This is a genomic window from Mesorhizobium sp. BR1-1-2 (assembly GCF_020165435.1).
GTDB lineage: Bacteria > Pseudomonadota > Alphaproteobacteria > Rhizobiales > Rhizobiaceae > Mesorhizobium.
On the sequence record NZ_JAIUID010000005.1, the window covers coordinates 169,533 to 227,203 of the forward strand.

Below are 57,671 nucleotides of genomic sequence, written 5' to 3' on the forward strand. Positions count from 1 at the left end.
CGCATGAACAGCACCGTCGGCACGCCGCCGAGCTCAAGCGCCTCCATGACGTCGGTCGAGCCGGTGAGGTCGTCGCCATAATAACTCAGGAGCAGGTTCTGCATGGCTTCGCTCAGGCCGCCTTGCCGTCGCTGAACTTCTCGATCGAGCGTGCCAGCTCGGCATGGTCGCGCGCGAAATCGTCGAGAGCGATGCCCTCGACTGCCGCCTGCCATGCCTGCAGCACCGCGCGCACGCCGGCGCCGGGCCCGTCCGGATGGCTGACGATGCCGCCGCCGCAGAGATAGAGGAGATCGACCGTGCGGCCGGTGCGCTCATAGGTCTCCGGCGCCTGGCCGCCCCATTGGCCGGAGCAGGCCACGGGCAGCGCGCAATCGTCTGGTGAAAACAGCGGCGTGGTCACCGCTTCGAAGGAGCGGACGAAAGAATCGTCCGGCTCCCAGTATTTCGAGCCGATGCCGTTGATCTGGAATTGGTCGACGCCGAGCAGCCGCCAGAATTGCTGCCATACCTTGAAATCCATGCCGAGGCCGGGGTGGCGGGTGAGTATGTCCCAGCCATTGCGGTGCGCATGCAGCACCAGCCCGGAGCGCTTCCTGAGATAGGCCATGCCGCCGAAGCCGATGGAGTTGATGTTGACGACCGCGCAATTGCCGCCGGCTTCGAGCACCAGATCGTGGTTGCGCATCATCTCGTCGGGATCGGCATGCGAGATGCCGAAGGCGTACATCACCTTCTTGCCGGTCTTCTGCTCGTGGTCGAGGATCAGCGGCATGATCGCCTTCACCCGCTCAGCGAGCGGCGAATAGGCCGGGCTCATCAGCTTCTCGTCGTCCTTGATGAAATCGACTCCGGCTTCGATCAGTTCCCCCACCATCGCGGCCGTCTCGTGCGGCCTGAGGCCCAGCGCCGGCTTGACGATGGTGCCGATGATGGGACGGCCTTCGACCCCGGTCAGCTTGCGGCTGCCGGCAACGCCGAATTGCGGACCGGGATGGGCGCCCCGGTATTGTTCCGGCAGCTTCATGTCGATGACCCGGATGCCGGACAGGCCCCTGATCGAATAGGTGCCGCTGATGGCGATCGTCATCAGCGCCGACAGGTCGGTGCCGATGGCGTCGAACGGGAAGCCGATGTCGACATCGGCGCGTCGGAAGGGGCCGTTCCCGGATCCGGGAAGCGACGGCTGCTCGGCATCGGGCAGGGGCCTGATCGCCAGCACACGAGCTGCCACACGCGCTTTCAACTCCTCGGTCTCGCCGGGCAGCGCGACGAAGGTGCCGGTCGACTGGTCGCTCGCGATCTTGGCCGCCAGCGCTTCGATGCTGCCAGGGGTTTCGATGCGATAGGTAAGCGTGATCATGGTTTGCCGGCCGCTCGAAAAGGTTCGAAAAAAGTTTTGTCGCGCAGGAAATCTGGTATAATGAGTACCTAAGTATTGCAAGCAATATCCCGACTTCGGCAAGAGGGCCGGGCTTCGGCAATTCCGGGAAATGAGCGCGTTTTTCGTTCGGAATTGCCTGGAACAAAGAGCTGGCGCGGCTTGGCGATTGCGTGATCGCGGGACCGCTCCAGGCGTAGGCATTCCGGTAATCCTGCCTGGAATGCTAAACAGGAACCGGGCCAGGGAGTGATTCGTCACGATGAACCGTTCGGAGCCGATCGTCCGGCGCAAACTTTCCGACGAAGTCTTTGCAAGGCTGAAGCGGCTGATCACCAGCGGCGAGCTGCAGCCGGGCGACGACATGCCGTCCGAACGCGAGTTGATGGAGCGCTTCGAGGTCGGCCGGCCGGCGATCCGCGAGGCCATGCAGGCGCTGAGCAATATGGGACTGGTCGCCATCTCGCATGGCGAGCGCGCCAAAGTGCTGCAACTGACCGCCAAATCGATCATCAGGCAGGTCGACGGCGCGGCCAAGATCATCCTGTCTTCATCCAGGGACACGCTGGAGCACCTGAAGACGGCGCGCATCTTCTTCGAGCGCGGCATGGTCAGGGAAGCCGCGGAAAAGGCGACCGCCGAGGATGTGCAGCGGCTCAGGGCAACGGTGGCCGAGCAGCGCGCCGCGCGCGGTGATTCCGAAGCCTTCATCTCCGCGGACATGAAGTTCCACACCCAGATATCGGCGATATCGGGCAATCCGATCTATGTTGCCGTCAGCGAAGCTACACTTGGCTGGCTGAAGGAATACCACACCGAGATGCTGATCTGGACCGGCAAGGAACAATACACGCTGACCGAGCATGAGGAGATCATCGACCGCATTGAGCACAGGGATGCTGACGGCGCCGAAAAGGCGATGATCAAGCATCTAGAACGCTCGCGTGCGCTCTATGTGATGAATTCCGATAAGTAAGGCTGTTTGCCTATCCAATTCGCGCAATGGCGTAGGGCGACATCGTAAGATGGCCCTGGCCCAGCGCCGAAACATCAACCGTGAGATCGTTCGCCGTCAGGTTCGCCAGCCAGACGATGATGTCGCCCGAGGCGGCGCGTCCGGCTAGCGCCGCAACACGCGTCTCGTCGCTTGTTTTCGCGGCAACATGCGCGAGCCCGGCCAGTTCGCAAAGCCCCTGGATGGCCTGGAAAATCGGCCGTGGTGATCCCTCGGCGACGGGCTCCCCGGATGCGGCCAGCACGCCGAACGGCCCGGTGACGCTGGACAGCGTCAGCATCTCCAGCCCGGCCGGCGCGACCCGCGCGGCATAGCCGATGGTCCAGGCGGCGGCAAACTGCGCGGCATGGCGGGGATCACGGTTCGCCATGGCGATGCGTTGGCCGGCGAAATTGTCCTTGGTCGCGCCGCCATAGGGGTTCTGCCGCATGGCAATGGTGGACGGGCCGATCCGGTAACGCTTGTCGCCGAAGATCGCCCGGGTGGACCGGGTGATGAAGGGCAGCGCCTCCAGCGACTGCATGACGCTGAGATCGTCGGCGGCGTGAACGATCGGGCAGGTGCAGTGCGTAATGAAGTCGAGTTGGTCGGCGGGCACGCGCTTGCGGTTGAGCTCGGTGAAATAGCTGAACATGCCGCCGCCGAGGCGAATGCCGGGAAAGGCGCGCCGCGCCGCGGCATAGATCTCTTCCAGCGGCGGACATGCCGGCCAGGCGCTGCCCGGCGGCGTCGACTGGCGGTCAACGGAAGGCGAGACGGCAACCGAATCGAGCCGCAGGCCGGCCCGGCGCACCATGGCGGCGACATCGGAGAGTTCGGCATCGACGTCGCCGGTGCAGGCCGCCACGCATTCCAGCGTGGTCGAAGCGGGATAGGCCGCGGCGAGCCGGGCATGGGCGCGCAGCGCGTCCAGGCCGTGGCCGCGCGTCGGATCGAAATGGAAGAGGAGTTGCTGCGGGCCGAGCCTTGCCAGCATCGGCAGGTCGGCCAGAGTTGCCTCGACGTCCTCGGGATAGACGATCACGCCGATATCGGGCAGCCTCGGCCCGGTCTCGCCGAGTTCGATGCGGACCGGTTCGGCACTCGCCGCCGCGGCGGGCATCCTGGTGTCGCCGATAAGGCGCAGGCTCACCGTCTGGCACATCGGCTGGCCGGCTGGCAGCACATAGGGCCACGGCAAAGCCAGCGGCCGCACATAGGTCTTGTAGGAGGCGTCCGACCAGTTGCGCTGGTCCTCCATCTCGAAAATATCGCCATCCATCCGGCATTCGGCGCTGAGGCCGGGCTGCACTCCATGGGTGATGGCACGCAGATCCTTGAAGGGCTGCCACGGGTCGATCAGATCAGGCAGCTCCGTCTTCACCACGCTGCCATCGGTGTGCTCCACCGTCACCGGGCTGCCGGCGAGGCCGACGATCGGATGCAGGATGCAGAAGCCGCAGCGGTTGGTCTCGAAGTCGCTCTCGGGCAGTGCGGTCACATCGAAGACCAGCCTGCCGTCGGCGGAGCCTTCGATCGTCGCGTGAAAGCGGAGGCTGCTGTCGTCCGGGCCGGTGCAATTCGCCTCATAGCTTACCGAGAAACGGTCGTCCTTCTGGTCGATGGTCAGGTCCGTGAGCTCCGGCTCATAAGTGCCCCAGTCGCGGTCGCGTACGATATAGGCGATGGCGCGCAGCACTTCGGTGCCGCCATGGCGGATGGTGCGCAAATTGCCATTGACCAGCTCCGCGCTCAGCGCGCCCGCACACAGCAGGATCGGTGCCGCTTCGGCCGCCCGTGTGCCGTAAAGATCGAACGCGTCGGCTGTCATTTCAGCAAGGCTTCGATCTGCACCGGTTCGCGGCTCGCAGCACCCGCATAGGCGGCTTCGACAAGGGCGAAGGTCTTGAGATTGTCGGCGCCCGAGGTCGCCGGCTCCTTGCCTGATGCAAGGCAGTCGACCCAGTGCCGCTGGATCGCCAGCACGCTTTCCTGGATGTTGTGCCATGGCCGCGAGGCCCAGGGCAGAAGCGGCGGCGAGACATCGCTCATTCTGGTTCCGCTCTTGCCGGTGACGGTCAGCCGGTAGCCCTGCGCCAGCCGGATCGTGCCGTCGGCGCCGTCGAGCTCGATGAGTGTTTCCGGGAACGGCTCGGTGGCGAGCTTGGTCGCATAGCTGCAGTCGACAATCGATGTGGCACCGCCGGCATGATCCATGAGCATCGTCGCCACATCCTCGCCGGCGATCGCCGGGTTTATACGTGTGGTCCGCGCGGTCAGGCTCGTGACGTCGCCGAGCAGGAAGCGGGCAATGTCGAGGATATGGATGCCGAGATCCTCGATGATGAAGCGCTTTCCCGTTGCCAGATAGGGCTGGCCCGAAAACACGTCATAGCCGGAGCGGAAGGAGATGCGTCCGAAGAAGGGCGTGCCGATCTCACCGCTGTCGAGCGCGGCGCGCACCGCCTGGATCGGCGACTGCCAGCGGAAATTCTCATGCACCATCAGCGGCACGCCGGCTTTGGCGCAGGCCGCGACCATCGCCTTGGCATCGCCAAGCGTCGGCGCGAACGGCTTCTGGCAGATGACGGGAACGCCATGCGCGGCCGCCATCTCGACCAGTGGCCGATGGCTGCCGACAGTGGTGGCGATGTCGACGAAATCGAGCGTCTCGGCGGCGAAAAGTTCCGCCGCATCGGTGTAGCGCCGTGTCACGCCGAACTGCTCGCCGACGATCCGCAGCCGCTCCGGATCGCGGTCGCAAATGGCGACGATCGAGGCGCCCTCGATATCGCGCCAGGCATGCATCTGGTTGACGGCGAAGAAGCCGCAGCCGATCAGCGCTCCACGCAACTCCGTCATGATCAGCCCGCCTTTGCCATCTGCATCAGGGTGACGCGCTGCTGGAGCCGGCGCTGCGCCTGGTCGACGACGACGGCGACGATGATGACGAGGCCCTTGATCACCATCTGCCAGAACGAGCTCACGCCCATCATCACCAGCCCGTCCGAAAGGATGCCAATGACGAAGGCGCCGACAATGGTGCCGCCGATCGTGCCGCGGCCGCCCGACATCGATGTGCCGCCAAGCACTGCCGCGGCGATGGCGTTGAGCTCAAAGCTCTCGCCCGTTGCCGGATGCGAGGCCATCAGCTCCGACGAGATGATCAGCCCGACGATCGCCGCGCAGAAGCCGGAGAACATGTAGACGAACATCTTGACCATGTTGACCCGCACGCCCGAGATGCGCGCTGCGCGCTCATTGCCGCCGACGGCGAAGATGTGGCGGCCGAGCGGGGTGTAGCGGGCGAGATAGGCCGCCCCCAGCGCCACCACGATCAGGATCCAGATCGAGACCGGCAGGCCGAGCAGCCGGCCGGCGCCCAGGAAGCCGAAACCGGTGGTGCCCAGTTCCGGTTTGCCGACGAGATTGGGGAAAGTGCGGCCGTCGGAGGAAAGCAGCGCGAAGCCGCGCGCCACATAGAGCACGCCCAGCGTGGCGATGAAGGGCGCGACATTGAGCCTGGTGATCAGCAGCCCGTTGACGGCGCCGATCAGCATGCCGACCGCGAGCGTGATCAGGGCGATCTCGACGACGTTGAAATAGATGGTGTAGCCGATCTGCAGGTCGATGCCGTTGAGCACGAGATAGCCGGCCACCATGCCGCACAGGCCGACGATCGAGCCGACCGAAAGGTCGATGCCGCCGGTAATGATGACGAAGGTCATGCCCATGGCGAGGAAGGCGTTGAGCGCCACGTGCTTGGCCATCAGGATCAGATTGGCGGCCGACAGGAAGTTCGGCGCCGCGATCGAGAAGAACACCAGCACGGCGATCAGCGCGATGAAGGTTCTGAGCTTCATCAGCGTCAGCAGCGCCGAGCCGCTGGAGGCGGAGGAAGCGGCCGCCTTGGCCGGAATGTCAGTCATCAGCGTTGCTCCCCATGTGCCGCCGGTCCGTGGCCCAGCGCGGACGCGGCGACGATCGCCGTCTCCGTCGCTTCGGCGCGGTCGAACATGCCGGTCAATCTGCCATTGCTCATCACCGCGATGCGGTCGGACAGCGCCATCACCTCATCGAGGTCGGAGGTGGCGAACAGGATGCCCAGCCCGTCGCGCGAAAGCTTGCGCATGGTGCGGAAGACATCGGCCTTGGCGCCGACATCGATGCCGCGGCTGGGCTCGTCCATCAGAAGCACTTTCGGCCCGGTGAGCAGCGCCTTGCCGATCACCACCTTCTGCTGGTTGCCGCCCGACAGCGACGAGACTTCCTGGGCCGGGTCGGCGACCTTGATTGCGAGTTCCCGCACCATCTGCACCACGGCCTCCCGCTCGGCGCCGCCTCGGATATGGAACAGGCGCACGAAGCGCGACAGGCTGGCCATCGTCAAATTGCTGGCAACCGAGAGGATCGACACCAGGCCCTCGCGCTGGCGGTCCTCGGGGATCAAGGCCAGCCCGCGCTGGATGCGGCGCGTCGTGTCGCGCTCCTTCACCTGCTTTCCGGCGATGAAGATCTTGCCGCTGGCATGGCCGTGACGGCCCATGATGCAGTCGAACAGCTCGCTGCGCCCCGCACCCATCAGCCCGTATATGCCGAGAATCTCGCCGGCGCGCAGCGACAGCGAGACGTGGTCGACCGCCAGCCCGCCGGTGACGCGCGGCAGGCAGATCTCCTCGGCGCGAAAGATTTCCGCGCCCGGCACGTGGCCGTCGGCCTTGGCGAAGTCCTTTGCGTCCGAGCCGATCATCTGCCGCACGATCCACTGCGTATCGACGTTTTTCATCTCCTCCTGGCCGGTGATGCGGCCGTCGCGCAGCACGGTGATGTAGTCGCCGATGCGGATCAGTTCCTCCAGCCGGTGCGAGATGTAGACGATGGCGACGCCGCGCGCCTTGAGGTCGGCGATCACCTTGAACAGGATCTCGACTTCGGCGGCGCTCAGCGCCGAGGTCGGCTCGTCCATGATGAGGATCTTGGCGTCGAGCGAAACCGCCTTGGCGATCTCGACCAGTTGCTGCTGGCCGATGCGCAGATCCTCGACCAGCATGTCGGGCCGGATGCCGGCTTCCAGCCGCTCCAGGAATTCGCCGGCCCGCCGCTCCTGCTCCTTGCGGTCGATCTTGCGGAAGCGGTTGGTGATCTCGCGCGTGGCGAAGATGTTCTCGGCGACCGACAGATTGCCGAACAGGTTCAGCTCCTGGAACACCATGCCGATGCCGCGGTCGACCGCGTCTCCCGACGACGAGAACGAGACCTCTTCGCCTTCGAGCAGGATGCGCCCTACTGTCGGCTGCTCGACGCCGGCGATGATCTTCATCAGCGTCGACTTGCCGGCGCCGTTTTCGCCGACCAGAACGTTGACCGCGCCCCTGCGCACCTCGAAATTCGCCTGCTTGACCGCGACCGTGCCGGCATAGACTTTCGAGACATCCTCCAGCTTGAGGATGACGTCATGGCCATTCGTCTGGCTCATGGCTTCGGCCCGATCTCGGCCTCCGCCGGCGTCACCAGCGGCAGGTCCTGGCCGCCTTCGATCGTATAGGCGCCGAGCACCTTGGCGGTGCGGCCTTCCAGCGCCTCGCGCGGCAGCTTGGCGAGCACCGTCTTGCCGGCATGGGCGTTGAAAGCCTTGCCGAACTGGGCGAAGTCGATCTGGTTGGTGAAATCGTTGAACTGCACGAAGTCGAGGCTGTCGCGCAGCGCCGTGCCGCGCATGGCCGGCCCGATCTGGACGCGTGCGTCCGCCTTGCCGTCACCGTCGACGTCGACATCGATGGTGGCCGCGCGCGACTGCGTGTTGGCGGCGACGATCTTGCCTTCGACGCGGACCGCGAAGGTCCATGGCGAATTCGCCTGCTTCTTCGGATTGCCGTATTTGGCGCCGGCCGCCGCCGGATCGGTCTTTGCCAGCGCATGGACCTCGGCGAACGGTCCAGCCTTCTGCTGCAGGTAGGGGATGACTTTCGCCGCCCAGATGTCCTCGACCATCTTGTCGGGGTTGAAGGCAGAAGCATTGCCGTCGCCTTGCGCCGATGGCGTCGGCAGGATCTTGCAGGCGCTGAGTGCGATGCCGGCGGTCAGGGCAAGGATCGGCCAACTCGGCTTTTTCTGCATGGCGGTCGAGGCATCCTGGTGAAAAGGAGCGAGGGACGAACCTCGGTTCGCCCCCCGCTGTTCGCGTTGCGCCGGCTCAGTTCTTGAGCGCGAAGGTTTCCAGCTTGGCGGCATTGTCGCCATTGATGAGCACGCAGTCCATCAGCTGCTTTTCCTTCTCGGGCGACTTCTTGTTCTTGATGAAGTCGTTGGCCTGTTCGACCGCCATCTGCGCCTGGGCATAGGCAGGTTGCAGCACCGTCGCCTTGATGCCGCCCGAGGTGATGGAATCGCGCACGTCGTTCGATCCGTCGAAGCCGACGACGATGACGTCCTTGCGGCCGGCCGCGGCAAGCGCCGCATAGGCGCCCATCGCCATGGTGTCGTTGCCGGAGATGACGCCCTTGATGTCGGGATTGGCCTGCAGGATCGATTCCATCTTGGAATAGGCCTCGGTCTGGCTCCAGTTGGCCGACTGCTGCGCCACCATCTTCAGGTCCGGATAGTCGTCGATGACGTCGTGATAGCCCTTGGAACGGATGCCGGCATTGGTGTCGGATTCCTTGCCGACCAGCTCGACGAAATTGCCCTTCTCGCCCATCAGCTTGACGAATTCCTGCGCGCCGAGCTGGGCGCCCTGGTAATTGTTGGAGACGATCTGCGCCACCGCGACGCCGGTGGCGTTGATCTCGCGATCGATGAGGAAGGAGGGGACGCCGGCGTCCTTGGCCTTCTGCACGGCGGCGACGGTGGCGTCGGCGCCGGCATTGTCGAGGATGATCGCCTTTGCGCCGCGGCCGATCGCGGTGTCGATCAGCTCGGACTGCTTATTGGCGTCGTCGTCATGGACCAGCACCAGCGCCTCGTAGCCCAGTTCCTTGGCCTTGGCTTCGGCGCCGACGGCTTCCGCCTTGAAGAACGGATTGTCGTGCGATGGGGTGATGATGGCGATGAGATCCGCCGCGTAGGCGGGCATCGCCGTGCCGAGTGCCAGCACGCCGGCGAAGGCGGCAAGCGTCATTCTGTGTGTTAGTTTCATGAAGTCCTCCCGTTGAAACCCATGCCTCGATCGTTTCGAGGCCGCTGTCTGCAATTGAACCCGTCAGGCAGTGCCGGCAGCGCGCCGCCCGGATTTCAGAGCCGATCGCCGGCTGTCATCCGGACTGCTCCCCACTCCGCTCCCGCCGTCTCCACTCGCATCCACTTCAAACTTCCAGGGAAGCATGACCGATGCGAGTCCAGGAACAGCTAAAGCCAACTGGTATGATGAGTCAACCACTAATTCAGGTGATCTGTATCCAAGCGGTCAGCCGACTCGGGCCTCTCAGGTAATCCGCTGGATGCTGGCTGCGATCTCTTCCGGTTCGAAGACCCGCTTCCAGTCGTCGCGCATCAGCACCGGCTTGCCGAATTCGATGGCCTTGTTGCAGGCGTCGGAGAAGACGCCCTTGGTTTCGCCGAAGATCACGGCGCCGAGCACATTCATGTGGCCGAGCAGGAAATCCAGGGCCGCCTGCTGGTCGACGCCGCGCGCCACGACCTCGTCGACCGCTTCCTTCATGACCACCAGCAGCGAGGCGCACACGGTCTCCGAAAGGCCGGGCTCGAGCAGCGCCATCTGCTCGACGGAAACGCGGTGCGAGCGCATCACCGGCGCCCAGATGATCTTGGCGATGGCCTCGCCCTTGGCGTAGTCCGCTTCCGGTCCCTGCATCAGTGCGCTGACCATGTGCTGCTTGGCCTTGACGCCGCCGAAATAATCCTTCTTGGCCGCCATGTCGGTTTCGTCGTTGAAGATCGGCGGATGGCAGGGGTGAGTGACGAAGTACGTCAGGTCGGGACGATCAGGCAAATGGCCGGCAAACGGCGCCGCGGCGTCGAGAACGATCACCATCGTGCCCGGCGCAAGCTTGCTTTCGATGCTTGCCGCGACCTTGCCGATATGGGTGTCCGGAACCGCCAGGATCACCACCTCGGCGCCTTCCAGCGCCTCGTCGGCACTGACGGTATCGAAGCCCAGCCCGGTCTTCAGCCGCTCGCGCCCGGCCTCGCTGACCTCCACATGGCGGATCGTATAGGGCGAGCCGCGGAAATTGGTCGAAAGGCGGTAGCCCATTTTGCCGCCGGCACCGAACAGCGCGATCGTCGTCATCTAGCCTTGCTCCTAAATATTGAACGATGGTCTCGCCAATCGTCACCTTATATACTGGTATGATCACTCTACCATCTTGGCAAGAGAAATCATCCCTGCTTTGTCACTGCGGCCTGATTGCCGCAGCGCCCGCTCCGGGTTTCGCCGCGCCGTCGCCGCCTGCGTTCTCGAGGGCGGTGGGATCGACGGCGGCGCGCCGCGACAGCACCTGCCGGCCGGCCAGCGCCAGCACGAAAATGACGACGATGCCCTGGACGATGTCCTGCGCGCCGGGCGGCAGGCCGATGATCTGCATGGTGGTGACGATGAGGATCAAAAGGATGCTGGCGAACAGCGTGCCGAGCGCCGTTGCGGAGCCGCCGAAGATCAGCGTCCCGCCCAGCACCACCGCGGCGATGGATTGCAGGAGATAGGGCTGGCCCATTTCGAGGAAGGCGCCGCCGATATAGGCGCCCAGCAGCAGCCCGTTGAGCGAGGCCAGCACCGAGGAGATGATGAACGCCGAGGCGATGACCCGGTTGTTGCGGATCGCCGCCAGCCGCGCCGCCGCGCGGTTCTGGCCGACTGCCGAGAGCAGTTGCCCGTAAACGGTATAGCGTAGCACGAACGACGTTGCGGCGACGCCCAGGATGGCGATGACTGCCATGATCGGCACGCCCGCGACGCGGCCCGTCGCCAGCGTCTTCAACAGCGGACTGATGGCGAAGCCCGATATCGCGCGGTTCGACAGCAGCGTAGCGGTCGCCAGCACATAGCCCGTCGCCAGCGTGGCGATGATGGCCGGTATGTTCAGCCCGACGACGAGCAGCGCGTTGAGGGCGCCGACCGCAAGGCCGAGCAGGATCGCGGCGCCGACGCCGACGGCGAGGTTGGCGTCCTGGCCCTTGATGGTCAGCAGCGCCAGGAAGGCGCTGAGCGTGATCACCGAGGCCACGGAGAGGTCGATATTGCCGCGCCCGGTGGTGACGACGAACATCTGGCCGATGCCGACGACCGTGAGGAACGAGGCCGACAGAATGATGCCGGACAGGCTTGAGAGGCTGAACCGGTTGGTGACGATGGACAACACCAGCCAGAGCAGCAGCACCCCGATCGCGGACCAGATCCAGCGGTTTTTCTGCGCCCAAGGGCTGAAGGCGGCAAGCGCGTTCATTGTTCGCTCCTGCGGTCCGCGGTCAGGCTGCGCAAGGTCAGCAGGGCGATGAGGATCAGTCCCTGCGTGGCTGCGTTGAAGTCGCTGCTCACGCTCAGCGTGCCGAGCAGGGCGCCGATCAGCGCCAGCGTGACCGCGCCGGCGACGGCGCCGACCGGCGAGATGACGCCGCCCAGCAGCGAACAGCCGCCCATCACCACGGCGGCGACACTGAGCAGCGTGAACGAATTACCGGAATTGATGTCGCTCGCCGTGTTGATCGCCGTCAGCGACAGGCCGGCGGCGGCGGCGAACAGCCCGGCGACGAGGTAGCGCACCAGCGCGTAGCGCGTCGGCGACCAGCCGGAACGGATCATCGCGGTCGGATTGTTGCCGAAACCGCGCAGCACCACACCGAGGGGCAGCCGGTCGATCACGAACACCACGACTGCCACCGCGGCGATAAGGATGATCGAGGTTGGCACGAAGCCAAGCGACCAGTTGAACATCGCCGATAGCCATTCGGGGCTGGCGCCGCCCGGCGTCGGCTGCAGCGCATAGCCTATCCCGACCCAGATGAAGGAGGCGCCCAGCGTCACGACGATGGCCGGGATCTTGCGCGCCTGAATCAGGCCGCCGAGCCCGGCATAGGCGGCGATCGCCGCCGCCAGCGCCAGCGCGCCGAGCCACGGCTGGTCGTAGAGCAGCGTGGCGCTGAGCACGCTGACGAGCCCCGCGAACGCGCCGACGCCGAGGTCGATCTCGCTGCCGCCGACGATGAACATCTGCGCCGCGGTCACCAGCACCAGCGACAGCGCCGGCATAAGCAAGAGATCGAGCCCGAAAATGGAGGCGACCGCCGGATTGGCCGAGATCATCACGGCCAGTACGGCGGCGAGGCCGATGAAGGGGGCAGCGTTCACCAGCCGGCGGGCAAGCCCGGCGCCGGCAGCGCCGCTGCGCGCGACGCCGGCGGCTTTGTCCGCCTGCTGGGCAAAGGACGCTCCAACGATGGCCGATTCCGTGATCGCCTCGCCAGCCAGTTCCTTGACGATGCGGCCGCCGGAAAACACCAGCACGCGATCGCAGGCCAGGAGTTCGGCATCTTCGGTCGTGTGCCAGATGAGCGTGCGCCCGCCTCGCGCAATGCCGTTGCAGAGGCGGTAGAAATCCTGCTTGGTGGCGATGTCGACGCCGCGCGTCGGATCGTCGAGCAGGACGATCGGCGTGTCGGCGACCAGCGCCCGGGCGACCAGCGCCTTCTGCTGGTTGCCGCCGCTGAGCTCCAATATGTTGGATCCGAAGCGGGTTTCGTCGAGCCGCAGCCGGCCGGCGGCATCGGCCGCTGCCGCGCGGTTGGCGCGGTCCGACACCAAGCCCAGCGCCGGGCGACGCGCCAGGGCGCCGATGCTGATATTGCCCAGCACGCTCCACAAGGGGAACACGCCTTCCTTCTGGCGGTCGCCCGCGATGAAACCGGCTTCACCGTTTCTGACGACGGCCGCATCCGTTCCGGAACCGGGCTTGAAGATTGCGTGCAGCAACTCTTTCTGGCCGCTGCCCTCGAGGCCTGCCAGCCCGATGATCTCACCGCGGCCGATCTCTATGTCGCGGCCGAGTTCAGCGGTCAGGAACCCGGACAGTCGCACCAGCGCTTCGCGGCTGCCGGTGGCGGCGGTACCGTGCTGGTGGATCGAATTGGCGTCGCCTCCCATGAGTTGCACCAGCCTGCCGATCGACGTCTCGGCCACATCGCCGCGCCAGGCCGTGCGTCCATTGCGCAGCACCACCACCTGGGTGGCGATGTCGATGATTTCCTGAAGCTTGTGGCTGATGAAGATGAAGGCGAGGCCGGATTTGGCGCGCTCGCGGATGAAGGCCCGCAACTGTCTCGATCGATCGAGATCGAGCGAGGAGGTCGGCTCGTCAAGAATGATCAGCTTGACGCCGGGTGTCGCGGCGGCCCGTGCAATCTCGACCATTTGCCGTTCGGCGATGGAGAGGTGGCCGACTTCGGCATTCACATCGATGCCGTTTGCGGGAAAGACGGCGTCCAGCGCCGAGCGGGCGCGCGCCCTGTAGAGTGCCCGCCAGCCCGGCCGGTTGGCGGCATCCGCCGGAATTTCCAGGAAGAAGTTTTCGGCCACCGAGAGGTTGGCGCACAGCGACAATTCCTGGTGCACCATGCGGATGCCGCGGCGCTGTGCCTCCGCCGTGTCGTAGCCGGCGAAGCCGATATTCTGGCCGGCAAACGAAATCGAGCCCAGGGTCGGCCACATCGCCCCGCAGAGGATGCGCATCAGCGTCGATTTGCCGGCGCCGTTGCCGCCGACCAGCCCGATGATCTCGCCGGCGGAGACGGCGAGGTCGATCTCTATATTCGCCAGCGTCGGTCCGAAGCTCTTGGTGATCCCGGAAAGCGAAACAACGCTCTGCCGGGTCGGATCGGCGAGCACCGCGGCGGCTGCGCCTTCCGGGGCGGCTACGGCGAGATGGGACATTCGTCCTCCGTTTCTTCACGGGCAGGGACCGGGCGCGGCCGTTCCGCGGCGCCCGGTCCCTGGCGTTGCCAACCTTACTTGCTCAGTAGGTTCTGCTTGACCCAGTCGAGCGAATAGCTGGGGCTGATGATCTGGCCGCCCGGCAGCTTTGCGTATTCCTTGAGGTTGCCGGCATCGACGGTGGCCACCGGCATGATCATCACTTTGGGTGCCTTGGCGCCCTTCAGCAGCGACAGGCCGAGCCAGAACGCGGCGCCGCCAATGCCTGGTGTGGTGTTCATCGAGATCGTCTGGTAGCCGTTCTTGGCGTTCTCCTCGGCCCACCATTTGACGAAGTCGGTGCCGCCGCCGCCTTCGATGATCGGCATCTTGCCGGCATAGTCGCCGCCATACTGGACGAACGCCTGGGCGATGCCGACATCGTCGCTGCCGCCCTGTGCGAGCACGGCGTCGACATGCGGCAGCGAGGGCAGCACGTTGGCGATGGCCGCCTGTGCGACCGACGCGGTCGCCTGGCCGTAGACCGTGGCGACGACCTTGATATCGGGATATTTGGCCAGTACCGACTGTTGCGCGTTGAACATGTCGTTGTCGGGCGCCGAACCCTTGACGCCGCGCACCTGGATGACGTTGCCTTTGCCGCCGATCATCTTGAAGACGGCCTCGGCCTGGGCTGCCTTGTAGCCCTTGAAGTCGAAGTTGAGCTGGTAGTTGCAGGGCGCCGAAGCGACCGAATCGAACGAAACGACGATGATGCCGGCCTTGCAGGCTTTTTCGATGATCCCGTTGACCGCGGTTTCCGAGGCGGCGTCGACAGCGAGCACGTCGACCTTCTTGAGGATCAGTTCGGCGATCTGGCTGTTCTGCTGCGCCACCGAGCCGTCGCCGTTCATGACGATGTAGTCGGCGATCTGACCGGCCGCCTTGGCCTCCTTGGCCGAGGCTTCGAAAGCCTCCACCATCTGGTGCCGCCACGTGTTGCCATAATAGGCGTTGGCGAGCGCGATCACCGGCGCATCCGGTGACGCCATTGCCGGCACAGCCGAGACGCTGACCAGCACGGCGCCGGCGAGCGCCGCCACGGTTGAAAACTTCATGATATTTCCTCCCAAAAACACCGGCCGATAGGATCGGCCTTGCCATTTCGTTACAGCGTCCATCCAAAGACGCCATACCAGCTACATGTTATACCAGCATACCAAATAGGCAAGCGGGCACCGCAACCCAATCGCCGAAACCTCCTTTGGATTGTGGACGAGACGAAGCTCGGCCGTCGCTTCGTTCTTTCCTTGGCCAAACAGAGCCGGCCTGCCCCGGCAAGCGGTCCAAAGCCGGCCGTAGACGGACGTTAGGTCATCATATATGTAATGTCAATCGATCGCTCGACCCTTGTCTGCCGACACGACTCGGGATCGACTATGCCGCGAACACCCAGGGAGGGACGGATGGAGCCGGTCCAGAAAAAGAAATTGTATGTGGAGGTGCTTGACCGGCTGATGGCGGCAATCTCGACGTCCGAATTCCCGCCCGGCTCTCAATTGCCGTCGGAAAAGGAATTGATGACGATGATCGGCGTCGGCCGGCCCTCGATCCGGGAAGCGATGCTGTCGCTCCAGCAGATGGGGCTTATCAGGATCTCGCACGGAGAACGCGCCCGCGTCATCAATCCGACGCCCGATGTGATCGTCGATCAGGTCTCCGCGGCCATGGTCATGATGCTGGCGACGAACTCTCGCGGGCTCGAAGAACTCAAGGAAGTCAGGCTCTTGCTGGAAACGGGCCTGGTTCGGATAGCCACGCGGCGCGCCACGGCCAAGAGTCTGGAACGCCTCGCGGAGACCTTGCGTCATTTGCGCGAGGCAAAGGGCGACCAGGCCCGGTTCGTGGCGGCCGACATGGAGTTCCACGCCGTCATTGCGGAGATGAGCGGCAATTCGATGATAGCGGCGGTGGCGAAGGGAATGCTCGAATGGCTGTCCCGTTTCAAACGGGATCTGGTGGCGATGAAAGGCGCCGAGCGGCTGACCGTCGAAGAGCACGAGCGGATCTACAAGGCGATCGCCAGTGGTGATGCGGAAGGTGCGAGCGCCGCAATGGCTGACCACATCGGCCGCGCCAACGAACTCTATTCCAAACTGGCCGGCGGCGGAGCCGGCTGAGCGGTCGGCGAATTTTTTTGCCTGGGAAAACTCATCTGATGACATGATATCTTTTTGGTGCTAACGGTCGCTCCATGAACATCATTCCAGCCGGGAAGCCTGCATTGTCCGGTCGCCTCCGCGCCACCTATCTGATCGAAACCCGCTACCCGCTGGAGGTTGCCGCGGCTGCAATGGCGGGCGAACAATCAAGCGGGACGTTCCGTGCCATACCCGGGGAAACGCCGGAGCTGCTGCGCAGGTTCGGAGCCCGCGTCGATTTCATCAGCGATGTTGCCGAGGTCGACAGCGAGGCGTTGCCGTTCTCACGCTCGCCAAAAAATGCGACCGTGAGGCCGCGCCGGGCCAAGGTGGGCCTTTCCTGGAACATCGAGAATACGGGGACAGTGCTGGCTTCGGTCTGGTCGACGGTTCTCGGAAATCTGTTTGAGCTGCATCATTTTTCGGCCATGCGTCTCCTCGACGTTACCTTTCCCGATGCCTTCGCGGATGCCCATCCAGGGCCGGCCTTCGCCGTCGAGGGAACGCGTCGCCTGACGAGCGTCGAAGGGCGTCCGCTGATCGGCACCATCGTCAAGCCGAGCGTTGGTCTTAGCCCGCAGGAGACGGCGGCCCTGGCCGACACGCTGATTGCCGCGGGTCTTGATTTCATCAAGGACGACGAATTGATGGGAGACCCTCCGCATTCGCCGTTCGAACACCGGTTCGAAGCGGTCATGGCGGTGATAGACAGGCACGCCGACAGGACCGGGCGCAAGGTCATGTATGCCGCCAACATTTCCGGTGACATCGACGCCATGCGTCGCCAGCTGGATCTGATCGAGCGCCGTGGCGGGACCTGCGCCATGCTGGTCCTGAATTCCGTCGGCCTGTCCGCCGTCATCGAGATGCGCCGCCACTCCGCCGTTGCGCTGCACGGCCATCGGGCCGGCTGGGGCCTCTTCAGCCGCTCTCCCGATCTCGGCATGAGCTATCTCGCCTATCAGAAATTCTGGCGCCTGGCGGGCATCGACCACATGCACGTCAACGGGTTGTCCAACAAGTTCTGCGAGCCGGACGAGTCGGTGATGGCGTCGGCCCATGGCTGTCTCACCCCGATGTTCGAACGGGCTGGCCGTCCCGATACCGTCATGCCGGTGTTTTCGTCTGGACAGAGCGCTGTGCAGGCAGCCGAGACCTATACGAGGCTCGGCTCGGACGATTTCATCTACTGCTGCGGCGGCGGGATCATGGCGCATCCAGGCGGGCCGGCCGCCGGCGTCCGAAGCCTGCATGATGCTTTCGAAGCCGCGGCGGCAGGCATTCCCGCACGCGACTACGCCGCCACGCATCCGGAGCTCGAAGCCGCGCTGCAAGCGTTCGGCTGAATCTGCGCCATCGGCGCGCCATCAAGGCAAATGGGAGAGAAGCAAATGACGACATCCGTGGCGGTGCTTGGAGCCGGAGGGAAGATGGGCTTCCGCGTGACACGCAAGCTGATCGAAGCGGGCTACGATGTCCGCGCCGTGGAGATCGGCGAGGCCGGCCGCAAGCGGCTGGGAGAAGCCGACATCGGCGCCGTCGCCATGGAGGAGGGCATTCCTGGCGCCAAGGTCGTGGTGATGGCTCTGCCGGACAATATCATCGGCCAGGTGGCGCGGCAGATCTCGCCGATGCTTGCCGCGGGCACCATGATCCTCATTCTGGATGCGGCAGCGCCCTATGCCGGCGACTTGCCCGCGGATCGGCCGGATCTCACCTATTTCGTCGGCCATCCCTGCCATCCGCCGCTGTTCGGCGACGAGACGGAGTGGGCCGCGCGTCGCGATTACCATGGCGGCATCGCCAGGCAATCGATCGTGTGTGCCCTGATGCAAGGTCCGGAAGAGCACTATGCGCTTGGCGAGCAAGTGTGCAAGGCCATGTGGTCGCCGATCATCGACAGCCATCGCGTCACGGTCGAGCAACTGGCGATCCTGGAGCCGGGCCTGTCCGAAATGGTGGCCATGCCCTTCGTCGACACCATGGTCGAGGCCGTCGAGGAGTGTGAGCGCAAATATGGCATTCCCAGACAGGCCGCGATGGACTTCCTGATAGGCCATCTGAACGTCGAGATCGCCATGTGGTTCGGCTTCTCTCCGAAAGTGCCGTCCGATGCGGCGCTGCGCCTGATGCGGTTCGCCAAGGGGGTCGTGGTCCGGGACGACTGGCGCGAAGCGCTGTCTCCGGCCAAGGTGAAGGAAGCCTCGGAATTGATCGTCTACGGCAAGGGAGCCTGAGCCCTGCCTTCGCCGCGCCGGACCGTCTCGGTATCGACCGCGCTCTTCGATGGCTATTCCATGGAATTGGCCCTCGAGGAGATTGCAGCGGCCGGCGCCCTCCATGTCGAGCCGGCCTTCATCCGTGGTTATGTCGATTTCGATGAAAGCATGTTTGCGGCTGCGCAGGCCGCGAAGCTGCGCCGGGCAGCGGAACATGCCGGGCTGGGGATCAATGCCGTATCGGCTCATCTCGACCTCTCCGGAGCCGATGCCGTCGACGCCTTGTCCCGCCGCATCGGCTTTGCCGCCGGTCTTGGTGCGTCCTTCCTGATCACCAATGCCGGCCCGGCGAGAAACAGCGCGGCGATCCGCAAAACGATCGACGCCCTCCTGCCGAAGCTGGAGGAAGCCGGCATCGTTCTGGCACTCGAGAACCCCGGGCACGGCCAAGGCGATCTGCTCGGCGGCGCCCGGCTGGGGGCAGGCTTCATCCGCGACATCGGCTCGCGACATGTGCGCCTGAACCACGATGCTGGAAATGTCTTTACCTACAGCAACGAAGCGATGCAGCCGGCGCCAGATATCGCTGATGCCATCGAGGCGATTGGGCATGCCCATCTGAAGGATGTCGCGAGCACCGGCGAGGGATGGGCGTTTTGTGCCATCGGCGACGGCTCGATCGGCTACGGACCGTACTGGGCAGCGCTTCCCGCGACGCTGCCGGTCAGCATCGAACTGCCATTGCGGCTGCAGCGCCCGCAGCGCCGCGATCCCCAGCGGCGAAGCACGCCGGTGGATATCGCCACCATTCGTCGCGCGCTGCGGCGTTCACTGGATTTCGTCAACTCGCTGGAGATCGCAAAGAGCAGCACCTTCTGAACCGCGAAAGGTGGTTCCTGGCCCTTGCGAGAGCCGACTATCCCCGCTCCGGGAACATTGCCTTCAGCCCGTCGCGCGAGGCCTTGGCGACGCCGCGCTCGGTGATCAGACCGGTGACCAGCCGCGCCGGCGTCACGTCGAAGGCGGGGTTTGCCGCGGGCGTCGCTTCCGGCGAGACGCGCACCTGGGCGATCTCGCCGCTCGCGGTCTTGCCCCACACCAGCGAAACCTCGTCGCCGGAGCGTTCCTCGATCGGGATTTCGGCAAGTCCGTCGCCCACCGTCCAGTCGATGGTCGGCGAAGGCAGCGCAACGTAGAACGGCACGTCATTGTCGGAGGCGGCGAGCGCCTTCAGATAGGTGCCGATCTTGTTGCAGACGTCGCCGTCGGCGGTGGTGCGATCGGTGCCGACAATGACCATGTCGATTGCGCCGCGCTGCATCAGGTGGCCGCCGGCATTGTCGACGATCAGCGTGTGCGGCACGCCGTGGCCGGCCATCTCCCAGGCCGTCAGCTGGGCGCCCTGGTTGCGCGGCCGCGTCTCGTCGACATAGACATGGACCGGAATGCCGGCCTCCGTTGCCAGGTAGATCGGCGCGGTGGCGGTGCCGTAATCGACGGTGGCCAGCCATCCGGCGTTGCAATGCGTCAGGATGTTGACGGCTTCGCCCGGCTTTTTGCGCGCAGCGATGTCCTTGATGATGGCGAGACCGTTCTCGCCGATGGCGCGGTTGAGCCCGACATCCTCGTCGGCGATCTCGCTGGCGCGCCGATAGGCGGCTGCGGCGCGTTGTTCCGTCGGCAGCGGCCGCAGGAACCGCCGCATCTCATCCAGAGCCCAGCGCAGATTGATCGCCGTCGGACGCGTCTCGTGGAGCGTCTCCCAGACGGCATCGAGCGCGGCATCCGACGAATCGTCCGCCATCTGCATGGCGACGCCATAGGCAGCGGTCACACCGATCAGCGGCGCGCCGCGCACCCACATGTCGCGGATGGCGGTGGCGACGCCGTTAACGGTATCGACCTTCACGATACGGAAGTCATGCGGCAGCCAGCGCTGGTCGATGATCTCCACCGAGCGCCCATCGTCGCTCAGCCAGATAGTGCGATAGTGGCGCTCGCCGACGTTCAAATGCGGTTCTCCTGTTCGATCAGCGTGGCGAGGTTGTTGACCTCGTCGATGCTGTGGATATGACGCCTGTTGACGGCGATGTGGCGGCCGAACTTCAGCGCCCTCGCTTCACATGTGGCGCGCAGGTCTTCGTCGGCAATGGTCTCGAAATCGGCATTGTGGGCGAGGCCGAGTATGCGCCGGTGCACCTCGATGCCGGCAAAGCCGAGCAGGTCGTCCCAGATCCGGTGCAGCACATGGTCGAGCGCCTGCTCGGCGCCGAGCCTGTCGCCCTGATCCTCGAACAGGCTCTTCTGGTAGAGCATGCCGTTGCGCTCCGTGCGCCACAGATGCGAGAACTCGGCGCGGAACACCGACCACGTCTGCGCTGTGACATCGAGCAGATAGGCGCGCATGGCGTCGCGCTTGCCGTTCTGCTCATGGCCTCGCTGCGAAAAGAAGGCCATCCAGAAGTTGGCGAGCAGCATGCCGACGTCGAAAGCCATTGGCCCGTAGAAGGCGAACTCTGGGTCGATCATCCTGGTCTCTGTATCGGTGACCATGATCGAGCCGGAATGCAGATCACCATGCAGCAATGTCTCTGCATTGGCGGCGAACAGATGTTTCAGGCGCTGCGCTTCCACCTTGAGGTCGCGGTCGACGCGCAACTCGGCAACCAAGGCGTCGAGCTGCGGCGAGGTGTGGCGGTTTAGCTTGGCGTCGAAATAAGGATCGGAAAACACCAGGTTCTCGGTGATGTCGCACAGCTCGACATTGTCCGCAAACAGCGCCAGATCCGCCTTGCGATCCCTGGTCACCATCGAGAAATCGGAGCCACGAAACAGGGTGCGGGCCATGAACAGCCCGATATCCCTGGCGATGTTGGGTAATTGCCGGCCCTCGATCAGCGCCCGCCGCAAAATGATGTGCGGCGACAGATACTCCATGATGATCAGCGCCTGGGTCTCGTCGAAATGGTAGATGACCGGCACCGAGCCCGGCGCGCGCGCCTCTTGCCGCGTCAGCGCGTGATATTCGAAGAAGGAACGCTTCAGCGGCAGCGGCCAGCTGTCGCCGACCAGCCGGACGTAGGGCAGGGCCTGCTTGACCACCGCCGCGCCCTGGTCGCCCTCGACGATGAAGACGAGATTCAGGTTGCCGTCGCCGACCTCGCGCACCTTCCAGCGGCTGGCGTCCTCGCCGATGCGCCGGGTGAGCGCCTCGTTAGTGCTGAGCCGCGTGGCGAGCGTCTCCACCGACAGTGGCTCGAACGGCGTCTTTCCGGTCATCCTCACCTCTCCTGCTCGTCCCTCAATAATAGCGGAGCCACGGCGGCGGGGCCAAGCTAGGGAGCGCTCTGGCAATTGTCAATCGTGTTGACAATTGCCGATGCAGCCCATAGCGTCACCGTCAGGGAGGAACGCATGGTCGGCAATGCCGTGTTCCGCGTAGAGGGACTGAGGAAATCCTTTGGCCGCAACGAGGTGCTTGGCGGCGTCTCGCTCGAACTCCATGCCGGCGAAGTGACCGTGCTGATGGGCGCCAACGGCGCCGGCAAATCCACCCTCGTCAAGATTGTCAGCGGCGTCTACGAACGCGATGGCGGCACCATGACCTTGGCCGGCCAGGATTTTGCGCCGGGAAGGCCGGCGGAAGCGATCCATGCGGGCGTCGTCACCGTTCACCAGAACATCAATGACGGTGTCGTTGCCGATCTTGACGTGGCCACGAACCTGACATTGGACAGGCTGAGCGGCAAAGGCGCACCGATCCTGTTCAATCCGGTCCGTGTGCGTCGCGAGGCCAAGGCCGTTGCCGACCGCATGGACCTGGCGATCGACTTGAAGGCGCGCGTCAGCGATCTCTCGCTGGCCGATCGCCAGATGGTGGCGATTGCCCGCGCGCTGGCACATCAGCCGAAAGTGCTGATCCTCGACGAACCGACCTCATCGCTGTCGAGCGCCGAAGCCGATCGGCTTTTTGCGCTGGTCGACAGGCTGCGCGCGCAAGGCGTGGCGATCCTCTACATCTCGCACCGGATGTCCGATATCAGGCGGCTTGCCGACCGTATTGTCTCGATGCGCGACGGCGCCGTGTCCGGCGTTTTCGACAAGAAGCCGCTCGACTACGAAGGCGCGGTCAATGCCATGCTCGGCCGCAAGATCCACCTCGACCAGATCGTCGCCAGGCATTCGGCCCGGGCGGTGCTAACCGTCGAGGGCCTGCGTATCGCCCCGGGCGCCAGGCCGATATCGCTGACGCTTGGTGACGGCGAGGTCGTCGCCGTCACCGGACTGGTCGGTGTCGGCAAGACAGCGCTTGCCGAGACGCTGTTCGGCGTGCGCAGGCCTCTCGCCGGCACCATGACGATGAACGGCAAGCCCTACGCGCCGCGCTCGGCCGGCGATGCGATCGCCGCCGGCGTCTTCCTCGTCGCCAAGGATCGCGCCACCAGCGGCATCGTCGGCGGCTTCAACATCGAGCGCAATGTCAGCCTGCCGTTCCTGAGGCGGATGTCGAACCTGGGCGTGCTCAAGCGCCGCCTGGAACGCGCCACGGCGCGCCGGCAGATCCAGGAATTGGGCATCGTCTGCCGCTCCGAGAAGGACGAAATGTCGGCATTGTCCGGTGGCAACCAGCAGAAGGTGATGGTCGCCCGCTGGATGGCGCAGGATGCAAGCCTGTTCATTCTCGACGAGCCGTTTCAGGGCGTCGACATCTCGGCCAGGCGCGACATCGCCGCCAAGCTGAGGGCAAGCGCCAATGGCCGCGCGACGCTTTTGTTCGTCACCGAACTCGACGAGGCGCTGGAGACGGCCGACCGTATCCTGGTGATGTCGGAGCAGACCATCGTCGGCGAACACCGCAACGCGGACATCGATCTCGATCGCCTGCTGGCCGAGGTGGCCGGCGGGCTGCCGTACCGCGCGGCTTGACCGGCTGGAATTGAAGAACTTGCGACACAATTGGAATGGAGAGCATGGGTTCGAGTTGGGTAAAAATGGCAGCGGCGCGCGGGAGCGCTGAATGACGCAGCGCAACCACGCCATCCGCTACGGTTTCATCGTCCTGTTGTTCGGGCTCGTCGCTTATTTCGCGATCGCCGCCGACGGTTTCGTTTCGCCGCAAAGTGCGGTCTTCATTTTCCAGTCGGTCGCCATCACCGGCGTGCTGGCGCTTGGCGTCACCGCCACGCTGGTCGTTGGCGGCTTCGACCTGTCGATCGGCTCGGTCGCTACGTCAGCCATGATGGCGGCGGCCTATGTCATGGTCGTGCTGGAGCAGAACGCTGTCGTCGCGGTCATCGTCTGCCTGCTGATCGGCGTTATCGTTGGGCTCATCAATGGTTGGTTGATCGTCTATATGCGCGTGCCGGACCTGCTGGCGACGCTCGGCATGATGTTCCTGCTGGTCGGCCTGCAGCGCATCCCGACCGAAGGCCGCTCGATCGCCACCGGCATGACCATGCCCGATGGCTCGGTCGCCAACGGCAAGTTCGGCGAGGCGTTCCTGGCGCTCGGCCGCCACCGCTTCGACTTCTTCATTCCCAATCTCGTTCCGGTCTCGGTCGTCGTTCTGGCGGTGCTTGCGGTGCTGATCTGGTTCTTCCTCGAATACACCCGTTTCGGCCGCATGATGTATGCCGTCGGCTCCAATGAGCGCGCCGCCGAGCTCGCCGGCGCGCCTGTCAAGGCATACAAAATCTGGGCCTATATCATTTCAGGAGTTTTTGCCTCGATCGGCGGTATTTTGCTCGCCGCGCGGCTTGGACGCGGCGATATCGCCTCGGGTAATAATCTTCTGCTCGACGCCGTCGCCGCGGCGCTCATCGGCTACGCGGTTCTCGGCGCCGCCAAGCCGAACGCGTTCGGCACGGCTGTCGGCGCGGTCTTTGTCGGCGTCCTTCTCCAGGGTCTGACGATGATGAACGCGCCATACTACACGCAGGATTTCATCAAGGGCGCCGTTCTGGTCGTCGCCCTTGTCTTCACCTTCGCTCTTTCCGGCAGGGGCAGGACATAGATTTCGACCGGGTTGCATTTCAACAAGTGGAGGAAACGACGTGAACATCACAAGAAGACTTTTGGGCAAGGCAGCGCTCGGGCTCGCCGGCGCGGCGCTGCTGATGCAAGGGACGGCTCTGGCAGCCGACCGCCCGGCGCCGTTCGACAAGCCCGGCGTCAAGATCGCCCTGGTGCGCTATCTCTCGACCGGTGACTTCTTCCAGGCCTATCTGTCCGGCGTCGAGGCGCAAGCCAAGGCCCTCGGCGTCGACCTGCGCGTGCTCGACAGCCGCCAGGACGCCGCCCTCCAGGCCGACATGGTCGATCAGGCCATCGCGCTTGGCGTGCAAGGCATCATCATCCAGCACGGCCTGACGGAATCGATGAAGGACGCCGCCCAGCGCGCGGTCGACGCCGGCATCAAGGTGGTCGCTTTCGACGTCAATGTCGAAAACCCCAAGATCCCGCAGATCGAGCAGTCAGACCGCGACCTTGCGCGCCTCGCGCTGGAGCAGGCGGTCAAGGATAATGGCGATAGCTGGAAGGCCGGCTATGTCTATGTCGCGGGCATCGCCCCGCTCGACCGCCGCAACGAAACCTGGGTCGACGTGAAGAAGAAATATTCGGGCATCAACGAAGTCGCCATGTTCGGCACGCTGGACAACCCGATCGCCAACTCCGTTGCCAACCAGGCGCGCTCGGTGCTGACCGCCCATCCCGACATCAAGGTGATGTTCGCTCCCTATGACGAGTTCGCCAAGGGCGTGAAGATCGCCGTCGACGAGGCAGGCCTGAACAAGGACATCAAGATCTATTCGGCCGACATCTCGACCTCGGACATCGCGGCGATGCGGGAGCCCGACAGCGCCTGGGCGGCAACCGCCGCCACCAACCCGGCCGTCGTGGGCCAGGTCTCGGTGCGTGCGCTGGCGCAGCTGCTCGCCGGCGAAGACCCCGGCCACAACGTCGTCGTGCCGCCGACGCTGATCACCCAGAAGGACCTTCTCGACAAGGACATCAAGAACATGGAGGATCTGTCGGCCAAGCTGCCGCAGTTCGCCCATGCCGATGTCGCGATGCCTGCCTGGATGCCGAACCCGAACGCGAAGTAGGTTCGGCACTTTCGGCGTGCAGAATTACATGTATTGAGAGCCGCCCGCAGCAGATCGCCGTGGGCGGCTATTCCGCAGAGTCACTCTTTGAACAGGTCGGAATGCGAACCGGTACGGGCAAGCTGCAATTCGTCACCGACAACGCGGTAGATCAGGAGCCAGTCCGGCTCGATATGCGCATCTCGAAAGCCTTTCCAGTCGCCTTTCAGAGGATGATCCTTGTACATCGCCGGCAGATCATGCCCGGCGATGAGCAGGCCTAGCAGATCACGCAATTTCCCAAGGTTCTTGCCACGCTTTTCCATACGCTTCACATCCGGCGAAATTGCCCGGAGCGAATGGGCTCTGGCATGCTTAGAGCCCCAAATCCTTGAACAACTCATCGGCCGGGGCGAAACGCTTTCCTTTGCCTTTCTCCAATTCGGCCATGGCCTTTTGAGTGGTAGCGTTCGGCACTTTTACCGGAAAGGGAAATTCCTTGTCGGCGGCGACGCGGACCAGCAACAGACGAATGGCATCAGAGACCGACAAGCCCATAGCTGCCAAAGCCTCCGTTGCCTGATCCTTCGTCGCGGCGTCGATCCGTGCGCGGACCACTGCATCTGTAGCCATATCGCGACTCCCTTCTGTTGAGCCACAATGTAGCTACAGTGTGCAGATCTTGCAAGCCTACCGCAGCGCCGCCGCGATGTTGCCGCCGTCGACCGTCGTCACGTCGGCGGTGGTCCGGTCGGCCAGCGCATGATGCAGGAAGGCTTGCGCCACGTCCTGCGCCGTCACCTCCTGGCCGAGCAGATTGCCGGACATGTATTCCTTCTCCGAGACACCGCGCGCGCCCGAACGGCTGGCGATCATGGCGTCGGTCAAGAGGCCGGAGCGGATGCGGTCGGCATTGACCGCGTTGGAGCGGATGCCATGCGCGCCGTAATCAAGCGCGTATTGCCGGGACAGGAACAGCGTCGCCGCCTTTGGCACGCCATAGGCGCCGAATTTCGGCCCCGGATTGACCGCCTGCTTGGAGGTGTTGAACAAAAGCGCGCCGCCGGTGCCTTGTTCGAGCATGATGCGCACCGCGTTCTGCGCCACAGACTGGTGGGCGAAGAAATTGAGTTCGAAGCTCTTGCGCAGCAGCGCGTCGTCAAGTTCGCCGATCCGGCCTTCCCAGGCGGCACCGGCATTGGACACCACTATGTCGACGCCGCCATACACGGCAACGGCCCTGTCGAAGGCTGCACGCACTTGGCGCGGATCGGTGATATCGGCGGCGACGCCGATCGAATCGTTGCCCGCTTTCTTGGCCGCATCAGCGGCTTTTTCGCCATCGAGATCGACGACCACCGCATGGGCGCCATTGTCGGCGAATAGTTTTGCGGTCGCCGCGCCGATGGCGCCTGCGCCGCCGGTGATCAGCACCACCTGGCCGGTCAGCGGCTTCGGCTTGTTGGAGGCGAGCTTGGCCTGTTCCAGCGACCAGTATTCGAGCGGGAACAGGTCGGCCTTCGAAAGCGGATGGAAACGGCCGACCGCCTCGGCGCCGCGCACGGCCTCGATCCACATCTCGCCGACGTCGGAGGCGATCCTGGCGTCCTTTAGCGTCCGGCCATGGCCGAACATGCCGAGCCCCGGCACCAGCGTCAGTCGTGGCATCGGGTCGAGCATGGTGCGCTTGACGTCGTCGAGCGCGTCATTGGTCTCGAAATAGGCGCGGTATTCCTTGGCGAAGGCGTCGACATGGCTCTTGATGACGGCCTTGTAGTCGCCGGTCTTGTCCGCGTCGGGCGCCGGTACCGCCATCGGCCAGGTCTTGATGCGGATCGACAGGTCCGGCGTCGACACGCCGCGTGCGGCATAGTCGGCGATCTCGGCCGAGTTGATGAAATCGACGATCGCGTCCGAGGTGCGGAAATCGCTGATCATGCGGTCGAAGCGGCCTTCGCCGCGCGCCACCGCCACGGCGCCGCGCAGCATCGGCGCGACGGAAGCCGGCGACGCAAGCTTTGCCGGCAGTGCGGCCTTTGCCGCCTTCGGCTTGGCGTGGCCGGCAATATACGTCTCAGCGACATTCACATAGTGGATCATCCGATCGTAGGCCTGCCTGGCGTCGTCGCCGAAGGTGAAGATGCCGTGCTTGTCGAGGATCAGTCCTTCCACATCAGGGTCGGCATCAAAGACGTCGGCCGCCGCCTTGGCGAGGTCGAAGCCCGGCATGATGTAGGGCACGTAGCCCATCTTGGTCCCGAACACCGTCTTCACCAGTGGTTTGCTGTCTTCCTGGTCGACGATCGCCAGTATGGCGGTCGAGTGCGTGTGGTCGACGAACTTGTGCGGCAGGAAGGCATGCAGCAATGTCTCGACCGAAGGATTGGGCGAGGACGGATCGATGAGGTTCGCCCGCTGCAACGCGACCATGTCCTCATCGGCGAGCTTGTCCAGCGCGCGCGCCTTGAGGAGCGCGCCCATCTTCACCGCCGGCAGGCCCTGCGGCTCGATGACGGCCATGTCCCAGCCGCTGCCCTTGACGCACAGCACGTCCCATTCGTCGCCGACGAGGTCGGTCGCCTTGATCTTGCAGGAGGTGTTGCCGCCGCCATGCAGCACCAGCCGCGGTTCACCGCCCAGCAGGCGCGTCGTGTAGACGCGTAGCGCGAGGTCGCGTCCGACGCCTTTCTTTGCATAGTCGGCAACCATCTTCTCCGCATCGCCGTCATTCCACAGGTTTTTCATTAGCTTCGTCCGGTTGCTGTCATAGTGGTGAAACAGGAATGCCGCGACGCCTTGATGACGGCCGCGGCAGGAATGGTCTCTAGGCTACCTTTTTGCCCGGCGCTCCGGCATGATCCAGAAGCCGCTGCGCCATGTCGGCGCCGACCACCAGATGCGTGCAAAGGCCGCCGGCGATCGCCGCGAGCAGGGGTTCGAACTTGCTGTCCTCCTGCACCACCATCAGCCGCTTCTGAATGGCGCGCAGCGAGGAAAGCTCCGCCGAGATCACCCGGCGGTTGTAGCCGCAGTCGAGCACCTTGCCCTCGTCATCGATGATCTGCCCGGCAATGACGCCGGCCGCGCCCGCCTTGCGCAGGTCGGCCATTTCGTCTGATGTCAGCGCGCCGCATTTGACCAGATGGCTGTCGGCATCGACGGCGCCGACCGAATACAGCGCCAGATCGCATTCGTGGATGCTCGACAGCTGTTCGAGGATGACCGGCTCGGCCCGCAGACCGCGTGCCAGTTCTTCGGTGGTCAACACGAGCGGCGCGTAGAAATTGATGCCCTTGGCGTTGAGCCGCCGCGCGATCTCCATCGTGCACTGGTCGGGACGATAGGAATAGGGCGCGCCGAGATTGCCGCAGAGCTGCACCACGGTGACATCCTGGAGATCGGCGTAGGACATGATGTCGGCGATCATGTAGACGGTGCGCCCCCAGGCGACGCCGATGCGGTCGCCCTTTTTCACCAATTCAAGAAAGACGCTCGCCGCCAGCACCGCGATATCGGTGGCGGGATCGGCGATATGGCCGTTCTCCGGTGCGATCCAGACCGCGTCGAGACCGAGCGCATCCTCGAGCTTGCGCGCCATGACGTCGTCGGTGAAAAGCTGGGTCGAGGTCGAGATGTTGACGATACCGGTCTCGCGCGCCTTGCGCAGATACATGGCCACCGAGGCGCGGGAAATGTTAAGCTGGCTCGCCACCTGGTCCTGACGCAGGCCATGCGCATAATAGAGCCAGGCGGCCTTGTGGATAAGTTGTTCTGCCGGTCGGATCGCCATGCCGTCTCCTCGGCTGACATTAGTCACGGCTCTCGACAAAAGTCAAACCGCAGGGAGGTACGTGATGCCTTTACGCGCGCCAAATCTAGATCATCATTGCGCCAAACGTGCCCTGTCGTGGCATCGTTGCTGGTGACGCGGCCCGAGCCTGTGATTAGAACTTGTCGGCAAAAGGACATTCGGGGGAGGACAGGATGGGCAATCCTTACGAACAGGATCTCGACAGGAACGCTGCCAACCATCAGCCGCTGACGCCGCTCACCTATCTGGAGCGGGCAGCCAAGACCTATCCCGATCATGTCGCCATCATCCATGGCCGGCAGCGCGTGACATATCGCGATTTCTGGCACCGTTCGCTGCAGCTCGCCTCGGCGCTTGCCAGGCGCGGCATCGGCAAGGGCGACACGGTGACGGTGATGCTGTCGAACACGCCGCCGATGCTGGAGGCGCATTTCGGCGTGCCAATGACCAAGGCGGTGCTGCATTCGCTCAACACCCGCCTCGACGCCGCCGTGATCGCTTTCCAGCTCGACCATGCCGGGACCAGGGTGCTCATCGTCGATCGAGAATTCTCCGCAGTGGTTCGGCAAGCGCTCGATCTGGCCAAGGTGAAGCCCCTGGTCATCGACTATGACGATCCCGACTACGCCGCGGACGCTCCCTATCCGAAGGGCGGTCGCATCGGCACTCTTGACTACGAGGCCTTCGTCGCCGAGGGCGAGGAGAATTTCGCCTGGTCGATGCCAGACGACGAGTGGGACGCCATTTCGCTCAACTACACCTCGGGCACGACAGGCAATCCGAAAGGCGTTGTCTACCATCATCGGGGTGCTGCGCTGATGGCCTACGCCAACACCGTCCATGCCGGCATGGCCAAGCACGCGGTCTATCTGTGGACGCTGCCGATGTTCCACTGCAATGGCTGGTGCTTTCCGTGGACCTTGGCCGTCCAGGCCGGCACCCATGTCTGTCTGCGCTGGGTTCGGCCGAAGCAGATCTACGACGCCATCGCCGACCACGGCGTCACCCATCTGTGCGGCGCGCCGATCGTCATGTCGGTGCTGATCAACGCCAGGGATGAGGACAAGCGCCAGTTCCCGCAAGCCGTCACCTTCAACACGGCCGCCGCGCCGCCGCCGGAAGCGGTGCTCACCGGCATGGCCGATGCCGGCTTCGCCGTCACGCATCTCTATGGTCTGACCGAGACCTACGGCCCGGCAGTGGTCAACGAATGGCACAATGAGTGGGATCATCTGGAGAAGGGGCAGAGAGCCACGAGGAAGGCCAGGCAAGGCGTGCGCTACGCCGCGCTCGAAGGCCTCACGGTGATGGATCCCGAAACGATGACGCAGACGCCCGCCGACGGCAAGACCATCGGCGAGGTCATGTTCCGCGGCAACATCGTCATGAAAGGCTATCTCAGGAACCGCAAGGCGACCGACGAGGCGTTCGCCGGCGGCTGGTTCCACTCCGGCGATCTCGGCGTCATGCATCCGGATGGATATATCCAGCTCAAGGACCGCTCCAAGGACATCATCATTTCGGGCGGCGAGAACATTTCCTCGATCGAGGTCGAGGACGCGCTCTACAAGCACCCGTCCGTTGCGTCTTGCGGCGTGGTGGCGCGGGCGGACGAGAAATGGGGCGAAGTGCCGGTCGCCTATGTTGAGCTGAAGCCCGGCAAGACAGCGACCGAGGCCGAGATCATCGAGCATTGCCGGGCGCTGCTTGCCCGCTTCAAACTGCCGAAAGCGGTGGTGTTCGCCGAGATCCCGAAGACCTCGACTGGGAAGATCCAGAAATTCCGGCTCAGGGAGATGGCGAAGGAGGCGTAGGCCGCATGGCCGCCCTTGCGATGACCTCGACAATTTGCGGCGGGCCTTGTGACTTCGTCATCCCAGCGAAGCAAGGAGCAAGCGACGCGGCGCAGACCCCTAGGATCCATGCCCTGACGTCGGTCAAAAAATGAGGTGGATCAGGAGCTTGCTGTAGCCCACAGCAGCCATCCTCGACTGCCGGAGTTCGGCCGCAATGTCACGGGAATCCAGGGTTTCCGAGACGTCGCTTCGCGAGGCGAGGCACCCCTCACTGTCACCATCTGTCACCATTTTGTACGCGTACGCCGAATCCGTGTTGACATCTCGTTCCTTTCGATTTACGAGTGACGAAAATCAAAATTCATCACTAGTAAATCGAAAGAGGCTATGTCCGAAACCGCCAACATCGTCGCCGATGCCGCCCGCCAAGAGAATGTGACGCGCATTCTCGATTGCGCCGAGCGCCTGTTCCGGCACTATGGCTACGGCAAGACCAATGTCGCCGACATTGCCCGCGAACTCGGCATGTCGCCAGCCAACATCTATCGCTTCTTTGCGTCCAAGGTCGAAATCCACCAGGCGGTCTGCGGCCGGATGCTCGGGGCCAGCTACAGGATGGCCTACGAGATCATGCATTTGCCGATCAGCGCCGAGGAACGGCTGCGGCGCTATGTGCACGCACAGTACAAGATGACCATGGAGGTCATGCTCGACGACCAGAAGGTCCATGAGATGGTCATCGTCGCCCTCGAGCGCGATTGGGGCGTCATCGACAAGCATGTCGACAGTATCCACGATCTTTTTGCCGAGGTGATCCGCGAGGGCATCGCGGCCGGCGAATTCAGGGAGCAGGATCCGGTGATTGCGTCGCGCTGCTTCGGCGCCGCCACGGTCATTTTGTGCCACCCGCAGATGGTGGCCCAGTGTCTTGCCAAGACCAACCGGGCAATGCCCGACGACCTCATCGACTATGCGATCAAGGCCTTGAAGAAATAGCCGCCGCCCGCCGGGCGCCGGCAATGACAATCAATCTCCAGTTTGGGAGTGCTAAGGTGTCTTCGTCCAATTCCATTATCCGCTGGCTGCCGGTTGCCGGCCTGATCGTCGCGGCGCTTGGCCTTGCCGGCTGTTCCCAGGAGAAGGCGGAGGTCAAGGATATCATCCGCCCCGTCAAGGTCGTCGAGATCGGCGCGGCGCAGACCACGCGCCAGCTCGATTATTCCGGTTCGGTGCGTGCCCGCACCGAGATGAATCTCGGCTTCCGCGTTGCCGGCAAGGTCACCGAGAGGCTCGTCGACATCGGCCAGCATGTCACCTCGGGCGACGTCCTCGCCCGCATCGATCCCTCCGATTACGAGCTTTCGGTCAAGAGCGCGGCGGCGAGCCTTGACGCCGCCGAGCGCCAGGTCGAGACGGTGGATCTCGCCAGGAAGCGCGCCGAGCAGCTTTATGCCAAGAATTTCGCGCCGAAATCGCAGCTTGAGCAGGCGACGCTGACCTATAACCAGGCGGTCGCGACGCGCGATGCCGCCCGCTCGACCCTCGCCCAGGCTCAGAACCAGGTCCACTATACCGATCTCAAGGCGAGCGAGAACGGCATCGTCACCGCGGTCAGTGCCGATGTCGGCCAGGTGGTCGGTGCCGGCACGCCCGTGATGACGGTTGCCGTCGACGGCGAGAAGGAAGTGCTGATCGCGGTTCCGGAAATGGATATTGCCGGCTTCAGGCCGGGCAAGGAGGTCAAGGCAAGCTTCTGGGCGGACGATGCGCTGACGCTTGCCGGCAAGGTCCGCGAAGTTGCCGGCAGTGCCGACCCGCAGTCGCGTACCTTCGCCGTTCGCGTCTCGCTCCCAAACGACCCGCGCGTGCTGCTCGGCATGACCGCCAACGTGCAGGCGACGGTCGACAGCAAGACCCAGCTGGTCTCGATCCCGCTCAGCGCCTTGGCTGAAAAGGACGGGCAGAAGATCGTCTGGGCCGTCGACCGCGGCAGCGACACCGTGCATTCGCGCCCGGTCAAGATCGCGAACTTCACCGCCGACGGCGTCGCGGTTGCCGACGGCCTCAAGCAGGGCGACGTCGTGGTTGCCGCTGGCACGCAGTTCATGACCGACAATCTGAAGGTCAAGCTGTCCGGCGACAGTCTCCAGCAGTCCGCCTCGGCGGCGGACGACGCTGCCACCAGCAGCCTGCGCTGACAGCCAGGCACAACGAAAACCCTCCCTGTCCTGTCGGTGCGAGCCGCAAGACCGGGCAGGCCATGGTTTCCGGGCGGCAGGCGCCCGATCGTCGAGACGCCGGCAAGATGGCTCCCCCGCATCATTGTCGCGTCATACGCGATGCGAGTCTCTCCGCTTGAGGGAGCTTCGCCGCCCGGAAGCCAGACGAAGAACGCATGAACGGCATGATGAACCTGCCTTGCAGATCAATTGGACTGGACTGGCGCCATGACCACCGACAGCAGCACTGAAAAGCGGCCTTTCAACCTCTCGCGCTGGGCGATCGGGCATCCGAGCATCGCACGTTTCCTGTTCGGCCTGATCATCCTTGCCGGCGCGCTCGGCCTGATGCGCATGGGCCAGAAGGAAGATCCCGACTTCACCTTCCGCGTCATGGTCGTGCAGGCGATCTGGCCGGGTTCTTCGATTCAGGAGATGGAAGACCAGGTCGTCAACAAGATCGAACGCAAGCTGCAGGAGACGCCGCATCTCGACTTCGTGCGCTCCTATACGCGGGCCGGCAGCGCCATCATCACGGTTCAGATCAAGGGCGACACCAATGCGGCCCAGGTCAACGACGCCTTCTATCAGGTGCGCAAGAAGGTCGGCGACATAGCAGGCGATCTGCCGCAAGGCCTGCTCGGCCCCTATTTCAACGATGAATTCGGCGACACCTTCATCACCTTGCATTCCATCAGCGGCGACGGCTTCAGCTATCCCGAATTGAAGAAGTTCGCCATCCAGGCCCGCGACATGCTGCTGACGACGCCCGGCGTCGAGAAGGCGGTCATCATCGGCGACCAGCCCGAGAAGATCTATATCGACGTCTCGTCCAAGGCGCTGGCCGAGCGCGGCCTGACGCTGACCGACCTGCAGAACGCGATCAAGGGACAGAACAATGTCGACCCGGCGGGCTCGGTCGACACCGGCTTGCGCTCGGTCCGCATTTCGGTCGAGGGCGACGTCACCAGGGCGGCCGACATTCGCGAACTGCGCTTGCGCGCCGGCAACCAGGTAACGCGCCTTGGCGATATCGCGACTGTGAGCTCGGGGCTGGAGGATCCCTTCGAGCGCAAGTACCGGTTCAACGGCCACGAGAGCGTCCAGCTCGGCGTCGTCATGGCCAAGGGCTTCAACGTCACCGATGTCGGCAAGGACGTCGAGGCGACCTACAAGCGATTCGAGGAGGCGCTGCCCTATGGCGTCTCCGTCGACCAGATATCGGACCAGCCCGAGGTCGTCAGGGACGCTGTCAGCGAGTTCATGCATGCGCTCGGCGAAGCGCTGCTGATCGTGCTCGTCGTCTCGTTCCTGTCGATCGGCTGGCGCTCCGGACTTGTCATTGCCATCGCCATTCCGCTGGTGCTGGCCGCCACCTTCGCCATCATGTACGAGATCGGCATCGACCTGCAGCGCATTTCGCTGGGTGCCTTGATCATCGCGCTCGGCCTGCTCGTCGACGACGCGATGATCGTCGTCGAGATGATGGAACGCAAGCTGGAGGAGGGGCTGGTCAAGATCGAGGCGGCGAGTTTCGCCTATTCCTCGACCGCATTTCCGATGCTGACCGGTACGCTGATCACCACCGCCGGCTTCATTCCGGTCGGCTTTGCCGCCTCCACCGCCGGCGAATATGTGCGCACGCTGTTCTACGTCGTCGGCATCGCGCTGGTGGTGTCCTGGTTCGTGGCGGTCTATTTCACGCCATGGCTGGGATATATGATCCTCAAGCAGCGCAAGCATGCCGGCTCCCACCACGACGTCTTCGACACCCGTTTCTATCGCCGGCTTCGCTCGACGGTTACCTGGGCCGTGCGCCATCGCATCATCGTGCTGACGATGACGCTGGTGACTTTCGCCACCAGCCTGTGGGCCTTCCAGTTCATTCCGCAGAACTTCTTCCCGCAATCGTCGCGCCCGGAAATCCTCGTCGATCTCTGGCTGCCGGAAGGCACCAGCATCAAGGAAGTCGAGACGCAGGCCAAGGCGCTGGAAGCCAAGATGATGGACGACAAGGACAAGCGCTTCATCGCCACCTATATCGGTGAAGGCGCGCCGCGCTTCTTCCTGCCGCTGGACCAGCAGCTCAGGAATCCGAACTTCGCCCAGCTTCTTGTGATGGCCAATGACGAGCCGGCGCGCGAGCGGCTGATCGTCAAGCTGCGCACCATCCTGGCGCAGGACTTCCCCTCCATCCGCGGCAAGGTCGATCGCTTGTTCCTCGGCCCGCCAACTGGCTGGCCGGTGCAGATGCGCGTCATGGGCCCGGACCGCCAGGAAGTGCGGCGCATTGCCGACCAGGTGAAGGCGAAATTCCAGGCCAACCCGCTGCTCGGCGCCGTCCATGACGATTGGCTGGAACCTGTGCCGGCGATGAAGCTGGTCATCGACCAGGACCGCGCCCGCGCGTTGGGCGTCACCTCGCAGCGCATCCGCCAGATGCTGCAGGCCTCCATGTCCGGCGCGCCGCTGGGCGACTTCCGCGACGGCGAGGAAACGGTGTCCATCGTCGCCCGCGAGCCGGATGCCAGCCGCGCCTTGCTGTCCTCGGTCGATTCTATCTACATCCCGACCGATTTCGGCGGCTTCGTGCCGCTGTCGCAGGTGGCCAAGGTGGTGCCGGTGCTGGAGCAAGGGGTCGAGTGGCGGCGCGACCGCTTGCCGACCATCAGCGTGCGGGCGACCTTGCCCGACGGCGTGCAGTCCAACGACGTCGTCACCAAGATGTACAACGACATGAAGGATCTGCGCGACGGGCTTGCGCCCGGCTACAAGATCGAGATCCAGGGCGGTGCCGAGGATTCGGCGGAAAGCCAGGCTTCCATTGCCGCCAAGGCGCCGATCATGCTGGCCGTCATCGTCATTCTCCTGATGATCCAGCTGCAGCATTTCGGCAAGGCGATGCTGGTGCTGGCCACCGGCCCGCTCGGCATCATCGGCGCGGCGGCCGCGCTTCTGATCAGCGGCGCGCCGTTCGGCTTCGTCGCCATCCTCGGCGTCATCGCGCTGCTCGGCATCATCATGCGCAACTCGATCATCCTGGTCGACCAGATCGACCAGGACATCGCGAGAGGCATGGAACGTTCCGAAGCGATCATCGGCTCGGCCGTCCGCCGCTTCCGTCCGATCATGCTGACGGCGATGACGGCCGTGCTGGCGCTGATCCCGATCTCGCGCGGCGTGTTCTGGGGGCCGCTCGCCTACGCCATGATGGGCGGCATCCTCGTTGCAACCGTGCTCACCATCCTGGTGCTGCCCGCTGGCTACGCCCTGTTCTTCGGCCGTGAGCGCAAGAAGGTGCCGACCGACGAACAGACGCCCGAACCGGAAACCGTCGAAGGCGTCGAGAGGCCGCAACTCGCTTTGGCGGCTGAATGAACCAAATCGGCCGGTCCCGTTTGAGACCGGCCGATTTCTGTTCTTGCTGAGCCGAAGGCCGCTTGGCCGTCAGGCAATCAGATGACGAAAAACCAGTTGGCGATCAGCATTACCGCCACGCCGGCGCCCAGCGTCAGATAGGGCAGCATGCCCGCCTTTTTCACCGAAAGGTCCGCTCCCGCCATGCCGAGGTCGGCCAGCATGTGGTCGGGGAACTTGCCGCCGTCCTGGATGTAATGGCGGAAGCAGAACACCGGGATGATCAGCGCCGCGGTAATCAGCCCCGCCCACAGCGCCATCGGGTTCCACACCTTGGCCCCGGCGCCCATGAAGATCGCGTTGACATAGGCGAAGATCGCTCCGATCCCCAAGAGCCACGTCGGGGCCTTCCAAGGGCGTGCGATATGGCCGTTGTCGATGCGGTGGATCCAGCCGGCATTGAGGTTGAGGAAGTTGAAGATGATGTAGCCGCAATTCGATACGGCGAGGATGAAGAAGAAGCTCGTCGCATCGGCCGAGGCGATCGCCAGCACGATCAGGTTGAAGCACAGGTCGGTCCACATCGCCCGCGTCGGCGCGCCATGTTCGTTGACGTGGCTGAGATAGCGCGGCAGCCAGCCGTCGACCGAGCCCTGGTAGAGCGTGCGCGAGGAGCCGGCCATTGCCGTCATGATGCACAGCACCAGCGCCAGGATCATCAGCATCACCAGCAGGCTGTGGATAAGCCCGCCGCCGCCGACCATGCCGGCGAGAGCATCCGCCACGCCCGAACCGTCGACGATCGGCGTCGCCAGCATCCCGTTGAGGCCGAGCACGCCCTGGAAGGTGAACGGCACCAGGATGAACAGCAGCATACAGAGCAGGCCGGAGTAGAAGATGGCCTTGAAGGTGTCGGTGCCGGGGTTCTTGAACTCGGAAGTGTAGCAGACGGCGGTCTCGAAGCCGTAGGTCGACCAGGCGGCGATGAACATGCCGCCGAGCACCAGTGTCCAGCCGGCGATGTTCCAGGCGCCGGGCTCCGGCGCATAGGCGGCCGCTAGCGGCACCAGCGGCGAAAAATTCGCCCAGCTGATCTGGCCGGTGAAGATCGGCACGACGCCGACGATCAGCATCGGGACGATGACCAGCAGGCCGATATATTTCTGCACATTGGCGGTGCCCAGGATACCGCGATGCTGGATCGAGAAGATCATCAGCATCAGCACGGCGCCGATGAAGAAGGTGGCGTTGAAGGTGAAGGACACCGGTCCCAGCGTGTGGCTGAACGCCGACCACGTGCGGATCGCCGGGGTCGCCGCCGCGGTCACCGCGGTAATGGCGTCGGCGGCGCTCGTTCCGGCATGCGCCGCGATATAAGCGGCGACCTCGGGCGACGTGTCGGTAAAGATAGGCACCGGCGCCAGCGCATTGAGGATATAGGCGGCGGCGATCGAGCAGCCGAGCGAGAGCACCGGCGACCAGGCGAACCAGTTGCACCACACCGACAACGGCGCGATGAACTTGGAGTAGCGCAGCCAGGCGGTCGCACCGTAGATCGAGGCGCCGCCCGACTTGTTCGGGAACAGGCCGGCGATCTCGGCATAGGTGAAGGATTGCAGGAAGCCCATGACCATGGACACGGTCCAGATCAGGAAGGCGAGCGTGCCGGTCGTGCCGGCGATGCCGCCGATCGAAAACAGGACGAGGGCCGGAACGCCGCTGGCCACCCAGAAGGCGCCGCGCCAGTCGATATGCCTGAGCAGCTTGCTTTCGGCAGGCTGCTCCAGGACCGTGCTTATGGTGCTCATGTCGGTGAATTCCCCTTTTTGATGTTCCCCGCCGGCGCCGCCTCGACTTTGCGAAGCTTGCTCCCCGGCCAATATCGCCGCGACTTCAGTGTTTCCACTCAGTCGTATTTTTTTCTTAAGAGTGAAGATTGATCCGGCGCGCTTTCACGTCAAGCGTTTTGTCGCGCCGTGCACATCACGCTTGCGGGCGGGCGCACAAATGTGCCCTGCGGCGCCGCCTACGGGGCAATCCCGTATGCCCGAAAGGCCGCGATCAGGAACGCGGCCTGGTCTTTTGCGGATCGTAATGGGCGAAGGCCACGACTCGTGCCGGCAGCCGCTTGGCATGGCCGTCGAGCTTGCCGATTTCAACCTCGGTGCCGACAGCCGCGTGGGTGACGTCAAGCCGCGCCAGGGCGATGGTCTTGTTCAGCACCGGCGAGCGCATGCCTGAGGTGACGACGCCGATCTGGGCGCGGCCGACATGCACGCAGTCGCCATGGCCGACCGCCACATTGGCGTCGATGTCGAGGCCGACCAGCTTCGTCTGCGGATGCTCCTTGCGCCGGATCAGCGCCTCACGGCCGATGAAGTCGTCGGTCTTGGTCTTCAGCGGCACGGTGAAGCCGATGCCCGCCTCGAACGGATCGGTCTGGTCGGAGAACTCGTAGCCGGCGAAGATCAGGCCGGCCTCGATGCGCACCATGTCGAGCGCCTGCAGGCCCATCGGCTTCAGTCCATGCGGCTGGCCGGCCGCCCAGATCGCCTCGAAGACCTTTTCGGCGTCGCGTGGATGACACCAGATCTCGTAGCCGAGTTCACCGGTATAGCCGGTGCGTGAGACGACGACCGGAACGCCATTGCCGCCGCCGATGCGCGCGACGGCGAAGCGGAACCATTCCAGTTCCTCGATCGACGGCTGTAGCGGCGAGGTCCAGATCACCTCCCTCAGGATGTCGCGGCTCTTCGGCCCCTGCACGGCGATATTGTGCATCTGGTCGGTGGACGAGCGCACCAGCACGTTGAGGCCCAGCTTTGTCGCCGTCTCGCGCAGCCATTCGCCGGACAGATCGTCGCCGCCGACCCAGCGGAAATTGTCCTTGCCGAGCCTGAGCAGCGTGCCGTCGTCGATCATGCCGCCATGCTCGTAGCACATGGCGGAATAGACGACCTGGCCGACGCCGAGCTTCTTGACGTCGCGGGTCAGCGTGTATTGCAGCAGCGCTTCGGAATCCGGGCCGGTGACCTCGAACTTGCGCAGCGGCGACAGGTCCATGATCACGGCGGCCTGCCGGCAGGCCCAGTATTCGGCGATCGCGCCTTCCCTGGCGAAGGAGTTGGCCAACCAATAGCCCCTGTACTCGACGAAGTCGCGTGTGTGCTTGGCAAAGCTCTGATGAAAGGCTGTCTCGCGGGTCATTTTGGGTTCCGAATCGGGCGTCATGCGTCTGGCGATCGCTCGCGAGAATTTGTGCTGGCCGGAATAGGTGCGCACATGGATGTCGGTCAGGTTCCAGCCATTGGCCGGTGTGGTATCGTCGGGGCAGGCGGAGGAGACGCAGACGATGTCGGTAAGCGCGCGCAGCAGCACATAATCGCCCGGGCGGGACCATGGCTCGTCGGAGACCATGACGCCATGCGCGTCGATCGCCGTGTTGAAGAAGAAGTTGATCGCCATCCAGCCGGCGCGTGGCGTGACGCCCTTGTCCGACAGCGCGCGGTTGAAGTTCTCCGAGCAGTTGGCATGGCCGGGATAGCCGATGTCATCGTAATATTTGGCGGCGCATGCGAGCGCGAAGGCGTCGTGCCGGCCGCATGTGTCCTGCACCACTTCGACCAGCGGCTCCATATCCTGGTCGTAATATTTCGAGTGCAGCCCCGGCATCGGATAGCTCGATCCCATCAGCGTGCGGGTGGTCGTCACGTCGAGCGGATGGTCTAACCCCTTGTCCAGCTTGCGCGCCGAAAAGCACTGGAAGTCGGTGCACTGGCGGCCGTCGACATCGATGATCTGCAAATAGTCGCCGGCCTTGACGAAATAGGATTCCGCCGTCGCCGAATGGACGCGCAGGTCGAGTACCGGATCGGCGAGCGGGTCGGCCAATTGCGACTTCGCCGCCGGACGGATGGTGGCGCGCCGGAGGATCACAGTTAACGGCGTCGCCGTGTCATGGCCGTCGACCAGCATCGGCCCGCCGGGCGCGGCGATTATCACCGAGCCATCGCGCGCAACCGTAAAACCCTGTTCGGTGCCGGCCGGCGTGGCGCCGCCGAACACGCGCACCGCCTTGGCCTGGTCGAGCTGCACCTGCCGGCGCGCGAGCCCGCGCTGCAGGGACGCGAGACTGTCGTCGCCCTCGGCAAGCAGCGCCTTGATGCCGGCGGCATTGCTGTTGGGTTTTTCACCGAGGATGGAGGGATCGGTCGCACCTGTGCCGTCCCACGACAGCAACTCGCAAGCCTGGCCGCCCTCGACATTGCGCACCGTGATCGTATCACCGGCCTCGATCTCAATCAGCACCGCACCGTTGCCTTTGACCGTATAGCGCTCCATGCCCGGCGGCAGCGCGATCTGCCCGGGCCGCAGGATCAGGCTCGGCCGGGGCGGTCCGGATGCGACGGCAGGGTAGGGCGACTGGCTCATCTCAGCCTTGCGGTTCGAGAAACAAGTTTGCCTGTGTGTAAAATTATTTTAGCACCAAGAATAGCAGTGCGGTTGCGTTTGGCAAGGCGCAGGTGGATGGGGTTCTTCCTTCTCCCCTTGTGGGAGAAGGTGGATCGGCGCGTCAGCGCCGAGACGGATGAGGGGTGTTCCAGCGGAGTGAGACGTTGGCGTTCCCTGGAACACCCCTCATCCGACCTCGCTTCGCGAGGCCACCTTCTCCCACAAGGGGAGAAGGAAGACGCGTCAAGGCTACACCAATTCCTCAGAGTGGCTAGTCTTAACGCCATATTCCGCAGCCGAGTCCAGGATCGTGTGCCACAGGCTTTCGGCAAAGGTCGCGAACACAAGCAAATTGAACACCGCCTGTCCGTTTCGATCCTCCCCGCGCCAAAGCGTAATGCTGGTGTGATCCATCGACGTCGCGGCGGCTGCGCCGACGGGGAATGTCTCCGGGTGCAAATCGATCGACGACAATTTCGCCAGCATCTCCCGAGCCTTGCCGCCGTAAATGCTGATCAAGACTCGCGCATGCGATTGATCTGAAAGCGACCCTGAGGCCGCAAAGGCTTGAGCGAGCGGCTCGACCGCATGCTTGCCGCCCTTCGACAGGACGAAAAACTGATCCGGTCCCGACCAGATCAGCGTCGCGTCGGCCGTACTCACCGCCTTCGGTGTTTCCGGCGCCGCAACGCCGAAACGCGCCTTGGCGGCCTTGGCCATTTCAGCCGCTTGGCCGCGCCGCGCCATCACTTGCACGAGGTCGAAATTCCGGATCTCGGTCAGCGACACGTCGGCCTCGCCACGCGCGCCATATGGCCCCGTGACCAGCGCGCGGTCGAGCGGGCTGCGGACTTCCCAGGAAAACTCAGCCACGCTGGCGCCCTCCATCCGGGTCGTAGAAGACTGGATTGCACAGTTCAACGTCATACTCTTCTGCGCGCAGCGGATCGTGCGCGCGCACGATCTCGCCGATGCGCTCGCGGCCGCGCTCGACAAGCGCGAGCCCGATCCACTGCTCCAGCGTCGGCGAGAAGCAGACCGAGGTGACATAGCCCTCGTCGTTATCAGGTCCGGGCGTCTGGCCCTTCGGAACGATGTGCGCGCCGGAGCGCAGCCGCCGCGCCTTGTCGGTCGGCTTGATGCCGACGACGACCTGCCGGTCCGGCGCGACCAGCGCCCCGCGACCCGCCATGACGCGGCCGATGAAATCCTTCTTGGTCGACATCATCTTGCCGAGGCCGAGGTCGGCGGCAGTGGTGGTTCCGCTCAGTTCCGGACCGGCCACATGGCCCTTTTCGATGCGCATGACGCCGAGCGCCTCGGTGCCGTATGGCGTTACGCCGAACGGTTTGCCGGCCAGCATCAAATTGCGCGCCATCGCCTCGCCATAGCGCGCCGGCACCGAAATTTCGAACGCCATTTCGCCGGAGAAGGAAATGCGGAACAGCCGCGCCTTGATGCCGCCGCGCAGCGCGACTTCGCGCGCGCCCATGAAGGGGAAACCTTCGTTCGACAGATCCTCGGCCGGATCGACGATCTCCTTCAGCAGATCACGCGTCTTCGGCCCGGCGATCGAGAATTGCGCCCATTGGTCGGAGACGGATGTGAGCTGCACGTCGAGCGCTGGGAACAGCACCTGCCGGCAGTATTCGAGATGCTGCATCACCAGTCCGGCCTTGGCCGTGGTGGTGGTCAGGAAATAATGATCATCGGCCAGCCGCGACGTCGTGCCGTCATCATAGACGAACCCGTCCTCGCGCAGCATCAGCCCGTAGCGCGCTTTGCCGACGGCGAGGTTGGAGAAGGTGTTGATGTAGACACGGTCGAGAAAGGCGCCGGCATCGGGGCCGTGCACGTCGATCTTGCCGAGCGTCGAGACATCGCAGAAGCCCACGCCGGAACGCACCGCCTTGACCTCGCGGGTGACGGATTCCAGCCAGTCCTTCTCGCCCGTGCGCGGATACCATTGCGCACGCTTCCACAGGCCGGTGTCGACGAAGACGGCACCCTGTTCGGCGGCCCAGTGGTGCGAAGGCGTCAGCCTTGTGGCGTGGAAAGTCTCGTCGCGGTGATGGCCGGCAAAGGCGCCGATGGCGACCGGCACATAGGGCGGGCGGTAGATCGTCGTGCCGGTTTCGGGAATGGACTTGCCCGACACCGCAGCCATGATGGCAAGGCCGGCGACGTTGGAGGTCTTGCCCTGGTCGGTCGCCATGCCGAGCGTCGTGTAGCGCTTCAGATGCTCGACCGATTCAAAGCCCTCACGCTGCGCCAGTTCGATGTCGGAAGCGGTGACGTCGTGCTGCTGGTCGACGAACGCCTTGCCCTTGCCGGCGACGTGCCAGAGCGGCGTCAACGAGAACGCCTCGTCATCGGCGGTCGGCGCTGTGCCGGCCTTGCCGCTGCGCCCGGCGTCGAGCGCGGCCGCCGCGCCTGCTGCAAACCCTCCCGCCAGGCAGGCGCCGAGACCGAACGAGCCATTGGCGGCGCCGGCGGCGACCATGCCTGGAGGCGCGCCGTCGGGTACGAAGGCGGCGATGTCGTCGCGCCATTTCGGCCGGCCGCGATGATAGGAGGTGAGCCCGACCGCCGGGTTCCAGCCGCCGGAAACGGCAAGCCCGTCCGCTTCCACTTCGGCTCGCGCGCCGCCGGTGAGAGAGACGGAGATCTTCCGCACACCGTCCTTGCCGCCGTCCACACGGCTGACGGCGCCGTGCAGCAGCGGGAACCCGCTCTTTGAGGCGAGTGAACGATGGGCCGGCGAGACATCGGGCCGTGCGTCTATGACCGCCGCGATCTGCAATCCGGAGGCGAGCGCTGTCTCGACCGTGCGCCAGCCATCCTCGTTGTTGGTGAACAGCGCGATGCGTTTCGCAGGAGCGGCGGCGTAGCGCGCGACATAGGTCCGCATCGCGGAAGCCATCATCACGCCGGGCGTGTCGTTGCCGGCAAAGACGACCGGACGTTCGAGAGCGCCGGCCGCGACGATGCAACGCCTGGCCACGATCCGCCACATCCGCTGGCGCACCTGATGCTCGGGGGGCGAGGGCAGATGGTCATTGACCCGCTCGATCGCGCCGTAGGTGCCGCCATCATAGACGCCGAACAGCGTCGTGCGGGTCATGATGCGGACGTCGGGCATTGCGGCGAGTTCCGCCAGGGTCCGCGACACCCACTCGGCTGCCGGCAGTCCGTCGATCGTGCCGCCATCCGAGAGCAGGCGGCCCCCGGGGACAAAATCCTCTTCGCACAGGATGACGCAGGCGCCGGAGCGGCCGGCGGCGAGGGCTGCCGCAAGTCCGGTCGGGCCGGAGCCGGCGATCAACACGTCGCAATGCGCCCAGGCCTTGTCGTAATGGTCGGGATCGGCAACGCCGGCAGCGCGGCCGAGACCCGCGGCGCGGCGGATCGCCGGCTCGTAGATCGCTTCCCAGAATTTCGCCGGCCACATGAAGGTCTTGTAGTAAAAGCCGGCGACGAAGATCGGCGCGAACAGTTGGTTGACCGACATCACGTCGAAATTGAGCGACGGCCAGCGGTTCTGGCTGGCGGCCTCGAGCCCTTCATAGAGCTCGGCTGTGGTTGCCTTGGTGTTCGGCTCGCGGCGTGCGCCGGTGCGCAGTTCGACCAGCGCATTGGGCTCTTCCGAGCCAGAGGTCAGAATGCCGCGCGGGCGGTGGTATTTGAACGAGCGGCCGACCAGCTTGACGCCGTTGGCGACAAGCGCCGACGCCAGCGTGTCGCCCTCGAAGCCGAAGAACGTCTTGCCATCGAAGCGGAAGCTCAGCGGCGCCGAGCGGTCGACGAGGCCGCCGGTCGGGAGACGATGGGATTGGGAGGAAGTCACGATGCAGCCTCATGCACTGGCGTCGCGCTGCCCCTCATCGCCCTGCCGCTTCTTACCCTCCCCCTGGTGGGGAGGGTCGCTGCGAAGCAGCGGGGTGGGGGGGCGGCGCAGACCCCCACCCGGACCTGCGGTCCGACCTCCCCACAAGGGGGAGGTAGAGGCCTGGCGGAGTTCGCGGCGCTGACTTCTACAGAAAAGTTCATTTCGCAGCCTGCCTCGCGCCAGCACCGGCCGCCGGTTCGACCGCCGAAATCTCGTGCGTCAGCGTGTTGCGGGTGACCTTCAGCCACGCCCGGCAGCCGCCGCCGTGATACCAGTTCTCGTTCATCACGCCGGCGACATTGTCGCGCAGGTAAACGTAGTCGAAGACGTCGCCCTCCGAAGCGCCAGTCGCCGGACGCACCGGCTTGGCGTCGCCGAGATAGGTGAACTCGCCGAGTTCGCGTTCGCCGCAGAAGGGACAGGTGATGCGCATGACGGGGCCCTTCAGTGCAGGTTCGGTTGGGCGCCCTGGCCCTTTTCGTCGATCACGGCTCCGGACCGGAACCGGTCGAGCCGGAAGCGGGCGGCCTCCTTGTGCGATTCATCGCGGGCCAGCAGATGGGCAAAGACAAGGCCTGAACCCGGCGTCGCCTTGAAGCCGCCATAGCACCAGCCGGCATTGAGATAGAGCCCGTCGACCGGCGTCTTGTCGATGATCGGCGAGCCGTCCATCGACATGTCCATGATGCCGCCCCACTGGCGCAGCAGGCGCACGCGGCCGATCATCGGCATCAGGGCCATGCCGCCTTCGCAGACGTCTTCCATCACAGGCAGATTGCCGCGCTGGGCGTAGGAATTGTAGCCGTCTATGTCGCCGCCGAAGACCAGGCCACCCTTGTCCGACTGGCTGACGTAGAAATGGCCGGCGCCGAACGTCATCACGTTGGGGATGAGCGGCTTGATCGCCTCGGAGACGAAGGCCTGCAGCACATGGCTTTCGATCGGCAGGCGCAGCCCCGCCATCGCTGCGACGCGCGAGGAACTGCCGGCGACAGCCATGCCGACCTTGCCTGCGCCGATCCTGCCGCGCGAGGTCTCGACGCCGGTCACCTTGCCGTTGGCGTCGCGCATGAAGCCCGTCACTTCGCAATTCTGGATAATGTCGACGCCGAGCGCGCTCGCCGCATGGGCATAGCCCCAGACCACGGCGTCATGCCGCGCCGTGCCGCCGCGCCGCTGCAACAGCCCGCCTTGCACCGGAAAGCGCGCATTGTCGTAGTTCAGGAACGGCATCATCTTCTTGACCGCGGCGAGATCGAGCAGTTCGGCGTCGATGCCGTTGATGCGCATCGTGTTGCCGCGCCGCGCATAGGCATCGCGCTGCGCATCGGAATGGTAGAGGTTGATGACGCCGCGCTGGCTGACCATCGTGTTGTAGTTGAGGTCCTGCTCCATCCGCTCCCACAGCTTCATCGACAATTCGTAGAAGCCGGTGTTGCCGGGCAGGCCGTAATTGGAACGGATGATGGTGGTGTTGCGGCCGGCATTGCCGGAGCCGATCCAGCCCTTTTCCAGCACGGCCACATTCCTGATGCCGTACTCGCTGGCGAGGAACCAGGCGGTGGCCAGGCCATGGCCGCCGCCGCCGATGATCACCACGTCGTAGCGGTCCTTCGGGCTGGCATCGCGCCAGGTGCGTTGCCAGTTCTTGTGGCCGGAAAAGGCGGCGCGGGCGAGCGAGAAGATCGAGTATTTCATAAAATCATTCCGAGGCCGCTCGCGTCGCGCTGGAGGTCAGATGTCCAGCGTGTGGTCGCGCTCCCATTGCGTGAAGTGCGAAGCATAGGAATTCCATTCCTGATGCTTCAGCTTTAGATAAGCCGACGAGAATTCCTCACCCAGCGCCGTCTTCAGCGATTTGTCGTTGTCGAATTCGCGCAATGCGTCGAGCAGGTTGAGCGGCAATTTCGGTGCGCCCTCCACCGTATGACCGTGCTGGTACATATCGATGTCGTAGCGCCTGCCCGGATCGGCCTTGGAGCGGATGCCGTCGAGGCCGGCGGCGATGATGACGGCTTGCAGCAGATAAGGGTTGGCGGCGCCGTCCGGCAGGCGCAGCTCGAAGCGGCCGGGGCCGGGCACGCGCACCATGTGGGTGCGGTTGTTGCCGGTCCAGGTCACCGTGTTCGGCGCCCAGGTGGCGCCCGAAATGGTGCGCGGCGCGTTGATGCGCTTGTAGGAATTGACCGTCGGGTTGGTGATGGCGGCGAGAGCAGAGGCATGCTTCATGATGCCGCCGAGGAAGTTCTTGCCCTTGGCCGAAAGGCCGAGCTCCATCGAATTGTCGGCAAAGACATTGGTCTTGCCGGATTTGTCCCACACCGAGATATGCGCATGGCAGCCATTGCCGGTCAGTCCCTGGAAGGGCTTGGGCATGAAGGTGGCGCGCAGGCCGTGCTTTTCCGCGATCGACTTGACCATGAACTTGAAGAAAGAATGCTTGTCGGCGGTCGCCAGCGCATCGTCGAAGGCCCAGTTCATCTCGAACTGGCCGTTGGCATCTTCGTGGTCGTTCTGGTAGGCGCCCCAGCCGAGCGCCAGCATGTGGTCGCAGATCTCGGCGATGACATCGTAGCGGCGCATCACCGCTTGCTGGTCGTAGCAGGGTTTCGACGCGGTGTCGTATTCGTCGGAGATCGTCTTGCCGTCCGGTGAGATCAGGAAGAACTCGGCCTCGACGCCGGTCTTGACATGCATGCCGTCGCTGGCGGCTTCCATGACCAGTCGCTTCAGAGTGTTGCGCGGCGCCTGGTCGACCTCCTTGTCGTCCATGATGCAGTTGGCGGCGACCCAGGCGACCTCAGGCTTCCAGGGCAACTGGATGACCGAATTCGGATCCGGCACAGCCAGCATGTCGGGATGTGCCGGCGTGAGGTCGAGCCAGGTGGCGAAACCGGCGAAGCCGGCGCCGTCCTTCTGCATATCTGATATCGCCTGCGCCGGCACCAGCTTGGCGCGTTGCCCGCTGAACAGGTCGGTGTAGGAAATCATGAAGTATTTGACGTTTTTCGCCCTTGCGAACTCTGCAAGATCAACTGTCACGGAAGTTCCCCATTTTTTGTCGATTGTTGGCCCTAGAGCATATGGCCTTCGGCCCTTTGTTGATCAGAAGCCGTTCTTCCCCGGTATCCAGTTGGTGCCGGCCAGCGGCACGCCGGCCATCGCGGCGGCCTCGATCGTGAGCGCGACGAGATCCTCGGGTTCGAGATTGTGCAGGCTGTTCTTGCCGCAGGCACGCGCAATGGTCTGCGCCTCCAGCGTCATCACCTTGAGATAGTTGGCAAGCCGCCTGCCGGCTGCGACGGGATCGACCCGCTTCATCAGTTCGGGATCCTGCGTGGTGATGCCGGCGGGGTCGCGGCCTTCGTGCCAGTCGTCATAGGCGCCTGATGTGGTGCCGAGCTCGTTGTATTCCGCCTCCCAGCGGGGATCGTTGTCGCCGAGCGCGACAAGGGCGGCCGTGCCGATCGAGACCGCGTCGACGCCGAGCGCCAGCGCCTTGGCGACATCGGCGCCGTTGCGGATGCCGCCCGAGACGATCAGCTGCACCTTGCGATGCATGCCGAGATCCTGCAGCGCCTGCACCGCCGGCCTGATGCAGGCGAGCGTCGGCTGGCCGACATTCTCGATGAACACTTCCTGCGTCGCCGCGGTGCCGCCCTGCATGCCGTCGACGACGACGACGTCGGCGCCGGCCTTCACCGCGAGCGCGGTGTCGTAGTAGGGGCGGGCGCCGCCCACCTTGACGTAGATCGGCTTTTCCCAGTCGGTGATTTCGCGCAGTTCCAGGATCTTGATCTCGAGATCGTCCGGTCCGGTCCAGTCGGGATGGCGCGAGGCCGAGCGCTGGTCGATGCCCTTGGGCAGCGTGCGCATCTCGGCGACGCGGTCGGAGATCTTCTGTCCGAGCAGCATGCCGCCGCCGCCGGGCTTGGCGCCCTGGCCGACGACGACCTCGATGGCATCGGCGCGGCGCAGATCGCGCAGGTTCATGCCATAGCGCGACGGCAGATATTGGTAGACGAGCTGCTTGGAATGGCCGCGCTCTTCCTCGGTCATGCCGCCGTCGCCGGTCGTGGTCGAGGTGCCCGACAGCGTCGCGCCGCGCCCAAGCGCTTCCTTGGCCGGGCCCGACAGCGAGCCGAAGCTCATGCCGGCGACAGTGATCGGGATCTTCAGCTCGATCGGCTTCTTGGCATGGCGCGAGCCCAACACGACTGATGTGTCGCAGCGCTCGCGATAGCCTTCGAGCGGGTAGCGCGAGATCGAAGCGCCAAGGAACAGAAGGTCATCGAAATGCGGCAGCTTGCGCTTGGCGCCGGCGCCCCGGATGTCATAGATGCCGGTGGCCGCGGCGCGGCGGATCTCGGAAAGCGTGTAGTCGTCGAAAGTCGCGGATTTGCGCGGCGTCGTCGGCGGGTTGCGATAGGTCATGCTGCCTCAATACGCGTCGGCGTTGTCGATATTGAAATTGTAGAGCGTGCGCGCCGAGCCGTAGCGCTTGAATTCAGACGGCTTGACGCCGGTGACGCCGGCGCGATCGAGCAGGCCTTGCAGGAGTTCGAGGTGTTCGGGCCGCATTTCCTTGGCGATGCAGTCGGCGCCCAAACTGTCGACCTTGCCGCGCACGAACAGCCGTGCCTCGTAGATTGAATCGCCGAGTGCGTCGCCGGCATCGCCCAGCACCACCAGATTGCCGGACTGCGCCATGAAGGCCGACATATGGCCGATATTGCCGTGCACGACGATGTCGATGCCTTTCATCGAAATGCCGCAGCGCGAGGACGCATTGCCCTCGATGACGAGCAGCCCGCCCTTGCCGGTGGCGCCGGCATACTGGCTGGCGTCGCCTTTGACCGTTATCGAGCCCGACATCATGTTCTCGCCGACGCCGGGCCCCGCCGAACCATGCACGGTGATGGCACTGCCGGAATTCATGCCGCCACAGTAATAGCCGACGCTGCCGCGCACATCGATGCTGACCGGCTGGTCGACGCCGACGGCGACCGAATGGCTGCCCTTCGGGTTCAACACTTCCCAGGCGGTCTCGTTCGAGCCTGGCGTCAGATTGTGCAGTGCCTGGTTGAGCTCACGCAGCGACATCTGGTCCAGGTCGAACACCCGGGAGGCATGGTCGCTCGCCGCCGCGGTTGAAAGTTTTGTTGCCGGCATGAACTCAATGCTCCCAGAAATAGACGGTTGCGGGTTCCGGTTCCCAGACCCTCGCATTGTCTATACCGGGCAGCTTGGTCAGCGCGCGATATTCCGAGCCGAAGGCGACATACTGGTCCGTTTCGGCCATGACGGCGGGCTTGCAGGCGATCGGGTCGCGCACCACGCCGAAGCCGTTCTTGGTTCCGACGACGAAGGTGAAGAAACCGTCGAGATCGGAGAGGGTGCCTTCCAGCGCTTCGCCGAGGTTCTTGCCATGCGCCATCTGGGAGGAGAGATAGGCGGCCGCTACCTCGGTGTCGTTCTCGGTCTCGAATGTCATGCCTTCGCGGACCAGTTCGCGGCGAACGTTGTTGTGGTTGGACAGCGAGCCATTGTGCACCAGGCACTGGTCGGCGCCGGTCGAGAACGGATGCGCGCCCATCGTCGTCACCGCCGATTCCGTCGCCATGCGGGTGTGCCCGATGCCATGCGTTCCGGTCATCCTACGGATGTCGAAGCGCTCGACCACAGCCTCGGGCAAGCCGACTTCCTTGTATATTTCCACGGCTTCGCCGGCGCCCATGATGCGGATGTCGGGCCTGAGCGACTGGATGGTCTCACGCGCCGCATCGACCTTTTCGGGCGTGGTCCTGATGACGGCATGCGTCGATTTTACCGTGACGTTCACCGGCGCGCCGAGCGCCTTGGTGAGTTCGGCGTCCAGTCCACGGAAATCACGCTCCGGTTTCGGCGACTGGATGGTGATCTTGGCCTCGTTGCCGGACGGCGCGCCATAGATCGCGATGCCGGCGCTGTCGGGGCCGCGATCGCTGAGCGATACCAGCATCTGCGACAACATCGCACCGAGCTGCGGCTCCAGCGCCTTGTCCTTCAGGAAAAGTCCAACGATTCCGCACATGCCAGCCTCCAGACCCTTTGTCGCTAAAAATGATGTATCCAATGAGTTCGAGGAATTCAATTGGTATGAAAAAAATATTCCTCTGATTACGCGTTGGGTTTTGTCCCATCGGGCGGCCCATTGTCTTGCCGGCGCATGGAATGGGTCCATTTGGCGGTCCGGATGCGTGCCATTTTGTAGGCGTCGAGGATCGACAGCGCATAGATCAGGAAGCCGCCGGCGTGGCGGCCGATAAAACTGGCGTCGGGCGGCGCGATTTTCGCCGTCACCCAGGCCAGGATGACCATGAAGAAAAGGAACTGCAGGCCGCGCGTCGGAACGCCGAGCATGACGTGTCCGCTGCCCGGCAGCAGGGTTGCCGCGCCCAGGACGATATATGGGCTGGTAGGTCCGGGAGAGGGGGCGCCGATCATGCCGCTTTCCGTTCGTTCCTGTTGATCGCGTCGCGCAGTCCCGAAAGGGATACGAGCAGCCGCGAGATTAGCGCCGGGTCGATTTGCACCTCACCGAAAGCGGCTTGCCGAAAGACACCGTAGCGGGCCCGCTCGGCTTCGGCCAGCAGCCAGACGATGCGCACGCCTTTTGGCGTGATCAGAAGCTCCTTGGCGCGTCCTTCTGAAAAGGGCTCCAGATGGTCGGCGATGATGCCTTGCGGAAAGCGCACGCCTCTGCGGTCCGTTCGAAGCACCGCCTCGGCGGGAAAGCCGGGCGCCTTCGGCAGCGTGTGGTCGAGATGGTCGAAATTGGAGAATGTCGTCGGCGAGCCCGGCCGCATCATCATGTCGAAGGTGCCGGGCACGGCTGTTTTCTCCGTTATCGATACGCTGAGCCAGCGAGCCGGCAGCTTTCTCGTCGCAAGCGTGTCGACGATGGTGCGCAACTGCACGCGCTGGCCGTTCCACAAGCCTTCCCACGTAATGACGCCGGCAGTGCCGTCTGAGACATCTTCTGCGTCGGCAATGACGGCGCGGATGCTGGCCTGGTCGGCGGCGCGCGCCACGGCAGCCCTGTTGCGGCTGCGGCGTGCCAGCCAGGCAAAGTGCAGGACGAGAGCCAGGACAGCCGCCCCGGCAAGCAGTGCTGACGTCACCTCGGACATTTCGTCATGCAAGGCCCGCCCAATTTGGGAGGGCCTACTCCCATCAATAGCCCTGCGGTTTCGGCCACGGCATGGTGAACTGGTCGCCGCGCCGCACGAATTTGTAGCGGTAGAAATGGAACCACAGCGAGATCAGGAAATAGAACGCGACCATGGCGATGAGCTGCGAGCCGAAGCCGAGGAAGATGGCGAAGAAGGTCACCAAGCACAGGCAGAACAAGACGATCGCCGGCAGCGGGTGGAAGGGATGCGTGTAGCCGCGGCGGATGGAGCCCAGCGGCCACTTCCTCCGGAACATCATGATGTTGATGCTCATGAACGTATATTGCAGCACGCCAGACAGGATCGAGAAGGTAATCGCCTGGTTGAGGTCGGCGATGAAGGCGAAGGCGAGCGCGATCGGCAGCAGGAACAGGATCGAGCGGTAGGGCGTGCGGTATCTCGGATGCACCGCCGAGAACCAGCTCGGCAGGTAGCGATCGCGGCCGAGCGAGAACCAGGCGCGCGCCGCGTCGTTGATGCAGCCATTGGCGGACGCCAGTGCGGCAAGCAGCGTGGCGATGAACAGCAGGTTTTCCAGCAGCGGGTTGCCGGTCAGCTTGCCGGCGTCCCACAGCGGGTAATAGGTGATGCCGAGATATTCCCAGGGCATCAGCGAGGCGCAGACATACCAGGTCATGGCGGCGGCGATCAGAAGCGTGATCATGCCGGCCATCGTGCCATAAGGCAGCGAGCGCGCGGGCGAGCGCACCTCCTCGGCCGCCTGCGTGGTGCCCTCGATGCCGAGATAGTACCAGATGCCGAACTGGAAAGCGGCGATGACGCCGATCCAGCCATAGGGCAGCGCATTGTCCGGGGTGACCAACTCGTTGAGCTTCAGCACCGCGCCTTGCGTCCACGGGCTGACCGAGAAGAACAGGATGAGGATAGAGATATAGGCGATCGCGGTGATGACGAAGTTGACGTTGAGCGTCATCAGCACGCCGCGATAGTTGAGCCATGCCAGGACGACGATGGTGGCGGCGATGAAGGAGTTGTGGGTGAGGCCCTCGACGCCCGCCTTGGCGACGATCGTGTCGCCGAGCAGGATGGCGTCCGACACTTCAAGCATGGTGTAGGCAAAGACCAGGAACAGCGCGACGTTGAAGGCCATCAGCGGCCCGACGATGTGCTTGGCCTGCGCATATTGGCCGCCCGCGGCGGCAACCGTCGACGTCACTTCGGAATCGATCATGGCGACCGAGGTATAAAGCAGCCCGACAACCCAGCAGACGATCAGCGCCGCAAGCGCGCCGCCCTTGTCGGCGGCGAAATTCCAGCCGGTGAACTCGCCGACCAGGACGATGCCCACACCCAATGCCCAGACATGGGCCGGACCAAGCACCCGGAGCAGCGAGACCCTGTCGCCATTTGTTGCCGAACCCGCAGTTTCAACCACGACCGTCATCGATCAATCCCCACTCAGATCCGGTGTTTTTCGGAAGCGGCTTCAAGTTCGCCTTCGCGCGAGGACGTCAGCACATCCTCGGAGTAGGTCGTATCGACCTTGAACCAATCGTAGAGCATCCACAGCGCAAGCACGATCGAGATGCCCCAGCATGCGTAAGAGAGCGCTATCCACATGGTCTTGTCCCCGGATTATTTCTCGTCGAACTTCTCGTTGATGACGTCGCGATATTCACGGTCCGATGCCCGGAACAGGAACACGAAATAACCGATCAGCACGGCTGCCATGACAACAAGCGTCGGCCAGTCGATGATGTAGTGGAAACGGTTCTGGATGATGTCGTGCGCGGTCTCGGGCGTATAGCCGAGCCTTTCCCAGATCGATGCCATGGTCGGGTTCTGGCCGAGCGCCTCCCAGGTCTTGGCGTCGAGCGCATCGATGGACTTGGCAGCTCCCGCCAATCCCAGTTTCAGCGGCAGCCACAGCGCCACGAAGATGGCGACCACGACGACGGCGATATCGAAGACCTGCCCGGCCTTGCTCTGTTGCGGCGGCGTGTAGCGGGACATGCTTCTCTCCCCCTCAGGATTTGCGGTTGCGGTCGTAGTTCTTAATGTCGAGCCCGTAGATGAACTCCTTGTCCTCCTTGTAGTGGTTGACCATGGCCAGGATCGCCGCCGTGTTGAAGATCAGCACCGCGGCGGCGGCAATCGCGACGACGGCCTTGATGCCGTCATGTGGGATATGCGGCCATGTCATGAAGAGGACGAAGAGGATCGTCGCCCACAGGCAGATGATCAGGAGCGCGGATCCGCGCAAGTCGGAACGGTACAGCGCCTCGATGCGCTGCTGCAGGTCTGACATCGGTTTTCCCCTTTTTCGACGTCCGGTTCCGAATCCACCGCCCGCCGTTCTCTTTCAAGAGAGTGAAATTTTTTTCATAAATTCAGACCGAATTCTAAAATTGTCAAGACGAATTTACGCAGAGTTAACCGCCTTGTTCGGACGACGAATTTTGCCTGACAATGAAATTATTTGCTTTCAGGGGATTGCAGGCCTCCCGCGTTTGCGATCAATATTCGCTCAAAGCTCCAGCCCGCGCGCACAGGAGCAGGGAACATAATCAAAATATCGAACGGAGGATCGGATGACGGCATCCTGGAGATTTTCAACCCTGGCGGACCGCCATCGCGCGCTGGGTTCGAAACTCGAAGACTGGAGCGGCATGGGCACCGCCTGGACCTACGATAAGGATGCCGACGAGGAATACATCGCTATCCGAACCAAGGCCGGGCTGATGGATGTCTCGGGCCTGAAGAAGGTCCATATCACAGGCCCGCACGCCTCGCACCTCATCGATCTCGCCACCACGCGCGACGTCGAAAAGATCTATCCCGGCAAATCGGCCTATGCCTGCATGCTCAACGAGGCGGGAAAATTCACCGACGACTGCATCCTTTACCGCACCGGGCCGAATAGCTGGATGGTGGTGCATGGCTCGGGAACCGGCCATGAAGAGTTGCAGCGGGCGGCGATGGGCAGGGACGTGTCGCTGCGCTTCGACGACAATCTGCACGACCTCTCGCTGCAAGGGCCGGCGGCGGTCGACTATCTTGCCAGGCACGTGCCGGGCATCCGCGATCTCAATTATTTCCACCACATGCAGACGCAGCTCTTCGGTTTTCCGGTGATGATCTCGCGCACCGGCTATACCGGCGAGCGCGGCTATGAAATCTTCTGCCGCGGCCAGGATGCCGGCACGATCTGGGACAGGATCCTCGACGAGGGAAAGAGCGCCGGCATCATCCCGTGCCGCTTCACCACGCTCGACATGCTGCGCGTCGAGAGCTATCTCCTGTTCTATCCCTACGACAATTCGCAGAAATATCCGTTCGAGAATGAAGGCCCCGGCGACACGCTGTGGGAACTCGGCCTCGACTTCACCGTCAGCCCGGGCAAGACCGGCTTTCGCGGCGCCGAGGAGCACTACCGTCTCAAGGGCAAGGAGCGCTTCAAGATCTACGGCGTGTTGCTCGACGGCAAGGAGCCGGCCGACGAGGGCGCCCCGGTCTATCGCGATGGGAAGAAAGTCGGCGTCGTCACCTGCGCCATGTATTCGCCGCTGGTCGAGAAATCGATGGGCATCGCCCGCCTCGACGTCGACTGCGCCGTCAAGGACACAAGGCTCGAGATCCGCAACAGGAGCGGATCGATCAAGGCGACGGCACAGCCATTGCCGTTCGATGACCCCAAGAAGACCAAGCGCACGGCGAAAGGCTGAGGCATAGTCGAAGGCGAGGGTTCGAGGCACGAAGCAGAGAATGGCAGCCAAGTCGATCATCAGCCGGCCCGTCTACGGAACCTTGTCTCCGCAGCCCGGTAAGCACCATCTTTTCATCGCCGATGCCGAGGGTGCGCTCGCGATAGCGGACATGGCCAAGACGGCCCCGGACGGGTTCTTCGACGGTGCCGAGATCGTCTTCATTCCCGGGCCGGACGACAGGCATGTCGCCGCTCTCGAAGCGCTGAAACCGGCGCGCTTCCACCAGGCGCCGTCCTTCGCCAGCCTGCTGCCGCGGCTCAAACAGACGCTTGATAACGCGCATATGGGCCTGCGCCTCTATCTCGCCGGTACCGAAGGGCTGATCGGTCAGGCCATGCAGGTGGCGCTCGAAGCCGGCATCGACCACACCGCGATCCAGACCGAACATCGCGGCTCGCTGGCGCGCCGCGTGCAGTGCGTGCATTGCAAGGGCATCACCGAGAATGTAACGACGCAACCCGCCACCTGCTCGCATTGCGGCCTGCTGCTGCTGGTGCGCGACCACTATTCGCGGCGGCTGGCGGCGTTCCAGGGCGTCTGCATCAATGCCGAGGACCGCAGCGAAATTCCTCCGATCGAGGAGGTCTTCCGATGAGCACCGGCACCACCAAGCTCGACGTCATCGTCAGCGATGTCGTCCCCGTCAACGAGCTGGTCACCCGCTTTCATTTCCGCCGCCGTGACGGCGAGCTGTTGCCGACCTTTTCAGGCGGCGCCCATGTCGTGGTCGAGATGCGCGACGGCGACCGCACAAGGCTCAATCCCTATTCGCTGATGGGCTCGCCGCTCGACACGCGCGAATACACGATCTCGATACGCCGCGACGATGTCGGCCGGGGCGGCTCGCTGTTTATGCACCGGAGCGTCAGGCCCGGGCTGGAGATGGTGATCTCCTACCCCGTCAATCTGTTCTCGCTCGATCTCAGGGCGAAGAAACACTTGATGCTGGCCGGCGGCATCGGCATCACGCCCTTCATGGCCCAGACTGCGCAGCTGGCGGGCGAGGGCGGCAATTTCGAACTGCACTACACCTGCCGCACGGCTTCGCTCGGCACCTACGCCGATGTGCTGCGGGAGCGCTACGGCCGCCGGGTCCGGCTCTATCACGACGACCGTGGGGAGCGCGTCGATCTCGACCGGCTCCTGTCGTCGCAGCCGCTCGGCACGCATCTCTATGTCTGCGGTCCGGCTGGCATGATCGGCTGGGTGCGCGAGCGCGCCGCCGCGCTTGGCTGGCCGTCGGAAACCGTGCATTTCGAACATTTCGCGGCACCCCAGCCCGGCTTGCCCTTCGATGTGACGCTGGCCGTCAGCGGCAAGACGATCCGCGTCGGCGAGCAGCAGAGCCTGCTCGAGGCGATCGAGGCGGCCGGCGTCGATCCGCCCTATCTCTGCCGCGGCGGCGTCTGCGGCCAGTGCGAAACCAATGTCGTCTCGTCCAACGGCAAGTTCATCCACAACGATC

General features: G+C 64.1%; 49 protein-coding genes (2 of these 49 cut by a window edge). 15 read left to right on the forward strand and 34 right to left on the reverse strand.

Annotation, left to right across the window (positions count from 1 at the left end; all coding sequences use genetic code 11):
• Positions 1-104: the start of a four-carbon acid sugar kinase family protein gene (locus tag LB551_RS13380; RefSeq protein ID WP_224659483.1), read on the reverse strand. The gene continues 1,219 nt to the left of window position 1, outside the view; only the first 104 of its 1,323 coding nucleotides appear in the window; its start codon is at positions 102-104; its stop codon lies beyond the left edge, outside the window.
• 8 nt (positions 105-112) lie between these two features.
• Positions 113-1,363: a 3-oxo-isoapionate-4-phosphate decarboxylase OiaX gene (oiaX, locus tag LB551_RS13385; RefSeq protein WP_224659484.1), complete on the reverse strand. Its 1,251-nt coding sequence runs from the start codon at positions 1,361-1,363 to the stop codon at positions 113-115.
• Between the two features lie 280 nt (positions 1,364-1,643).
• Between oiaX and LB551_RS13390 the strand changes: the two genes are divergently transcribed.
• Entirely contained in the window at positions 1,644-2,357 is a 714-nt protein-coding gene (locus tag LB551_RS13390) for a transcriptional regulator NanR (protein WP_140551170.1), read from the forward strand.
• 10 nt (positions 2,358-2,367) lie between these two features.
• Here the strand turns inward: LB551_RS13390 and LB551_RS13395 are convergent, their stop codons facing one another.
• The 10 genes from LB551_RS13395 to LB551_RS13440 all read right to left on the reverse strand — a co-directional run bounded on the left by LB551_RS13395 (position 2,368) and on the right by LB551_RS13440 (position 15,353).
• Complete coding sequence (locus LB551_RS13395) at positions 2,368-4,206, reverse strand: hypothetical protein (RefSeq protein ID WP_224659485.1); 1,839 nt, start codon at positions 4,204-4,206, stop codon at positions 2,368-2,370.
• Entirely contained in the window at positions 4,203-5,237 is a 1,035-nt protein-coding gene (locus tag LB551_RS13400) for a Gfo/Idh/MocA family protein (RefSeq protein WP_224659486.1), read from the reverse strand. The genes LB551_RS13395 and LB551_RS13400 overlap by 4 nt, the downstream gene beginning before the upstream one ends.
• A gap of 2 nt (positions 5,238-5,239) precedes the next feature.
• Positions 5,240-6,304, reverse strand: coding sequence for an ABC transporter permease (locus LB551_RS13405; protein ID WP_140497803.1), 1,065 nt, complete (start codon positions 6,302-6,304; stop codon positions 5,240-5,242).
• On the reverse strand, positions 6,304-7,851 hold the full coding sequence (locus tag LB551_RS13410; RefSeq protein WP_224659487.1) for a sugar ABC transporter ATP-binding protein: 1,548 nt from the start codon (positions 7,849-7,851) through the stop codon (positions 6,304-6,306). The genes LB551_RS13405 and LB551_RS13410 overlap by 1 nt, the downstream gene beginning before the upstream one ends.
• Positions 7,848-8,492: a DUF2291 family protein gene (locus LB551_RS13415; protein ID WP_224659488.1), complete on the reverse strand. Its 645-nt coding sequence runs from the start codon at positions 8,490-8,492 to the stop codon at positions 7,848-7,850. The genes LB551_RS13410 and LB551_RS13415 overlap by 4 nt, the downstream gene beginning before the upstream one ends.
• A 76-nt stretch (positions 8,493-8,568) precedes the next feature.
• Positions 8,569-9,510 carry a D-ribose ABC transporter substrate-binding protein gene (locus LB551_RS13420; RefSeq protein WP_224659489.1) on the reverse strand — a complete coding sequence of 314 codons (942 nt, stop codon included), beginning with the start codon at positions 9,508-9,510 and terminating at the stop codon, positions 8,569-8,571.
• Positions 9,511-9,795: 285 nt separating this feature from the next.
• A complete protein-coding gene (locus LB551_RS13425; protein WP_140551164.1) occupies positions 9,796-10,623 on the reverse strand; it encodes a phosphogluconate dehydrogenase C-terminal domain-containing protein in 828 nt (275 codons plus the stop codon).
• Positions 10,624-10,726: 103 nt separating this feature from the next.
• Entirely contained in the window at positions 10,727-11,776 is a 1,050-nt protein-coding gene (locus LB551_RS13430; RefSeq protein ID WP_224659490.1) for an ABC transporter permease, read from the reverse strand.
• Entirely contained in the window at positions 11,773-14,256 is a 2,484-nt protein-coding gene (locus LB551_RS13435; protein ID WP_224659491.1) for an ATP-binding cassette domain-containing protein, read from the reverse strand. Before LB551_RS13435 ends, LB551_RS13430 begins: the two co-directional genes overlap by 4 nt.
• Before the next feature lie 74 nt (positions 14,257-14,330).
• Positions 14,331-15,353: an ABC transporter substrate-binding protein gene (locus LB551_RS13440; protein WP_140551161.1), complete on the reverse strand. Its 1,023-nt coding sequence runs from the start codon at positions 15,351-15,353 to the stop codon at positions 14,331-14,333.
• 348 nt (positions 15,354-15,701) lie between these two features.
• Between LB551_RS13440 and nanR the strand changes: the two genes are divergently transcribed.
• The 4 genes from nanR (at position 15,702) to LB551_RS13460 (ending at position 19,534) form a co-directional block, all read left to right on the forward strand.
• Positions 15,702-16,415 carry a transcriptional regulator NanR gene (gene nanR, locus LB551_RS13445; RefSeq protein ID WP_140551160.1) on the forward strand — a complete coding sequence of 238 codons (714 nt, stop codon included), beginning with the start codon at positions 15,702-15,704 and terminating at the stop codon, positions 16,413-16,415.
• A 74-nt stretch (positions 16,416-16,489) separates the two neighbouring features.
• Positions 16,490-17,782 carry a ribulose-bisphosphate carboxylase large subunit family protein gene (locus tag LB551_RS13450; RefSeq protein ID WP_224659492.1) on the forward strand — a complete coding sequence of 431 codons (1,293 nt, stop codon included), beginning with the start codon at positions 16,490-16,492 and terminating at the stop codon, positions 17,780-17,782.
• Between the two features lie 45 nt (positions 17,783-17,827).
• Positions 17,828-18,673: a phosphogluconate dehydrogenase C-terminal domain-containing protein gene (locus tag LB551_RS13455; RefSeq protein WP_140551158.1), complete on the forward strand. Its 846-nt coding sequence runs from the start codon at positions 17,828-17,830 to the stop codon at positions 18,671-18,673.
• A gap of 60 nt (positions 18,674-18,733) precedes the next feature.
• Positions 18,734-19,534, forward strand: coding sequence for a sugar phosphate isomerase/epimerase family protein (locus tag LB551_RS13460; RefSeq protein ID WP_224659493.1), 801 nt, complete (start codon positions 18,734-18,736; stop codon positions 19,532-19,534).
• A 37-nt stretch (positions 19,535-19,571) separates the two neighbouring features.
• Here the strand turns inward: LB551_RS13460 and mtnA are convergent, their stop codons facing one another.
• Together mtnA and mtnK are read right to left on the reverse strand one after the other, a co-directional pair.
• Positions 19,572-20,666 carry an S-methyl-5-thioribose-1-phosphate isomerase gene (gene mtnA / locus LB551_RS13465; RefSeq protein ID WP_224623462.1) on the reverse strand — a complete coding sequence of 365 codons (1,095 nt, stop codon included), beginning with the start codon at positions 20,664-20,666 and terminating at the stop codon, positions 19,572-19,574.
• Positions 20,663-21,934: an S-methyl-5-thioribose kinase gene (gene mtnK / locus LB551_RS13470; RefSeq protein ID WP_224659494.1), complete on the reverse strand. Its 1,272-nt coding sequence runs from the start codon at positions 21,932-21,934 to the stop codon at positions 20,663-20,665. Before mtnK ends, mtnA begins: the two co-directional genes overlap by 4 nt.
• 135 nt (positions 21,935-22,069) lie before the next feature.
• Between mtnK and LB551_RS13475 the strand changes: the two genes are divergently transcribed.
• From LB551_RS13475 to LB551_RS13485, 3 genes are all read left to right on the forward strand, one after another.
• Positions 22,070-23,581, forward strand: a complete 1,512-nt coding sequence (locus tag LB551_RS13475; protein WP_224659710.1) for a sugar ABC transporter ATP-binding protein — start codon at positions 22,070-22,072, stop codon at positions 23,579-23,581.
• Between the two features lie 91 nt (positions 23,582-23,672).
• Positions 23,673-24,668 (forward strand): ABC transporter permease, encoded by a 996-nt coding sequence (locus tag LB551_RS13480; protein WP_140551153.1) that lies wholly within the window; start codon positions 23,673-23,675, stop codon positions 24,666-24,668.
• Positions 24,669-24,708: 40 nt separating this feature from the next.
• Positions 24,709-25,761, forward strand: a complete 1,053-nt coding sequence (locus LB551_RS13485; protein ID WP_140551152.1) for a substrate-binding domain-containing protein — start codon at positions 24,709-24,711, stop codon at positions 25,759-25,761.
• An 80-nt stretch (positions 25,762-25,841) separates the two neighbouring features.
• Here the strand turns inward: LB551_RS13485 and LB551_RS13490 are convergent, their stop codons facing one another.
• The 4 genes from LB551_RS13490 to LB551_RS13505 form a co-directional block, all read right to left on the reverse strand.
• Positions 25,842-26,066, reverse strand: a complete 225-nt coding sequence (locus LB551_RS13490) for a type II toxin-antitoxin system YafQ family toxin (RefSeq protein ID WP_263495836.1) — start codon at positions 26,064-26,066, stop codon at positions 25,842-25,844.
• A gap of 49 nt (positions 26,067-26,115) precedes the next feature.
• On the reverse strand, positions 26,116-26,373 hold the full coding sequence (locus LB551_RS13495) for a type II toxin-antitoxin system RelB/DinJ family antitoxin (RefSeq protein ID WP_224659496.1): 258 nt from the start codon (positions 26,371-26,373) through the stop codon (positions 26,116-26,118).
• 57 nt (positions 26,374-26,430) lie between these two features.
• Positions 26,431-28,485: a bifunctional aldolase/short-chain dehydrogenase gene (locus LB551_RS13500; protein WP_224659497.1), complete on the reverse strand. Its 2,055-nt coding sequence runs from the start codon at positions 28,483-28,485 to the stop codon at positions 26,431-26,433.
• Between the two features lie 79 nt (positions 28,486-28,564).
• Positions 28,565-29,530 (reverse strand): sugar-binding transcriptional regulator, encoded by a 966-nt coding sequence (locus LB551_RS13505; protein ID WP_224623454.1) that lies wholly within the window; start codon positions 29,528-29,530, stop codon positions 28,565-28,567.
• 194 nt (positions 29,531-29,724) lie between these two features.
• On the opposite strand from LB551_RS13505, the gene LB551_RS13510 reads away from it, so the two are divergent.
• The 4 genes from LB551_RS13510 to LB551_RS13525 all read left to right on the forward strand — a co-directional run bounded on the left by LB551_RS13510 (position 29,725) and on the right by LB551_RS13525 (position 36,944).
• Positions 29,725-31,365: an acyl-CoA synthetase gene (locus LB551_RS13510; protein ID WP_140551147.1), complete on the forward strand. Its 1,641-nt coding sequence runs from the start codon at positions 29,725-29,727 to the stop codon at positions 31,363-31,365.
• Positions 31,366-31,734: 369 nt separating this feature from the next.
• On the forward strand, positions 31,735-32,343 hold the full coding sequence (locus LB551_RS13515) for a TetR family transcriptional regulator (RefSeq protein WP_140551146.1): 609 nt from the start codon (positions 31,735-31,737) through the stop codon (positions 32,341-32,343).
• 56 nt (positions 32,344-32,399) lie between these two features.
• Positions 32,400-33,545 carry an efflux RND transporter periplasmic adaptor subunit gene (locus tag LB551_RS13520; RefSeq protein ID WP_224623452.1) on the forward strand — a complete coding sequence of 382 codons (1,146 nt, stop codon included), beginning with the start codon at positions 32,400-32,402 and terminating at the stop codon, positions 33,543-33,545.
• A gap of 249 nt (positions 33,546-33,794) precedes the next feature.
• Complete coding sequence (locus tag LB551_RS13525; RefSeq protein ID WP_224623450.1) at positions 33,795-36,944, forward strand: efflux RND transporter permease subunit; 3,150 nt, start codon at positions 33,795-33,797, stop codon at positions 36,942-36,944.
• Positions 36,945-37,021: 77 nt separating this feature from the next.
• Here LB551_RS13525 and LB551_RS13530 read toward each other — a convergent pair whose 3' ends face one another.
• The 16 genes from LB551_RS13530 to LB551_RS13605 all read right to left on the reverse strand — a co-directional run bounded on the left by LB551_RS13530 (position 37,022) and on the right by LB551_RS13605 (position 54,747).
• Positions 37,022-38,731, reverse strand: coding sequence for an APC family permease (locus LB551_RS13530; protein ID WP_224623449.1), 1,710 nt, complete (start codon positions 38,729-38,731; stop codon positions 37,022-37,024).
• A 253-nt stretch (positions 38,732-38,984) separates the two neighbouring features.
• Positions 38,985-41,354, reverse strand: coding sequence for a DUF1989 domain-containing protein (locus tag LB551_RS13535; protein WP_224623447.1), 2,370 nt, complete (start codon positions 41,352-41,354; stop codon positions 38,985-38,987).
• 270 nt (positions 41,355-41,624) lie between these two features.
• Positions 41,625-42,263 (reverse strand): sarcosine oxidase subunit gamma, encoded by a 639-nt coding sequence (locus LB551_RS13540; RefSeq protein WP_224623445.1) that lies wholly within the window; start codon positions 42,261-42,263, stop codon positions 41,625-41,627.
• Positions 42,241-45,222 (reverse strand): sarcosine oxidase subunit alpha, encoded by a 2,982-nt coding sequence (locus tag LB551_RS13545; protein ID WP_224659498.1) that lies wholly within the window; start codon positions 45,220-45,222, stop codon positions 42,241-42,243. The genes LB551_RS13540 and LB551_RS13545 overlap by 23 nt, the downstream gene beginning before the upstream one ends.
• Positions 45,223-45,421: 199 nt before the next feature.
• Positions 45,422-45,697 (reverse strand): sarcosine oxidase subunit delta, encoded by a 276-nt coding sequence (locus LB551_RS13550; RefSeq protein ID WP_224659499.1) that lies wholly within the window; start codon positions 45,695-45,697, stop codon positions 45,422-45,424.
• Positions 45,698-45,708: 11 nt separating this feature from the next.
• Positions 45,709-46,962 (reverse strand): sarcosine oxidase subunit beta family protein, encoded by a 1,254-nt coding sequence (locus LB551_RS13555; protein WP_224659500.1) that lies wholly within the window; start codon positions 46,960-46,962, stop codon positions 45,709-45,711.
• A gap of 36 nt (positions 46,963-46,998) precedes the next feature.
• Entirely contained in the window at positions 46,999-48,306 is a 1,308-nt protein-coding gene (gene glnT, locus LB551_RS13560; RefSeq protein WP_224659501.1) for a type III glutamate--ammonia ligase, read from the reverse strand.
• A gap of 63 nt (positions 48,307-48,369) precedes the next feature.
• Positions 48,370-49,698 (reverse strand): FMN-binding glutamate synthase family protein, encoded by a 1,329-nt coding sequence (locus LB551_RS13565; RefSeq protein ID WP_140514697.1) that lies wholly within the window; start codon positions 49,696-49,698, stop codon positions 48,370-48,372.
• A 6-nt stretch (positions 49,699-49,704) separates the two neighbouring features.
• Positions 49,705-50,436, reverse strand: coding sequence for a GXGXG domain-containing protein (locus tag LB551_RS13570; RefSeq protein WP_140551135.1), 732 nt, complete (start codon positions 50,434-50,436; stop codon positions 49,705-49,707).
• Positions 50,437-50,440: 4 nt separating this feature from the next.
• The gene (locus LB551_RS13575; protein WP_224659502.1) at positions 50,441-51,337 is read right to left on the reverse strand and encodes a class II glutamine amidotransferase; all 897 of its coding nucleotides are present in this window, start codon (positions 51,335-51,337) and stop codon (positions 50,441-50,443) included.
• Positions 51,338-51,423: 86 nt separating this feature from the next.
• Positions 51,424-51,750 carry a hypothetical protein gene (locus tag LB551_RS13580; RefSeq protein WP_224659503.1) on the reverse strand — a complete coding sequence of 109 codons (327 nt, stop codon included), beginning with the start codon at positions 51,748-51,750 and terminating at the stop codon, positions 51,424-51,426.
• Positions 51,747-52,436 (reverse strand): hypothetical protein, encoded by a 690-nt coding sequence (locus LB551_RS13585; RefSeq protein WP_224659504.1) that lies wholly within the window; start codon positions 52,434-52,436, stop codon positions 51,747-51,749. The genes LB551_RS13580 and LB551_RS13585 overlap by 4 nt, the downstream gene beginning before the upstream one ends.
• Before the next feature lie 43 nt (positions 52,437-52,479).
• Positions 52,480-53,883, reverse strand: coding sequence for an APC family permease (locus tag LB551_RS13590; RefSeq protein ID WP_224659505.1), 1,404 nt, complete (start codon positions 53,881-53,883; stop codon positions 52,480-52,482).
• Positions 53,884-53,897: 14 nt separating this feature from the next.
• On the reverse strand, positions 53,898-54,059 hold the full coding sequence (locus LB551_RS13595) for a hypothetical protein (RefSeq protein ID WP_140551131.1): 162 nt from the start codon (positions 54,057-54,059) through the stop codon (positions 53,898-53,900).
• 15 nt (positions 54,060-54,074) lie between these two features.
• Positions 54,075-54,452, reverse strand: coding sequence for a hypothetical protein (locus LB551_RS13600; RefSeq protein ID WP_140497873.1), 378 nt, complete (start codon positions 54,450-54,452; stop codon positions 54,075-54,077).
• Positions 54,453-54,465: 13 nt separating this feature from the next.
• Entirely contained in the window at positions 54,466-54,747 is a 282-nt protein-coding gene (locus LB551_RS13605) for a hypothetical protein (RefSeq protein WP_140497875.1), read from the reverse strand.
• A gap of 283 nt (positions 54,748-55,030) precedes the next feature.
• Between LB551_RS13605 and LB551_RS13610 the strand changes: the two genes are divergently transcribed.
• The 3 genes in view from LB551_RS13610 to LB551_RS13620 are tightly spaced (at most 40 nt apart) and all read left to right on the forward strand, a layout consistent with a single transcriptional unit that may run on beyond the window.
• Positions 55,031-56,164, forward strand: a complete 1,134-nt coding sequence (locus LB551_RS13610) for an aminomethyltransferase family protein (RefSeq protein ID WP_140497877.1) — start codon at positions 55,031-55,033, stop codon at positions 56,162-56,164.
• 40 nt (positions 56,165-56,204) lie between these two features.
• On the forward strand, positions 56,205-56,801 hold the full coding sequence (locus tag LB551_RS13615; protein WP_224623427.1) for a dimethylamine monooxygenase subunit DmmA family protein: 597 nt from the start codon (positions 56,205-56,207) through the stop codon (positions 56,799-56,801).
• On the forward strand, positions 56,798-57,671 hold the 5' portion of the coding sequence (locus tag LB551_RS13620; RefSeq protein WP_224659506.1) for a PDR/VanB family oxidoreductase. It continues 92 nt past the right edge of the window; only the first 874 of its 966 coding nucleotides appear in the window; its start codon is at positions 56,798-56,800; the stop codon falls past the right edge of the window. The genes LB551_RS13615 and LB551_RS13620 overlap by 4 nt, the downstream gene beginning before the upstream one ends.

Bases quoted from the DNA above. Each gene is read 5' to 3' on its own strand.
- LB551_RS13535 (WP_224623447.1), bottom strand. From the start codon at position 41,354: ATGAGCCAGTCGCCCTACCCTGCCGTCGCATCCGGACCGCCCCGGCCG.
- LB551_RS13550 (WP_224659499.1), bottom strand. From the start codon at position 45,697: ATGCGCATCACCTGTCCCTTCTGCGGCGAACGCGAACTCGGCGAGTTC.
- LB551_RS13410 (WP_224659487.1), bottom strand. From the start codon at position 7,851: ATGAGCCAGACGAATGGCCATGACGTCATCCTCAAGCTGGAGGATGTC.
- LB551_RS13415 (WP_224659488.1), bottom strand. From the start codon at position 8,492: ATGCAGAAAAAGCCGAGTTGGCCGATCCTTGCCCTGACCGCCGGCATC.
- LB551_RS13395 (WP_224659485.1), bottom strand. From the start codon at position 4,206: ATGACAGCCGACGCGTTCGATCTTTACGGCACACGGGCGGCCGAAGCG.
- LB551_RS13590 (WP_224659505.1), bottom strand. From the start codon at position 53,883: ATGACGGTCGTGGTTGAAACTGCGGGTTCGGCAACAAATGGCGACAGG.
- LB551_RS13575 (WP_224659502.1), bottom strand. From the start codon at position 51,337: ATGTGCGGAATCGTTGGACTTTTCCTGAAGGACAAGGCGCTGGAGCCG.
- mtnK (WP_224659494.1), bottom strand. From the start codon at position 21,934: ATGACCGGAAAGACGCCGTTCGAGCCACTGTCGGTGGAGACGCTCGCC.
- LB551_RS13605 (WP_140497875.1), bottom strand. From the start codon at position 54,747: ATGTCAGACCTGCAGCAGCGCATCGAGGCGCTGTACCGTTCCGACTTG.
- LB551_RS13580 (WP_224659503.1), bottom strand. From the start codon at position 51,750: ATGATCGGCGCCCCCTCTCCCGGACCTACCAGCCCATATATCGTCCTG.
- LB551_RS13500 (WP_224659497.1), bottom strand. From the start codon at position 28,485: ATGAAAAACCTGTGGAATGACGGCGATGCGGAGAAGATGGTTGCCGAC.
- LB551_RS13450 (WP_224659492.1), top strand. From the start codon at position 16,490: ATGAACATCATTCCAGCCGGGAAGCCTGCATTGTCCGGTCGCCTCCGC.
- LB551_RS13435 (WP_224659491.1), bottom strand. From the start codon at position 14,256: ATGTCCCATCTCGCCGTAGCCGCCCCGGAAGGCGCAGCCGCCGCGGTG.
- LB551_RS13585 (WP_224659504.1), bottom strand. From the start codon at position 52,436: ATGTCCGAGGTGACGTCAGCACTGCTTGCCGGGGCGGCTGTCCTGGCT.
- oiaX (WP_224659484.1), bottom strand. From the start codon at position 1,363: ATGATCACGCTTACCTATCGCATCGAAACCCCTGGCAGCATCGAAGCG.
- LB551_RS13475 (WP_224659710.1), top strand. From the start codon at position 22,070: ATGGTCGGCAATGCCGTGTTCCGCGTAGAGGGACTGAGGAAATCCTTT.
- LB551_RS13390 (WP_140551170.1), top strand. From the start codon at position 1,644: ATGAACCGTTCGGAGCCGATCGTCCGGCGCAAACTTTCCGACGAAGTC.
- LB551_RS13455 (WP_140551158.1), top strand. From the start codon at position 17,828: ATGACGACATCCGTGGCGGTGCTTGGAGCCGGAGGGAAGATGGGCTTC.
- LB551_RS13570 (WP_140551135.1), bottom strand. From the start codon at position 50,436: ATGCCGGCAACAAAACTTTCAACCGCGGCGGCGAGCGACCATGCCTCC.
- LB551_RS13555 (WP_224659500.1), bottom strand. From the start codon at position 46,962: ATGAAATACTCGATCTTCTCGCTCGCCCGCGCCGCCTTTTCCGGCCAC.
- LB551_RS13525 (WP_224623450.1), top strand. From the start codon at position 33,795: ATGACCACCGACAGCAGCACTGAAAAGCGGCCTTTCAACCTCTCGCGC.
- nanR (WP_140551160.1), top strand. From the start codon at position 15,702: ATGGAGCCGGTCCAGAAAAAGAAATTGTATGTGGAGGTGCTTGACCGG.
- LB551_RS13505 (WP_224623454.1), bottom strand. From the start codon at position 29,530: ATGGCGATCCGACCGGCAGAACAACTTATCCACAAGGCCGCCTGGCTC.
- LB551_RS13540 (WP_224623445.1), bottom strand. From the start codon at position 42,263: ATGGAGGGCGCCAGCGTGGCTGAGTTTTCCTGGGAAGTCCGCAGCCCG.
- LB551_RS13490 (WP_263495836.1), bottom strand. From the start codon at position 26,066: ATGGAAAAGCGTGGCAAGAACCTTGGGAAATTGCGTGATCTGCTAGGC.
- LB551_RS13515 (WP_140551146.1), top strand. From the start codon at position 31,735: ATGTCCGAAACCGCCAACATCGTCGCCGATGCCGCCCGCCAAGAGAAT.
- LB551_RS13565 (WP_140514697.1), bottom strand. From the start codon at position 49,698: ATGACCTATCGCAACCCGCCGACGACGCCGCGCAAATCCGCGACTTTC.
- LB551_RS13480 (WP_140551153.1), top strand. From the start codon at position 23,673: ATGACGCAGCGCAACCACGCCATCCGCTACGGTTTCATCGTCCTGTTG.
- LB551_RS13510 (WP_140551147.1), top strand. From the start codon at position 29,725: ATGGGCAATCCTTACGAACAGGATCTCGACAGGAACGCTGCCAACCAT.
- LB551_RS13420 (WP_224659489.1), bottom strand. From the start codon at position 9,510: ATGAAACTAACACACAGAATGACGCTTGCCGCCTTCGCCGGCGTGCTG.
- LB551_RS13405 (WP_140497803.1), bottom strand. From the start codon at position 6,304: ATGACTGACATTCCGGCCAAGGCGGCCGCTTCCTCCGCCTCCAGCGGC.
- LB551_RS13425 (WP_140551164.1), bottom strand. From the start codon at position 10,623: ATGACGACGATCGCGCTGTTCGGTGCCGGCGGCAAAATGGGCTACCGC.
- LB551_RS13615 (WP_224623427.1), top strand. From the start codon at position 56,205: ATGGCAGCCAAGTCGATCATCAGCCGGCCCGTCTACGGAACCTTGTCT.
- LB551_RS13610 (WP_140497877.1), top strand. From the start codon at position 55,031: ATGACGGCATCCTGGAGATTTTCAACCCTGGCGGACCGCCATCGCGCG.
- LB551_RS13530 (WP_224623449.1), bottom strand. From the start codon at position 38,731: ATGAGCACCATAAGCACGGTCCTGGAGCAGCCTGCCGAAAGCAAGCTG.
- LB551_RS13430 (WP_224659490.1), bottom strand. From the start codon at position 11,776: ATGAACGCGCTTGCCGCCTTCAGCCCTTGGGCGCAGAAAAACCGCTGG.
- LB551_RS13460 (WP_224659493.1), top strand. From the start codon at position 18,734: ATGGAATTGGCCCTCGAGGAGATTGCAGCGGCCGGCGCCCTCCATGTC.
- LB551_RS13600 (WP_140497873.1), bottom strand. From the start codon at position 54,452: ATGTCCCGCTACACGCCGCCGCAACAGAGCAAGGCCGGGCAGGTCTTC.
- LB551_RS13440 (WP_140551161.1), bottom strand. From the start codon at position 15,353: ATGAAGTTTTCAACCGTGGCGGCGCTCGCCGGCGCCGTGCTGGTCAGC.
- LB551_RS13400 (WP_224659486.1), bottom strand. From the start codon at position 5,237: ATGACGGAGTTGCGTGGAGCGCTGATCGGCTGCGGCTTCTTCGCCGTC.
- LB551_RS13495 (WP_224659496.1), bottom strand. From the start codon at position 26,373: ATGGCTACAGATGCAGTGGTCCGCGCACGGATCGACGCCGCGACGAAG.
- LB551_RS13595 (WP_140551131.1), bottom strand. From the start codon at position 54,059: ATGTGGATAGCGCTCTCTTACGCATGCTGGGGCATCTCGATCGTGCTT.